General features: G+C 34.2%; 64 protein-coding genes and 1 riboswitch (2 of these 65 only partly in view). Of the genes, 36 read left to right on the top strand and 28 right to left on the bottom strand.

Going from position 1 to position 57,671, the window contains the following annotated elements; genetic code table 11:
• The 12 genes from EG348_RS01210 to namA all read right to left on the bottom strand — a co-directional run.
• On the bottom strand, positions 1-190 hold the 5' end (the start) of the coding sequence (locus EG348_RS01210) for an OmpA family protein (RefSeq protein WP_123979925.1). The gene continues 2,495 nt to the left of window position 1, outside the view; only the first 190 of its 2,685 coding nucleotides appear in the window; its start codon is at positions 188-190; its stop codon lies off the left edge, out of view.
• A gap of 11 nt (positions 191-201) precedes the next feature.
• Complete coding sequence (locus EG348_RS01215) at positions 202-693, bottom strand: DUF4280 domain-containing protein (protein WP_123979928.1); 492 nt, start codon at positions 691-693, stop codon at positions 202-204.
• Between the two features lie 33 nt (positions 694-726).
• Positions 727-1,770 carry a hypothetical protein gene (locus tag EG348_RS01220; protein WP_123979930.1) on the bottom strand — a complete coding sequence of 348 codons (1,044 nt, stop codon included), beginning with the start codon at positions 1,768-1,770 and terminating at the stop codon, positions 727-729.
• Positions 1,771-1,806: 36 nt separating this feature from the next.
• Positions 1,807-2,112, bottom strand: a complete 306-nt coding sequence (locus tag EG348_RS01225) for a hypothetical protein (RefSeq protein WP_123979932.1) — start codon at positions 2,110-2,112, stop codon at positions 1,807-1,809.
• Between the two features lie 11 nt (positions 2,113-2,123).
• Positions 2,124-3,536, bottom strand: a complete 1,413-nt coding sequence (locus EG348_RS01230; RefSeq protein WP_123979934.1) for a T6SS phospholipase effector Tle1-like catalytic domain-containing protein — start codon at positions 3,534-3,536, stop codon at positions 2,124-2,126.
• A gap of 34 nt (positions 3,537-3,570) precedes the next feature.
• Positions 3,571-4,545 carry a DUF2931 family protein gene (locus EG348_RS01235; protein WP_262696695.1) on the bottom strand — a complete coding sequence of 325 codons (975 nt, stop codon included), beginning with the start codon at positions 4,543-4,545 and terminating at the stop codon, positions 3,571-3,573.
• Between the two features lie 64 nt (positions 4,546-4,609).
• Complete coding sequence (locus EG348_RS21580) at positions 4,610-4,780, bottom strand: hypothetical protein (protein WP_164463236.1); 171 nt, start codon at positions 4,778-4,780, stop codon at positions 4,610-4,612.
• A 2-nt stretch (positions 4,781-4,782) separates the two neighbouring features.
• On the bottom strand, positions 4,783-6,714 hold the full coding sequence (locus EG348_RS01240) for a type VI secretion system Vgr family protein (RefSeq protein ID WP_123979938.1): 1,932 nt from the start codon (positions 6,712-6,714) through the stop codon (positions 4,783-4,785).
• Positions 6,715-6,877: 163 nt separating this feature from the next.
• Complete coding sequence (gene tssD / locus EG348_RS01245) at positions 6,878-7,282, bottom strand: type VI secretion system tube protein TssD (RefSeq protein ID WP_072408290.1); 405 nt, start codon at positions 7,280-7,282, stop codon at positions 6,878-6,880.
• Positions 7,283-7,531: 249 nt separating this feature from the next.
• Positions 7,532-7,864: a CCC motif membrane protein gene (locus EG348_RS01250; protein WP_123979940.1), complete on the bottom strand. Its 333-nt coding sequence runs from the start codon at positions 7,862-7,864 to the stop codon at positions 7,532-7,534.
• 18 nt (positions 7,865-7,882) lie between these two features.
• The gene (locus tag EG348_RS01255) at positions 7,883-8,176 is read right to left on the bottom strand and encodes a DUF2752 domain-containing protein (RefSeq protein WP_123979942.1); all 294 of its coding nucleotides are present in this window, start codon (positions 8,174-8,176) and stop codon (positions 7,883-7,885) included.
• A gap of 25 nt (positions 8,177-8,201) precedes the next feature.
• Positions 8,202-9,254, bottom strand: coding sequence for an NADPH dehydrogenase NamA (gene namA, locus EG348_RS01260; RefSeq protein ID WP_123979944.1), 1,053 nt, complete (start codon positions 9,252-9,254; stop codon positions 8,202-8,204).
• Between the two features lie 104 nt (positions 9,255-9,358).
• Between namA and EG348_RS01265 the strand changes: the two genes are divergently transcribed.
• The 3 genes from EG348_RS01265 (at position 9,359) to EG348_RS01275 (ending at position 13,343) form a co-directional block, all read left to right on the top strand.
• Complete coding sequence (locus EG348_RS01265) at positions 9,359-9,841, top strand: cytidine deaminase (protein ID WP_123979946.1); 483 nt, start codon at positions 9,359-9,361, stop codon at positions 9,839-9,841.
• 387 nt (positions 9,842-10,228) lie between these two features.
• A riboswitch (cobalamin riboswitch) is annotated at positions 10,229-10,405 on the top strand.
• 32 nt (positions 10,406-10,437) lie between these two features.
• On the top strand, positions 10,438-12,267 hold the full coding sequence (locus tag EG348_RS01270) for a TonB-dependent receptor plug domain-containing protein (RefSeq protein WP_123979948.1): 1,830 nt from the start codon (positions 10,438-10,440) through the stop codon (positions 12,265-12,267).
• 17 nt (positions 12,268-12,284) lie between these two features.
• The gene (locus EG348_RS01275) at positions 12,285-13,343 is read left to right on the top strand and encodes a hypothetical protein (protein ID WP_123979950.1); all 1,059 of its coding nucleotides are present in this window, start codon (positions 12,285-12,287) and stop codon (positions 13,341-13,343) included.
• 92 nt (positions 13,344-13,435) lie between these two features.
• Here EG348_RS01275 and EG348_RS01280 read toward each other — a convergent pair whose 3' ends face one another.
• The 10 genes from EG348_RS01280 to EG348_RS01325 form a co-directional block, all read right to left on the bottom strand.
• On the bottom strand, positions 13,436-13,735 hold the full coding sequence (locus EG348_RS01280) for a hypothetical protein (RefSeq protein ID WP_123979952.1): 300 nt from the start codon (positions 13,733-13,735) through the stop codon (positions 13,436-13,438).
• 4 nt (positions 13,736-13,739) lie between these two features.
• Positions 13,740-15,158: a CCA tRNA nucleotidyltransferase gene (locus tag EG348_RS01285; protein ID WP_123979954.1), complete on the bottom strand. Its 1,419-nt coding sequence runs from the start codon at positions 15,156-15,158 to the stop codon at positions 13,740-13,742.
• Positions 15,159-15,346: 188 nt separating this feature from the next.
• Positions 15,347-15,895 carry an L-threonylcarbamoyladenylate synthase gene (locus EG348_RS01290; protein WP_123979956.1) on the bottom strand — a complete coding sequence of 183 codons (549 nt, stop codon included), beginning with the start codon at positions 15,893-15,895 and terminating at the stop codon, positions 15,347-15,349.
• 222 nt (positions 15,896-16,117) lie between these two features.
• A complete protein-coding gene (tnpA, locus tag EG348_RS01295) occupies positions 16,118-16,549 on the bottom strand; it encodes an IS200/IS605 family transposase (RefSeq protein ID WP_317126991.1) in 432 nt (143 codons plus the stop codon).
• Positions 16,550-16,654: 105 nt separating this feature from the next.
• Entirely contained in the window at positions 16,655-17,158 is a 504-nt protein-coding gene (locus tag EG348_RS01300) for a DinB family protein (protein WP_123979958.1), read from the bottom strand.
• A 91-nt stretch (positions 17,159-17,249) separates the two neighbouring features.
• Entirely contained in the window at positions 17,250-17,699 is a 450-nt protein-coding gene (locus EG348_RS01305) for a GNAT family N-acetyltransferase (protein WP_123979960.1), read from the bottom strand.
• Positions 17,700-17,704: 5 nt separating this feature from the next.
• Complete coding sequence (locus EG348_RS01310) at positions 17,705-18,184, bottom strand: DUF4440 domain-containing protein (protein ID WP_123979962.1); 480 nt, start codon at positions 18,182-18,184, stop codon at positions 17,705-17,707.
• Between the two features lie 171 nt (positions 18,185-18,355).
• A complete protein-coding gene (locus tag EG348_RS01315) occupies positions 18,356-19,495 on the bottom strand; it encodes a cystathionine gamma-synthase (RefSeq protein WP_072408265.1) in 1,140 nt (379 codons plus the stop codon).
• Between the two features lie 129 nt (positions 19,496-19,624).
• A complete protein-coding gene (gene gldC / locus EG348_RS01320) occupies positions 19,625-19,951 on the bottom strand; it encodes a gliding motility protein GldC (protein ID WP_123979964.1) in 327 nt (108 codons plus the stop codon).
• A 112-nt stretch (positions 19,952-20,063) separates the two neighbouring features.
• Positions 20,064-21,047, bottom strand: a complete 984-nt coding sequence (locus EG348_RS01325; protein WP_123979966.1) for a gliding motility protein GldB — start codon at positions 21,045-21,047, stop codon at positions 20,064-20,066.
• A 52-nt stretch (positions 21,048-21,099) separates the two neighbouring features.
• Here EG348_RS01325 and EG348_RS01330 point away from each other — a divergent pair, with 52 nt between their 5' ends.
• The 6 genes from EG348_RS01330 (at position 21,100) to EG348_RS01355 (ending at position 24,589) form a co-directional block, all read left to right on the top strand.
• On the top strand, positions 21,100-21,747 hold the full coding sequence (locus tag EG348_RS01330; RefSeq protein WP_123979968.1) for a leucine-rich repeat domain-containing protein: 648 nt from the start codon (positions 21,100-21,102) through the stop codon (positions 21,745-21,747).
• Positions 21,748-21,771: 24 nt separating this feature from the next.
• Positions 21,772-22,305: a GNAT family N-acetyltransferase gene (locus tag EG348_RS01335; protein ID WP_123979970.1), complete on the top strand. Its 534-nt coding sequence runs from the start codon at positions 21,772-21,774 to the stop codon at positions 22,303-22,305.
• Between the two features lie 170 nt (positions 22,306-22,475).
• Positions 22,476-23,270, top strand: a complete 795-nt coding sequence (gene nadE, locus EG348_RS01340; RefSeq protein WP_123979972.1) for an NAD(+) synthase — start codon at positions 22,476-22,478, stop codon at positions 23,268-23,270.
• 82 nt (positions 23,271-23,352) lie between these two features.
• Positions 23,353-23,865 (top strand): ribonuclease domain-containing protein, encoded by a 513-nt coding sequence (locus tag EG348_RS01345; RefSeq protein ID WP_228414814.1) that lies wholly within the window; start codon positions 23,353-23,355, stop codon positions 23,863-23,865.
• Between the two features lie 46 nt (positions 23,866-23,911).
• Positions 23,912-24,220 carry a GIY-YIG nuclease family protein gene (locus tag EG348_RS01350; RefSeq protein WP_123979974.1) on the top strand — a complete coding sequence of 103 codons (309 nt, stop codon included), beginning with the start codon at positions 23,912-23,914 and terminating at the stop codon, positions 24,218-24,220.
• 60 nt (positions 24,221-24,280) lie between these two features.
• Positions 24,281-24,589 (top strand): barstar family protein, encoded by a 309-nt coding sequence (locus EG348_RS01355; protein WP_123979976.1) that lies wholly within the window; start codon positions 24,281-24,283, stop codon positions 24,587-24,589.
• 89 nt (positions 24,590-24,678) lie between these two features.
• Here EG348_RS01355 and EG348_RS01360 read toward each other — a convergent pair whose 3' ends face one another.
• Positions 24,679-25,995, bottom strand: coding sequence for a T9SS type A sorting domain-containing protein (locus EG348_RS01360; RefSeq protein ID WP_123979978.1), 1,317 nt, complete (start codon positions 25,993-25,995; stop codon positions 24,679-24,681).
• A 213-nt stretch (positions 25,996-26,208) separates the two neighbouring features.
• On the opposite strand from EG348_RS01360, the gene EG348_RS01365 reads away from it, so the two are divergent.
• The 4 genes from EG348_RS01365 (at position 26,209) to EG348_RS01380 (ending at position 32,511) form a co-directional block, all read left to right on the top strand.
• Positions 26,209-27,798 (top strand): response regulator transcription factor, encoded by a 1,590-nt coding sequence (locus tag EG348_RS01365; protein ID WP_228414815.1) that lies wholly within the window; start codon positions 26,209-26,211, stop codon positions 27,796-27,798.
• Positions 27,795-28,925 carry a tetratricopeptide repeat protein gene (locus EG348_RS01370; RefSeq protein ID WP_123979982.1) on the top strand — a complete coding sequence of 377 codons (1,131 nt, stop codon included), beginning with the start codon at positions 27,795-27,797 and terminating at the stop codon, positions 28,923-28,925. The genes EG348_RS01365 and EG348_RS01370 overlap by 4 nt, the downstream gene beginning before the upstream one ends.
• 372 nt (positions 28,926-29,297) lie before the next feature.
• Complete coding sequence (locus EG348_RS01375; protein WP_123979984.1) at positions 29,298-30,968, top strand: T9SS type A sorting domain-containing protein; 1,671 nt, start codon at positions 29,298-29,300, stop codon at positions 30,966-30,968.
• Positions 30,969-31,713: 745 nt separating this feature from the next.
• Positions 31,714-32,511 (top strand): hypothetical protein, encoded by a 798-nt coding sequence (locus EG348_RS01380; RefSeq protein ID WP_123979986.1) that lies wholly within the window; start codon positions 31,714-31,716, stop codon positions 32,509-32,511.
• A gap of 85 nt (positions 32,512-32,596) precedes the next feature.
• On the opposite strand, the gene pafA is transcribed toward EG348_RS01380, so the two are convergent.
• Positions 32,597-34,243 (bottom strand): alkaline phosphatase PafA, encoded by a 1,647-nt coding sequence (gene pafA, locus EG348_RS01385; RefSeq protein ID WP_123979988.1) that lies wholly within the window; start codon positions 34,241-34,243, stop codon positions 32,597-32,599.
• A 108-nt stretch (positions 34,244-34,351) separates the two neighbouring features.
• Here pafA and EG348_RS01390 point away from each other — a divergent pair, with 108 nt between their 5' ends.
• The 14 genes from EG348_RS01390 to EG348_RS21585 all read left to right on the top strand — a co-directional run bounded on the left by EG348_RS01390 (position 34,352) and on the right by EG348_RS21585 (position 45,012).
• The gene (locus EG348_RS01390; RefSeq protein WP_123979990.1) at positions 34,352-35,281 is read left to right on the top strand and encodes a hypothetical protein; all 930 of its coding nucleotides are present in this window, start codon (positions 34,352-34,354) and stop codon (positions 35,279-35,281) included.
• Positions 35,282-35,312: 31 nt separating this feature from the next.
• Positions 35,313-35,855, top strand: a complete 543-nt coding sequence (locus EG348_RS01395) for a GNAT family N-acetyltransferase (RefSeq protein WP_123979992.1) — start codon at positions 35,313-35,315, stop codon at positions 35,853-35,855.
• Positions 35,856-35,946: 91 nt separating this feature from the next.
• The gene (locus EG348_RS01400) at positions 35,947-36,531 is read left to right on the top strand and encodes a TetR/AcrR family transcriptional regulator (protein WP_123979994.1); all 585 of its coding nucleotides are present in this window, start codon (positions 35,947-35,949) and stop codon (positions 36,529-36,531) included.
• A gap of 75 nt (positions 36,532-36,606) precedes the next feature.
• Entirely contained in the window at positions 36,607-37,344 is a 738-nt protein-coding gene (locus tag EG348_RS01405) for an SDR family oxidoreductase (RefSeq protein WP_123979996.1), read from the top strand.
• A 375-nt stretch (positions 37,345-37,719) separates the two neighbouring features.
• Positions 37,720-38,697 (top strand): SDR family oxidoreductase, encoded by a 978-nt coding sequence (locus EG348_RS01410; protein ID WP_123979998.1) that lies wholly within the window; start codon positions 37,720-37,722, stop codon positions 38,695-38,697.
• A 266-nt stretch (positions 38,698-38,963) separates the two neighbouring features.
• A complete protein-coding gene (locus EG348_RS01415) occupies positions 38,964-39,773 on the top strand; it encodes a helix-turn-helix transcriptional regulator (RefSeq protein ID WP_123980000.1) in 810 nt (269 codons plus the stop codon).
• An 81-nt stretch (positions 39,774-39,854) separates the two neighbouring features.
• Complete coding sequence (locus EG348_RS01420; protein ID WP_123980002.1) at positions 39,855-40,094, top strand: hypothetical protein; 240 nt, start codon at positions 39,855-39,857, stop codon at positions 40,092-40,094.
• A 120-nt stretch (positions 40,095-40,214) separates the two neighbouring features.
• On the top strand, positions 40,215-41,261 hold the full coding sequence (locus EG348_RS01425; RefSeq protein ID WP_123980004.1) for a tetratricopeptide repeat protein: 1,047 nt from the start codon (positions 40,215-40,217) through the stop codon (positions 41,259-41,261).
• 409 nt (positions 41,262-41,670) lie between these two features.
• Positions 41,671-42,039 carry a hypothetical protein gene (locus EG348_RS01435; protein ID WP_123980006.1) on the top strand — a complete coding sequence of 123 codons (369 nt, stop codon included), beginning with the start codon at positions 41,671-41,673 and terminating at the stop codon, positions 42,037-42,039.
• 27 nt (positions 42,040-42,066) lie between these two features.
• The gene (locus EG348_RS01440; protein WP_123980008.1) at positions 42,067-42,603 is read left to right on the top strand and encodes a hypothetical protein; all 537 of its coding nucleotides are present in this window, start codon (positions 42,067-42,069) and stop codon (positions 42,601-42,603) included.
• 78 nt (positions 42,604-42,681) lie between these two features.
• Positions 42,682-43,050, top strand: a complete 369-nt coding sequence (locus tag EG348_RS01445) for a hypothetical protein (protein WP_123980011.1) — start codon at positions 42,682-42,684, stop codon at positions 43,048-43,050.
• Between the two features lie 23 nt (positions 43,051-43,073).
• Positions 43,074-43,580 carry a hypothetical protein gene (locus tag EG348_RS01450; protein WP_123980013.1) on the top strand — a complete coding sequence of 169 codons (507 nt, stop codon included), beginning with the start codon at positions 43,074-43,076 and terminating at the stop codon, positions 43,578-43,580.
• 226 nt (positions 43,581-43,806) lie between these two features.
• A complete protein-coding gene (locus EG348_RS01455) occupies positions 43,807-44,583 on the top strand; it encodes a DUF6348 family protein (protein WP_123980015.1) in 777 nt (258 codons plus the stop codon).
• A 279-nt stretch (positions 44,584-44,862) separates the two neighbouring features.
• On the top strand, positions 44,863-45,012 hold the full coding sequence (locus EG348_RS21585) for a hypothetical protein (RefSeq protein WP_164463237.1): 150 nt from the start codon (positions 44,863-44,865) through the stop codon (positions 45,010-45,012).
• Between the two features lie 61 nt (positions 45,013-45,073).
• Here the strand turns inward: EG348_RS21585 and EG348_RS01460 are convergent, their stop codons facing one another.
• From EG348_RS01460 to EG348_RS01470, 3 genes are all read right to left on the bottom strand, one after another.
• Complete coding sequence (locus EG348_RS01460) at positions 45,074-46,000, bottom strand: malate dehydrogenase (RefSeq protein WP_123980017.1); 927 nt, start codon at positions 45,998-46,000, stop codon at positions 45,074-45,076.
• A 138-nt stretch (positions 46,001-46,138) separates the two neighbouring features.
• Positions 46,139-46,690 carry a biliverdin-producing heme oxygenase gene (locus EG348_RS01465; protein WP_123980019.1) on the bottom strand — a complete coding sequence of 184 codons (552 nt, stop codon included), beginning with the start codon at positions 46,688-46,690 and terminating at the stop codon, positions 46,139-46,141.
• A 25-nt stretch (positions 46,691-46,715) separates the two neighbouring features.
• Positions 46,716-48,905: an ATP-binding protein gene (locus EG348_RS01470; protein ID WP_123980021.1), complete on the bottom strand. Its 2,190-nt coding sequence runs from the start codon at positions 48,903-48,905 to the stop codon at positions 46,716-46,718.
• Positions 48,906-49,452: 547 nt separating this feature from the next.
• Here EG348_RS01470 and EG348_RS01475 point away from each other — a divergent pair.
• The 5 genes from EG348_RS01475 (at position 49,453) to EG348_RS01495 (ending at position 55,617) form a co-directional block, all read left to right on the top strand.
• Entirely contained in the window at positions 49,453-50,565 is a 1,113-nt protein-coding gene (locus tag EG348_RS01475) for a porin (RefSeq protein ID WP_228414816.1), read from the top strand.
• Positions 50,566-50,582: 17 nt separating this feature from the next.
• Entirely contained in the window at positions 50,583-52,013 is a 1,431-nt protein-coding gene (locus EG348_RS01480; RefSeq protein WP_123980025.1) for an anion permease, read from the top strand.
• A 126-nt stretch (positions 52,014-52,139) separates the two neighbouring features.
• Complete coding sequence (locus EG348_RS01485; RefSeq protein WP_123980027.1) at positions 52,140-52,796, top strand: succinate dehydrogenase cytochrome b subunit; 657 nt, start codon at positions 52,140-52,142, stop codon at positions 52,794-52,796.
• An 11-nt stretch (positions 52,797-52,807) separates the two neighbouring features.
• Positions 52,808-54,724, top strand: coding sequence for a fumarate reductase/succinate dehydrogenase flavoprotein subunit (locus tag EG348_RS01490; protein WP_123980029.1), 1,917 nt, complete (start codon positions 52,808-52,810; stop codon positions 54,722-54,724).
• Positions 54,725-54,867: 143 nt separating this feature from the next.
• Positions 54,868-55,617, top strand: coding sequence for a succinate dehydrogenase/fumarate reductase iron-sulfur subunit (locus EG348_RS01495; protein ID WP_123980031.1), 750 nt, complete (start codon positions 54,868-54,870; stop codon positions 55,615-55,617).
• A gap of 67 nt (positions 55,618-55,684) precedes the next feature.
• On the opposite strand, the gene EG348_RS01500 is transcribed toward EG348_RS01495, so the two are convergent.
• Positions 55,685-56,698: a nucleoid-associated protein gene (locus EG348_RS01500; RefSeq protein WP_123980033.1), complete on the bottom strand. Its 1,014-nt coding sequence runs from the start codon at positions 56,696-56,698 to the stop codon at positions 55,685-55,687.
• A 204-nt stretch (positions 56,699-56,902) separates the two neighbouring features.
• Between EG348_RS01500 and EG348_RS01505 the strand changes: the two genes are divergently transcribed.
• The 4 genes in view from EG348_RS01505 to EG348_RS01515 are tightly spaced (at most 48 nt apart) and all read left to right on the top strand, a layout consistent with a single transcriptional unit that may run on beyond the window.
• Positions 56,903-57,064 (top strand): hypothetical protein, encoded by a 162-nt coding sequence (locus EG348_RS01505; protein WP_228414817.1) that lies wholly within the window; start codon positions 56,903-56,905, stop codon positions 57,062-57,064.
• Between the two features lie 4 nt (positions 57,065-57,068).
• Positions 57,069-57,425: a hypothetical protein gene (locus EG348_RS01510; RefSeq protein ID WP_123980037.1), complete on the top strand. Its 357-nt coding sequence runs from the start codon at positions 57,069-57,071 to the stop codon at positions 57,423-57,425.
• 47 nt (positions 57,426-57,472) lie between these two features.
• Positions 57,473-57,604, top strand: coding sequence for a hypothetical protein (locus EG348_RS21985; RefSeq protein WP_262696696.1), 132 nt, complete (start codon positions 57,473-57,475; stop codon positions 57,602-57,604).
• A 48-nt stretch (positions 57,605-57,652) separates the two neighbouring features.
• Positions 57,653-57,671: the 5' end (the start) of a hypothetical protein gene (locus tag EG348_RS01515; RefSeq protein WP_123980039.1), read on the top strand. The gene runs 377 nt beyond the window's last position; 19 of the gene's 396 nt are visible here — the first part of the coding sequence; its start codon is at positions 57,653-57,655; its stop codon lies beyond the right edge, outside the window.

Here is a 57,671-nt window from a genome sequence, read left to right on the forward strand (position 1 = left end):
TACGGTCGTTGGTCTGTCTTGTCCAGATTACAGGCTTCTTTTTGTCTTCGGCAGTGGTATCCGGCAACCATTCTGCAACCTGAAAAGTCACGTCCTGATTGGGCATAATAGTAAATCTCTGACCTGCAACAGACATTTTCGGATAATAATTACCCTTTATAATCTTGATTTTTTTTACTCCTTTAGCCATCAGTTTTTTCTTTATATTACACCATCTTTTCCACCTTTGAAAGTAGGCTGTTCTTTATACATACTTTCTGAATCTACCAACGGATTAATCTGCTGCTGCACATCCGGATCCGCGTTTTTAAAATTTTGCTCACTGGCTTCAGCTCTCTGCCCATGATCAATAATCTCAATGCATGGCGTTCCTGCAATGGCGCAAACGGCTTTACTGTCTTCTAAAATGATAAATCCGCCATTGCTGAGCTGTACTTTATCATAAAATTTTTGCCATTCGGTGACCATTATTTTGCACGGCGGCGGCGGAACTCCCATTTTGGGGCAGTTTCCGAATGTATTTTTCTCAAATGTAGCGGCTCCTATTTCTTTTGTGGTGACAATCAGTTTTTTGGAAGCGCTTTTGTCATTTGCATATTCTTTTTTGTGCGAAAGCACTTTTAACTTATCAGGCACTTGCCCAAATTGGCATTTGCACATAGCACCTTGTACTACAATATGTTTTTCTGCCATAATTTTTTAGTCTTTTTATCTGTGTGATATTTTTTAATTCTCATCGATACTTGCTACAACAACCGAAATCTTTTTTCTCTCTCTCAGCATGATATCGCATTCTAAATACAATGATTCCGGGAAAGAAGTTTTTCCGTTTAAATAATATTGAATCCTGAAAGATCCATCTTTATTCATCACGGGATTTTCTTCTACAATAAATGAAAAAGGCGCTCCGTTGATAAAATCGTAAGAACTTCTTTCTTCATTTAATGTTCCGTTTCCTTCAATATTTATTAAATCATATTCATCTTTCAATGGGTCGATCTCCAATTCAATCTGATATTTGGGTTCGACCGGATTATTCACGATCGGGAAACTTTCATTTCCATTGATAGTAAAATTCTGACCAAAACTTTGATACACTCCGAGAAATAATGTTCTCAGGAAATAATCATTTTTCAGAAGTAAACTTATGGAATCACCTTCACTTAAAGTTTTTTCTATTTTAAGACAATATTCGTCAACAGTTTCACCGTCAAATTCTTTGTATAATTCATTTTTAACATCATTCCATCTTTCATTGAATACTGAAAGGTTTTCTACAGCATTAAATTTCCCCTGCTGATCTACACTTACCTGTAAAGGATATAAAACTTTTGAGGTTTTATAGGCTAATAAATCTGCAATTTCATTTACTTCTTCTTCATTTAAATAAAGATTCGAAATTCTGTTTATTTCAAAAAAATGTAACTGTTTTTCAGATCTTAACCAACGTACGGTAGCTTCATATTTCAGTTCATTTTTATTGTTTCCGTTTTCAATATTGATGATAACACCATATTTGTAGAATGAATTTTCGGGTTGAAAGATCAATCTGTTTCCGTGATCGAACTTTACCAATCGATTTTTGTCGGTAACAGCAGTTCTTGGAAGAAAAAGTTCTTTTTGACCTGTAAATTCTATCAAAATCATCTCCTTAACACCACAATTGTTATTGTGAAATGACTTTAAAGCATCTTCGGATATGTTGTACAGAGAAGCAACACTTTTTAAAGTTTCGTTTTTCTGGACGATATGTTTGTTAAATTTCTGCATATAAATGATTTGCAAATAAATATTTTATTCTCAGATTTATTTAATACTGAAAATATATACAGCGAGTAAAATGATGCCCACCACGATCAATATTATATTTGTAACTCTATTTTCTTTATTTCTGGATGTAAAAAAGCTCACTATTAATTCTATAAAAAGCAAAAGACACCATATTGCCATCCAGCAAACATTTAAAACAAGATCCATTGGAATTGACATTCCGCTGTTTCCTCCTATATTAACCTGCTGAGGATTAAACCAAGAATCCCAATTATCGTAAATATATATCGACAAAAAGCCTATTAACAATAATGCGACTCTTACAATCAGGTGTTTTTTCATTTAATAAAAAATTAATGCAATACTCTTACTCTGTCTGATGTCGGATCCATTCCAATACCTTCCCTTCTTGCCGACCAGTGCAGATATTTATTTCTAAGAATCCTTAAATCATCCTGTTCCTTCATTTCTCTCTGATAATCTGCATATTTCTGTTCCGGAATTGATGCTCCTCCGTATGCATTTTCAACATCTTTATATCTTTTGAAGGTGTATTGTTTTCCGTTTTCCATTGCGTAAGATCTGAGACGGTCTTTTACTCTTACCAACAAAGCATCTTCTGAAATAGAATATTTTTCGTCAGTCAATTTTTTGATAGTTAGGGGAATCGTTTTCTGAACGCCATGTTCCGCCATAAAATGCAAAGGAACATAACTGTATCTTTTTACCAAATCTCGCGACCCAGATAATGTCAAATAAAAGCCGGGGTTAATTTTAAGCTGATCTTCTTTGTACCAGGCATCTGCTATGAGCTGATTTCTTAATGCTTTTAATTTTGCACTGGTTGTCCACGATGTTTCAATTTCTTCCCAGGTTTCCGTTCCGTCTTCATAAGCTCCGCCAACATCACAGTGTACGCCGGGAAATGTTCTTTCTGTACCTACATGCACATGGGTAAGATCAAAATTTTCTCTGTGCTCATTTTCTGCCACAAAATGAATAACGGTTTGTGCTCTTCCGATATCATTTAAGCTTAATTCTTCCACATCATTGTGAAAATTCGGTGTAGCAGAAAAGTTTTTTGAATAAGAAGAAACTGTATCATAAATACCTAAAAATCTGATTTTTAAAACATCAACAACAATTCCTGCTTCCTGAAGTTTCAGTCCTAAATGTCCCCATTTCGGAAGTTCCTGACCTTCTACTCCAGTGCCGTCGCTGTCGGAAAGAACTGTCACAGTCATTCCTTCGCTTGAATAGGTTCTTGAGGTTGCTTTATATTTTGATTTTCCTATTTCATGAACGAAATTTCGAGCCGCCGCCGCACCACGACTAAAACCGAAAACATCAAAAGTAAGTACCGCAATCTTATCTGCTTTTTTGGCGTTTTTAATATTTTTTACTTTTTTCACGATCTCTTCGCAGCCTTTTCTTACCTTTCCGCGAATTCCGGTAGAGCCAGTTCCGAAGGCATAGCCCAACATTGAGTCTTTTTCTTTATCTTCCGTACCAATCCCTTCTATGTAAATGCCAAAATTTTTATCGTAATTATCCCACAAACGTGCTACATTACTCCAATCGTTATTGTAACTATTGTTATCGGTAGGATTTCCTCCTTTTTTCTTGTATGCATCAGTTTTTTCCCTTCTTTCGATGGTATTGGTTTTGTTATTCAGGGTTCCGTCAAAAAACATCCCGAGGGTAATGTCTAAGACCTCCTCTTTGGTTTCTGTTGGTGTATAATCTCCAAATTTATTATTGTGCATCTTTCTTATTTTAAAATTGATGAATAAGGATAAATTATTCTATTTTTCGAGATAATCTGATCTTTGCTTTGGTAATGGGAAGCTCCTGTTTTTCTGTTTTTAATGACAGAGATGCTTTGGTATTATCAGGATTAACTTTAATCACCAAATCTATCTTTTCATCTTTTCCCAGTTTTTGGAAGAGATCAAAAATTTCTTTTTCGTCAAAAGAATCTATCCAGACTGCGTATCTGTTTTTGCCTTTATCTCTCCAGTAAAAACCACAGAATTTTGGAACCGCTCTTTTTTGATACGTATCATTATGCAAACTTTCTGCGAAAAGATTTTCCTGTTCTCCGTTATAATTATTAAACCCGAAATCGATCCATTCTCCGCCTTCAGGAACTATGACCGAAGGTTTCCAATTAAATTTCTCTCTGTAAACTTCATAAACATCAGGATTTGGATAGCCTTGTTCTTTTATTTTTGCTCTTATTTCAGGTTTAAATGTTTCATAAGACGGATCATCCAACATTCTGTCTGCAAAACCTTCTTTCAACATATATTTTGCATTTTCGTATGCTTTTTCCTTTGTAATAATCGTATCATGAGCCTGAAAAGAACCAACTTCAGTCTGGTTTCCCGGTCCGTTGATCCATAAGACAACTTTTCCTTTTGGTGCCAAACCCACTATAAAATTGGTGTAGGTCGTTTTTTTATTATTATCCTGATCTATAAAACCTTTTTTAAACAGATCATTTATTTTTTCCTTATCTAAATCCCATTTTCCGGTGTAAAATTTTCTTTCAACTAAAGAATACCATGTAAATTCTAATTTGTGAGGGATTTCCATTAATCTGGTTTCTACACTCATCGTTCCGCCTTCATTTCCCCAACCTGTATTTTGAGTTCCCCAAATGGCATCAAAACCGTAGCTGAAATCATCAGCGATAATAGCTCCTTTATACACTTCCATCGGGTATTCCTGCGGCGCTGAGACGGTTCCCAACCAATTATATTTTTCTTCCATTCTTTTATTTTGACAACTTATTAACGAGAAACAGCATACAACAAAAAGAATCAGGAACTTGAATTTATTTGTTCCCATGTGACATTATCTTTTTATTGCTTGCCAAAACAAGGTTTCCTTTTTTAGCTTCGGTATTGATCTTTTGGGCAATTTTTTCAACCTTTTTACCAACACTCAGATGGTAAGAATCATTTACCTTAATCAATATATTTTTTGCGGTTTTTCTTATTGCCATGATTAGAAAAGTTTTGATTTTTCGGCACTGTTGAATTCTACAATTTTTCCACTCTGCATGGTCATATTTTCTTTTTCGCTGAACATTGCAATCTCTCCTGCAATTTCATTGGAAGTTTCAGATTGTCTTCTGAATTCCTTTTCTACCATCTCCGTTCTTGTATCCGAAGATTCTTTGATGTCGCCTGTTGCCGTGATCATAATATCTGTTCCGGCAGTGGCAACAATATTTTCATTGGCTGAACTTGTAATGCTTTCTCCTGCATCAATTGAAATTTCTTTTCCTGCAGTGATGCTGATATTTTCCCCAGCTTTTAAGGTGAAATTTTTAGGTGCGTTAACAGAAATATTGCCTTTACCATCCATAAAGAAATAATTTCCGCTTGGATCGATGATATTTACACTTCCCTCTTCGTCATTCATTAAAATTCTGATTCCGCTTCTGGTTTGAATTGATTTTAAATGATTGTTAACTCCGCCACCTAATCCAACCGCTCCATGAAACATTCCGCCCATTACGAAAGGTCTGTCGGGATGATTGTGAACAAAATTCACCATCACCTGATCTCCAACTTCCGGAATAGCAACATATCCTCTGTTTTGAGTGATTTCGTCTGTTCCACCTGCGTCAGGGCTCATCATTCTGATAAAATGAGTGGTTTCGCTCGTCTGCCAGTCAAATCTCACCTGAATTCTACCCTGTCCTTCCGGATCAGCATTTGAAATTACGGTTGCAATTTGCGGTTCAGCTTTGGGAGCCGTAAATTCTGGCTTAGGTAAAAATCCTGTATCAGAAGAGATTCCTTTAAAACTTCCTTTATAATGTCCTAAAGTATCAATTTCATGTTCAGCTTCCGTGACCATAATTTTAGTGAAATAAGAGCTTTCATTAGTATCAACTTTTCTCATCTGAACATCAACCACACAACCCGGATGTAAAAACGGAACCGTGGTAGATCCTGATAAATTAAAAACATTCACCGCTTCACTTCCTGCCGTACTTTTCTGAGAATATTCCACATCAAGATGTGTCGTTGCTTTCACAGGCGCCACACGTAAAGAAGGTGTTTTAAAGATCTTATCGTTGTGTTCGTAAGCCGTTTTTGCCAAATCTCCTACATGCTGAATCGGTGTTGCTCCTGAAGTCAGTTTTTCATGCTTATTGCTGTTATAGCCGTAAAATTGAGGCTTGGTATGCACCGCTTTCAATTCAACTTTAATATCATTGGCGCTGCTTCCGTAGACAATTTTGATAGGTTTGTTCTGAGGAGGAAGTTTTCCAAAATGTAAAACCTCACCGTCATAATAAAATTGTTCGCCATATGCTTCCGCCATTCTCGCCAAATAATTGTAATGCGTTTCGTCGTATTGACTGCTGTAGATAATTTGAGAATAATCATTGGTATCAATTCTGATATCAAAACGACTTTTATCGATTCCCTGTTTGATTACTTCTTCAGCAATGATACCCATATTTACAGGTTTATCACCTCCAAAACTTTGAATATGAGGAGCTCCATCCAATAAAACTGTAGGGCTGTAACCTGATAAAACAATATTACCCAGACTCATCTTTTCCTGACTGAATCCTACTCCGGTAATTACTCCCACGAATGTTCTTTCTGGGCTTTTATCAATGTCTTTATAAGAAATAACGGCTGTTAAACGTTTTCCTAAAAATTTATTGGCTTCTTCTAAAGTATGTGTCTGGCGGTCTCCCAAAGTATCGTGAGCCAACGTAAGTGTAAACTCATGATGACGCTGAGCACTTTGCTTTAAATTAAAATGCTTGTAATACTTTATCACTTTACCCTCGATTACTAAAGATAATTTGACCAAACGGTTGATCCCCGTGTGATGATTTTCAGAGACTCCATCTGCATTTTGGGAAGGACGAAACGAATTGCCTCGCGCCTGTTCAGGTGTGGTAGACATATTTTGTGATTGTGATGTTTATAAATTTATAAAAATTATTCAAACAAAGAAAATTTATAAAGAACAAATTATGTTTTTACTTTATAAAATAAACTTCTACTACAGGTAAAAAAAGACCGTCTTGAGGGACAGTCTTCTATAAGTGTTGCTTACTCCTTGAGACCTAGCTAGATGGCCAAAGTCCTTCGTAAGCAGAATTTCCGTAATTGATTTTTTCTGCGCTTATCACGAAACTGATCAGCATACTGTTTTCGTCTACAGCATCAAAGTCTACTTCATGCTGGATAACGTAACCGTTTTCCCAGTTTAAAGTGATCAAAGTACCTTCTTCATGAGATTTGTTGAAAGTAACTTCTCCGCTTGTCGGCTTGTATTTACCGTTCAGTAAGCTTTCCAGAATGTCTGATTTTTCTGTAGCTTCGATCGTTAACTTGATAATTGCGTTAGATGGGTCTGATGCTACGCGTCCTGAAACGTCTGTAGATCTTGCGACACTATAATTAAGTCTTAATAGTTTTTGACCCTCGCTTCCGTTGAATTTTAAGATTCCTCTTGAATTTGCTGCCATATCTGTAAATTTTAATCAATAAAGATTTTATGATTTTTTATTTTTGGTATAACAAAGATATATTTCAGATTTTAATTCAGAAAGCTTTTACCGTGTAGATTCATATTTTGTAGTAATTCTACGATTATTTTTCGCTTTTATATGAATTAAGATTAAAAACTTACAAATCAATCAAGACAACGTTAACTTAAAAATTTTCCAAAAAAAAGACCGCAAATATGCAGTCTCTTTTTTATGTTTTAAATTTAATTATTGCCCCGTTAATTCTTTTATTCTCTCCTGCATCAGTTGAGGATCTTTCATAGCATCCCAACCTAGTGTAGAGATCACCACGATCAAATAAGCGATGTATAAAACACTTAATACAAGACCAATGATACATAATATTCTACCTGTATTCAAATTGCTGTAATCCGAATAAAGATCAGGATTTTGCTTGTACAATTCATTATCTTTTTTGTAAAGATACAATCCGATAATACCTGTGATAATACCTACTACTCCGTAGCAACAACATCCGATAATAGATACGATTCCTAATACGAGCACAGCCGTAGCGTTGGGTAATTTTTGTTGATTCATAGTTATAATTTTAATGTTTTAGTGCAAATTAAGATAAAAATGTTTGTAAAAGTAAGCAATTACCATTATAATTGAATTAATAATCGCCATTATAATTAAAACATTTCCGTAACTTCTTTTTTTATCAATAAAACTTATTCCTACAGTAAATAAAAATATCAAAAGCGTATAAACAGCCGGAAACATATGAAAAGCATCAGAGAATCTTCCTTCAAAAACCATAACAATAGCTCTTTGAGCACCGCAGCCAAAACATTCTATTCCTAAGAACTTTTTACTTGGGCACGGCAACATGAAATCCTCTATTTTCATCTTTTTAAAAATTAATTGTATAAAATTAAGAAGAAATTTTAGCTCTTAAATATTGATGAGGAAAGAAACATTCTTCATTCATTTCAAATGAACCCTGAACAGCAATGTATGGATTTCTTAAGATCTCTCTGGCAATAAAAATTAAATCTGCATCGCCTTTTTGAAGAATTTCTTCCGCATGTGATACTTTTTTAATTAAGCCAACGGCACCGGTTTTTACTTCCGCCTCGTTTTTGACCTGAGAAGAAAGAGGAACTTGGTATCCGTCAAAAAGAGGAATCTTTACTCCATGAATATTTCCGCCGCTTGAAACGTCTACCAAATCGACTGAATGATTTTTTAATACTTTCGCTAATTCTACACTGCTTTCAATATCCCAGCCATTTTCAGCGTATTCTGTACCTGAAATCCTTACAAACAGCGCTACATTTTCGTTTAATTCTTCATTTACGGCATCTACAATTTCCAATAAAAACCTAATTCTGTTCTCAAAGCTTCCGCCATATTCATCGGTTCTGATGTTGGAAAGCGGAGATAAAAACTGATGAACCAAATATCCATGTGCTCCGTGAATTTCAATCACATCAAAACCTGCTTTTACAGCTCTTCTTACAGCCTCTTTAAAGTTTTGAACCTGTTCTTTAATCTCTTCTACTGTTAAAACATGCGGAATTCTTTCTGTGGGATGATAAGGAATCGGGCTTGGCGCAACAGTTTCCCAACCTTCTTCAACAGGGATTTGCAGATTGTTCCAAGTTGAACCTTTTCTTCCTGCATGAGCAATTTGTATTCCTATTTTGCTGTCTGAATTTTTATGTACAAACTCAACAATTTTCTGTAGTTTCTCGGCCTGTTCGTCATTCCAGATACCCATGCAATGGTTGGTGATCCTTCCGCGGGGTTCAACTCCGGTTGCTTCTACCATAATTAATCCTGTTCCGCCCTGCGACCTGCTTCCGTAATGTACATAATGAAAATCATTAGCCATCCCGTTTTCACAAGAATACATACACATTGGAGACATTACCCAACGGTTCTTTAACTCAACATTTCTGAATTTTATAGGAGTGTATAACATGTTTGATGTTTTGAATTTTAATTAAAAATTTTGAAGGATAAAATAATATTGTCCACCTGATGAAAAAGAGCTAATTTTATCCCCCTTTTTTAGGTCCACAATATATGAAAAAAGACATACAGATAGGTTACGAATATTTTAAAAATAACAGTGAACTTAGCGATATAGAAAATACGTTGTTCGCAAGAGCAAAACAAGCCAGAGAAAATGCTTACGCCCCTTATTCCAACTTTTTGGTAGGCTGTTCGGTTTTATTGGAAAATGGAGAAATATTCTCCGGAAATAATCAGGAAAATGCAGCTTTTCCGTCCGGTCTTTGTGCCGAAAGAACGACTTTATTCTGGGTAGCAGCCAATTTTCCGAATGAAAAGATCAAAAAGATCTTTATTGTTGGCGGACCGAGAGAATTTCACGAGAAAAATCCGCCAATTCCGCCTTGTGGAGCTTGCAGACAAAGCTTAATTGAATATGAAACCAAGCAGAATGAAAATATTGATCTTTATTTTTCGAGCATGAATGATGTGGTCGTGAAAGTGAATTCTATTAAAGATTTGTTGCCGTTTTATTTTGATGCTACGTTTTTGTAGAACTATTTTTGTTTTAAACACAAAGATCACAAAGGTTTTCTTTAAAATTATTGAGAATATTTTCGTTGGCAAAGGCGTTTCATTCAGTAAAGTTTATTGTCATTGCGAGGAGCAAAGCGACGAAGCAATCTTTTTTATCACTAATTTTTTTATGAGATTGCTTCACATTCGGTTCGCAATGACGGGAACAATTGAAAAGGCGATAAATACCCTAGCCCCGATTGCAGTGAAAATCCTTTTTTGAAAAAAAAGATTGTAACGGAAAGCGGGAAATAGCTCCTGAAAAATAGGTAATGAGTAATTGGTAATAGGCAATTTTGAATAATAGCTATCGTGAGATTTTTTGATTTAAGGCTTTCTCGATTTTGCATTTCAATTTAATAAATTTACCTTTGCAAAAATTTTGGTTTCCAATGTATTGGAATGAAAAGGGAATTGGGTGAGAACCCCAAACTGTCCCCGCAACTGTAAATCGCAACCAAAATTTCTACGAAAAACCACTGTGCAAACGGGAAGGTGTAGAAAGCGAAAGTCAGGAGACCTGCCAAAATTATAATAAAAAAATAGATTGCTTTCGGAGGAAAAGTAAAATAGTAATGGATATAAAAAGATCTTTAGTACTGCTTTTTTCGTCTTATGGTTGTTTTCTTTTCGCACAGGAGAAAACCATAGATACCGTTTATGTTTTTGATAACCAAATGAGTAAGGTTAAACTTTTTCATAACGTTACCACCATTACTCCTCAGGATGCTGAGAAAAACTCAACCAATCTTTCTGAACTTTTACGTTTTCAATCTGCCGTTTATATTAAAGAAAATGGTCGTGGAGCAGTTTCTTCGCCATCTTTCAGAGGGACAACAGCATCGCAAACCGCTTTTGTATGGAACGGAATTAATATTAACTCTAACTTTTTGGGTCAGGGTGACGTTAATAATATTCCTTTTGGGGGATTTGATCAGCTTATTGTAAAATCTGGCGGAGGAAGTGTAAGTTATGGCAGCGGCGCGATCGGTGGAAGCATTCATTTAAATAATAATCTGGATTTTAACAGAGGCGCTCATGCTTCGTTATTTTCTGAAGCGGCATCTTTCGGCACCTACAATAATTTGCTTAAGGCTTCTTACAGCAACGAGAAATTCAGTTTCAAGGCCTCCGGTCATTATTCGATAAGTGAAAATGATTACGAAGTTGAAGAGTCACGTGATTATATCAACAGAAACGGAAAATACAACAATACCAATTTAAATTTTTCGGCAGCTTATAAAATAGCACCTCATCATCAGATCTCATGGATCTCTGAATTTTTTAATGGAAATCAGCATTATCCTGTTTTCTTTGAAAGTCAGACTCCTACAAAATATGGAACTCAAAATGTAAGAAGTTTAATCTCGTGGGATTGGAATAAAACTAAGTTCAGCAATTCATTTAAAGCAGCTTATACGGAAGAAAATTTCCAATATTTTGGGAATATCGACGGACCAAAAACAAGTGGTGGAACAGGAAAAAATTATATTTTGAAAAATGATTTTAATTATTTTATTGTTCCAAAATTAAATTTCAACTTAATTACAGAATTTCAGGTTAATAAAGGAGAAGGTTATGCATCCGGAATCGATCATATAAGCAGAAATGTAGGTTCTGTAGCAGGATTATTGCGTTATTTCACGACGAAAGATCTTCGTTTTGAAGCCGGAGTTAAAAAAGATTTTGTTGAAGATATCAGTTCGCCACTCCAATTTTCGTTTTCAGGGAAGTGGAATGCTGTCGATTGGTATAATGTGGGAATCAGTGCTTCAAGGAATTTCAGATTTCCAACATTTAATGATCTGTACTGGAGCCCGGGCGGAAATAAAGATTTGAAACCAGAGACATCTTATCAGATTGAATTGAGAAATCAGTTCAAAATTGCTGATGTACAGCTTTCGGTCACTCCATATTACATGAAGATTAAGGATATGATCCAATGGTTGCCTAGTCCGCTAGGATATTACTCCGCTTTCAACACCAACAGAGTTGAATCTTATGGAATTGAATCCAGAATCGATTATGAAAAAAAATTCGGGAAGCATAATCTGAGAACGAATTTAGGCTATTCATACACCAAATCTACCAATCTTGACACGGATAAACAGCTGATGTACGTTCCTTTCCACAAGTTATTTGGAAACATTGATTATCAATATGATTTTATGAGATTGTATGTTCAGGGAATGTTCAACGGGCTAACCTATGCAGATACCGACGAAAAAAGAGAAGATGCTTTGGAACCTTATTTTGTAATGAATGCAGGTATTTCTGCAACGATTCTTAAAAATTACACAGTAGGTTTTAAAGTGAATAATATTTTTAACCAAGTATATGCGACAACAGCATTTTATCCGATGCCTTTGAGAAATTATAGTGTGAATTTGAATATCAATTTTTAAATAAATAATTAAATATAATGAATATCAGAAAAATTTTATCCCTTGCATTTGCTGCAACATTACTTTTCAATGTTTCTTGTAGCAGTGACAGCGACGATGTTGTTTTAGAAACTACCTTTGAAAACGGAATTCTTATCACCAACGAAGGCGGATTTACAACTCCGACAGCAGAGGTTTCTTTTGTTACCAATGACCTTTCTGCATTAGCTAACAAAATTTATTCAGGAAAAAATAATGAGGTTTTAGGGAATGTTTTACAGACAATAGGTTTTGACGGAAACAATGCTTATCTGGTTTCAAATGTACCTAATAAAATTGATATCGTTAACAGATATACCTTTAAAAAACAGGCTACTGTAACGACTAATCTTCAAAATCCGAGATATATTGCGTTTTCCGGAAATCAGTATTACGTAACCAACAATAACTTTTTTGACGTAATGAAACTGAATGTTTACAACAAAGACAATTCTTTTGTAAAAAGTATCAGTTTCGCAAGATCTGCAGAAAAAGTAGTTGAAGCCAACGGAAATATTGTAGTGCAAACCGACGGTGTTACTTACGAATCTACTCCTCCTTACAGCGAATTGCCAACGGGATATACAATTACGATTGTAAAAGCTTCAACAAACGTTGTTGACAAAACCGTAACACTTCCAAGCAACGGAATAATCAGAGATCTTATCTCTTACAACGGAGATGCTTATGTGTTGGCTTCTGACAATACGAATTCTTACATTTATAAGATTAATTCAACTACAGGAGCATATACAACGACAACGTTGACGGCAATTCCTCAAGCTCAGAAATTAAGAATTGATGCGAATAAGTTTTACTTTTTCAATTCCAGCAACAAAATATATTCTATGACTGTAGGTTCTACAACTGTTCCTACTACTCCTATTGTGACTACAACAGGAAATTTATACGGATTTAATGTAATTGACGGTAAAATCTTCGCTTCTGATGCAAGTTTCACTGCAGACAGTAAAGTGAATGTTTATAATGCAACTAATGGTTCTTTATTAAAAACTTTCACTACAGGAATCGGAACGAACGGTTTCTATAAAAACTAAAATTTGCGCTTCGGCGTTTATTATAAATTTTTATTTTTTTTCATCATTTGTGTTTTATATCCGGGCATCTCTTCGAAAAGGTGCCCGGATTTTTATTTTGTCTTATTTAGAATAAACTTCAAACAAGCTATTTCTAAAGTCCCAATAAACCACCATGTTGGAAACCTAAAATAAGTATAAAGAAGTGTAAAATTATCTACAATTTCAAGATCTTTAGTAGCATTTTCAATTTCAAAATTCATAGATAAAATGGGAAGTAAAAAACCGAATAATAAAAATGCAACCAGATAAATGATCCAGTTGCATTTTTTTATTATTCTATATTTCCAGACTCCGAAATTAAATATTAGCATTAAAGCTAAAACATAAAAATCAAACGTTCCTAAAAGCATATCATTACATTTTCAAACCTAATTTCTCAGCTTCTACGATCACAAATTTTGTGGCTTCTTCTTTATCATTAAGAATTTCGCCTTCCAAAATGGCTTCTTTTACTTTTTCCTTTAAAATTCCAATCTCACGTCCGGGTTTAAGATTAAACATTTCCATAATCTCCTCTCCTGAAATGGGTGGCTGGAAATTTCTAACGTGATCTTTTTCTTCAACCTCTTTTATTTTAACAGCAACGTATTCAAAATTCTTTTTAAATCGCTCTTGCTTTTTAGAGTTTTTCGTGGTTATATCAGCCTTACAAAGCGTAAAAAGATCTTCCATATTTTCGCCGGCATCGAAAAGTAATCTTCTCAACGCCGAATCTGATGCATCGTCCGTGATCAAAGCGATTGGACGAGATGAAAGTTTTACCATTTTCTGAACATACTTCATGTCCGGACCCAACGGTAATTTCAACTTTTGAAACATCGCTTTTACCATTTTTGATCCTAAAAACTCATGTCCATGGAAAGTCCAGCCCGTTCCTTCAACGAATTTTTTTGTCGGAGCTTTTCCTATATCGTGGAGCAATGCAGACCAACGCAGCCAAAGATTATTAGTGTTCAAAGAAATGTTATCTACCACTTCTAATGTGTGGTAAAAATTATCCTTGTGAGTTTGACCTTCTACCTCTTCTATTCCTTTTAGTTCAATTAATTCAGGGATAATTAATTTCATCAATCCTGTTTCTTCCATCAATCTCAATCCGATCGATGGTTTTTCAGAAAGCATGATTTTATTAAATTCAACCATAATTCTTTCCATGGAAACAATTTTAATTCGCTCCGCTTCCTGTTTTATGGCTTCTAAAGAGTTTTCTTCAATTTTGAAATTCAATGTTGATGCAAAACGTATCGCTCTCATCATCCTTAACGGATCGTCAGAATAGGTTTGAGCAGGCTCTAGTGGCGTTCTTAAAATTTCTTTCCCCAAATCATCGACACCATTGAAAGGATCGATCAATTCACCAAAATTATCTTTATTCAAAGAGATCGCCATTGCATTAATGGTAAAATCTCTTCTTTTCTGATCGTCTTCTAATGTACCACCTTCTACTTCCGGTTTACGGCTGTTTTCGGTGTAGCTTTCTTTTCTGGCGCCTACAAATTCAAGTTCTAGGTCTTTGTATCTGACCATCGCTGTTCCGTAAGTTTTGAAAACAGAAACCTTCATTTTAGGATCTATTTCTTTGCCTACACTTTCAGCAAGTTCAATACCGCTCTGTTCGGTAACAAAATCAATATCCGTTGAAGCTTTTCTCTTCATCAAAAGGTCCCGAACATATCCGCCGACAATATATACCGACTGATTATTTTTGTCCGCGACTTCAGAGATTATTTTGAAAAGCTTTAAGTTTTTATTTTGATTAAGATTAATGAACATTTTTTTAGATGCTTAAATATTTAAAGTTTAGATATTAGATGTACAGTCAGAATTCAAATTATAGCTGAATTACCGACCATTATCTAATGTAAAACCACTAAGAAATTAAGTTTATCAAGCCGCTGACTTCATATTCTTAATGCCTTAATGGTTGAATGATCTTGCAAAGATAATTAAAATCTTTTCTTTTACTCGCGAAGAACTTTTATTCTGTTATCGCTCCAGATTTTTATTACAGATGAACCTGAATATTTTGACACTTTTTCTCTGTCTTCTTCAACTGCATAATCTACCAGATCAATAATTTCTTTCGAAATATCCGAGAATTTCAACGGACTTTTATCTCCACTGAAATTCGCTGACGTTGACACTAAAGGTCTGTTTAATTTTGTAATTAATTTTTTACAGAAATCATTTTTCACCAAACGGATTCCGATGCTTCCGTCTTCTGCCAATAATTCTTTAGGTAAACCTTTTGGATTCTCGTAAACCAGGGTTACAGGTTTTTCACTTAAATCCATGATTTCCCAAGCCATCTCCGGAACGTCAACCAAATCCTGTAATCTCTTTTCAGTTTCCACCAAAATGATCATCGATTTGTTTTTTTCACGTTTCTTGATGTCAAAAATTTTGTTGATTGCCTCTATGTTTGTCGCGTCACAGCCAATTCCCCAGATTGTGTCTGTTGGGTAAAGGATGGTTCCGCCGGATTTTAATATGTTGATGATGTTTTCCATTGTTTAATCTAAAATTTTTAAGTTTTGGCTAAAGCCATACTGAAAATTTAATATTGATAAACGGGTTAAAACCCGTTCCTATTGATTTTATTCGACCGCAAATTTACAAATCTTTAGACATAAAATTATAAATTAAAATGCTCTATTCAATAGGAATGGGCTTTAGCCCATTCAACTAAAAGATAAAATCATTCGGCTTTAGCCAAAACTTAAATTACAAATTTATATTTCCATAAATTCTTGATATTCTTCTGCAAATGTTTTCTTACTGTGATGCCTCTCCTGATTTTTAATATAATTCCTCACTGAATCAATCATCGATTCTGAAACTGATACCGCAAAATATTCATCCTGCCAAGAAAACTTTTCTTTTGTCAATTGATTTTTATTAATCCAATTTGAAGATTCTCCTTTTATGAGTTGCACAACTTTTTCTATATTTTGGTTCGAACCCAAAGAGATTAAACAATGACAATGATCAAAATACCCATTAATCATATCTAAATAAATACCTTTTTCTGAAGCATTTTCTTTAATATGTTTCCATACTTTTACTCTTAACTCTGATTTATCTAAATAAGGAATTCTATTCCTTGTTGAAAAGACAAGGTGTACATACATTTTAATAAAAGGGATTTGTGTTGTTTTGTCCAAAAATAAGAATTCATTTTAAATTTTGGCTAAAGCCAATTGATTTTCTGTCATAAAAAAACGGGCTAAAGCCCGTTCCTATTAATATGTTTAAAATATTTTGCAAAATTATAATCTCGGCAAATACCTTTCCTCAATAATATTCAAATGGTGAATATTATGGCCGACAATTAATTTCCCGATAGTTTCTACAGAAATTTCATTTCCGTTGGCTGTTCCGATATTATGTAAAACTGATGAATTTAATGTTTCCAATAAAATCTGAGAAGATTTTCTGATCAGTTTATATTCTTCCAACAAAGATTCTAAAGTTCTTTCGTTAGCAAAAGAATTAGCAGCATATAATTCTTCATCAAAGCCGGGTAATTCATTTTTATCACCTCTTGCAAACGCTAAAATTCGATATTGAAAAATTCTTTCGGTGTCCGATAAATGTAACAGCAATTCCTTCAAAGTCCATTTTCCTTCATCGTAAGCAAAATGAGATTGTTCTTCTGAAAGTTTTGAATAAATAGCTATTGTTTTTTCTCCAGAAATTTTCAATTCTCCCAACCAATCTGCGGAAGGAATGTTATCTAAATATCTCTGAACGTATTTTTGAAAATCAGTCATGTTAATATGGGTAATAAAATATAGTTGATAAATGATAAGCGATAATTGATGACAATCGCGCTTTAATCATTTATAATTTATCAATGATCGTTTATAAATTGTTTGTCCATTCGTAGAAGTTAACAGAATCATACAATTCGAAACCGCAAGCCGGATATAATTGATTTCCGACATCGTTGGATTTTCCTGTTTCCAGCAAAACTCCGCACGCATCGGTGGATTTCGCCAATTGTTTAGCTTCTTCAATTAATTCTTTTGAAAAGCCTTTTCCGCGGTGATTTTCGTTGACATATAAATCATTCAACAGCCAATAAGGCTTCATTCTTGTGGAAGAAAATATTGGATATAATTGAACAAAACCAACTAAATTTCCATTTTCCTCGGCAACAAAAATTTCGGAATCTTTATTTTCGATTCTTTCTTTCAGGAAATTTTCAGCGGCAGGAATATCAGACTCTTTATGGTAAAAAACTCTGTATTGATCAAACAATTCAGCCAATTGAGTCAAATCCTGAATGGTAGATTTTCTTGTATTTTTCATCTTAACTATAAATGATGGTCGAAACTTAAAACTCTTTTCATTTTCCAGTCTTTACCTTCCAAAATCCATAAAATGGTGAATTTTGCACGGCTTCCTTTATTCCATTTTCCTTGATAGAGTTCGGCAAAATCATGTTCGCCTTCTTCAATAAAGGCATACAAAACATTATCCTTATACAAAGGGTAAACCTTCATGCTATTGGGAACCAATTCACGTCTTACTTTATTTGGTCCACCACAAATGTTATTTTTTATTGAGGCAGTGAAGGCTTTTTCGCCAGAAGTAATTCCGCCTTTATCGTGGTAAAATTCTAAATCATCACTCACGATAGAAGGATAATGAGAAAGATCACATTTGTTAAATCCGATATCGAATATCAAACTGTCTAATTTCTTCGCCGTTTTGTATAATTCATCGGTATTTTTCACCTGAGAATATGCAACTTGACTTAAAATGAACAGCACTAAAATCTGAATCTTTCTCATTATTTTTTATTTTTAATTAATTTTATTTTTCACACTTTGTGATTATCTTCCAAATGTTTAAATAATCGACTGCAACCCTAGCCCCGATTGAAACGACATCCTTTTGTGTAGCGCAGCGTAACAAAAGATATAGTGGAAAGCGGGAAACAGCTTCTTAAGAAAAAAATTAAATTAAGAAAAGGCTTTTTCTAAATCTGCAATAAGATCTTCTGCATCTTCAATTCCAACGCTTAAACGAACTAGATCATCGGTAATCCCAAGTTCAGCGCGTTTTTCAGCAGGAATAGAAGCGTGAGTCATCAACGCAGGGTGATTCGCCAAAGATTCTACTCCACCAAGAGATTCCGCCAACGTGAAAACTCTTACTTTCTCTAAAAACTTAACAGCATCTTCTTTTTTACCTGACTTGAAAGTGAAAGAAACCATTCCTCCGAAATCTTTCATTTGAGCTTTTGCCAATTCATATTGTGGATGAGATTCTAATCCCGGATAAATTACTTTATCTACTGCAGGGTGAGATTCAAGATATTTCGCCACTGCCATTCCGTTTTCTGAATGTCTTTGAACTCTTAATGCCAATGTTTTAATTCCTCTCAACACCAAATAAGAATCGTGTGGTCCTAAAATTCCACCGCTTGCAAATTGGATGAAGTGAAGTTGATCTCCTAACTCAGCATCTTTTGCAACCAACGCTCCGGCAATAACGTCAGAGTGACCTCCTAAATATTTTGTAGCAGAATGCATTACGATATCAGCTCCCAAATCAATTGGTCTCTGTAAATAAGGTGTCGCGAAAGTATTATCAACAGCAACCAGAATGTTTTTTCCTTTTGCAATTTCTACAACAGCTTTGATATCAACCAATTTCATCAATGGATTGGTTGGTGTTTCAATCCAAATCAGTTTTGTTTTATCTGTAATAACATCGGCGATTTTTGAAGCATCATCAAAATTAACGAAGGTAAATTTCAACTGATATTTTTCAAAAAGTCTCGTGAACATTCTGTAGGTTCCACCATACAAATCATCTACTGCAACAACCTCATCACCCGGGTTTAATAATTTTAAAACACAGTCGATTGCCGCTAAACCAGAACCAAAAGCAAGACCTCTTGCTCCGTTCTCGATGCTTGCCAAAGAGTCTTCCAACGCCTGTCTTGTAGGGTTTGCCGCTCTTGAATATTCATAACCTGAATGTACTCCAGGGCTTTTTTGTGCGAATGTAGATGTTAAAAATACAGGAACATTCACAGAACCTGTTGCAGATTCGTGATGTTGTCCTCCGTGAATAACTTTTGTATTAAAATTCATAATATTTTGCTTTTAGCTTATTGCTTTTGGCCTTTAGCTTTACAACTAACCTGCCAAAACTTTATTATTATCTGCTTTGTACTTTTAGCAAAAAAGCCAATTGCCAGTTGCTAAAAGCCAGAAGCATTCTTACATTTTTATAGCAGATTTTACCGCAAATTGTTCTGCAATCTGCTCGATCCATTGTGCTACATCTTCCTCTCCTGTTGCTCTTTGGTAAGTACTTCCAAGAGAAAGTAAAATTTGGTGCATAAACATTTTCATTTGATCAACAGGCATTTCTTTTGTCCAAAGATCAATTCTTAACGCTTCCATCTTTTTATCATCCCAAACGGAAATCATCGTTGCTTTAGTTTCTTCTTTTTCAATTCCTCCATCCTGCGCATTCCAAGTAATAAGTTCAGGAATGTGGTTTTCATCTAATTCAACGTCTATCGTAATTTGAGTCTTTCTCATAACTTTCTATATATTTCTAATAATTTTATTTTTTTGCTGGTAAATAACTTTCCCGCCAACTTCTAACTTCTAACTTCTAACTTCTAACTTCTAACTTCTAACTCCCCGCCTCTTACTTCAATTTCGGTTTATATCCTGATTGATTAAAAATCGTTGTAGCATCCATTTTCAGGAAATCTACCAACTTGGTATCAGGTTTTTCTTTAAAATAGGTTCTGCAAACCTGCCATCCTGCGAAAATTCCGACTTGTGGTGAAGATTCATTGTCTATTTCTGTGTAAAATTTAGAGAATGGTCCGGGAGCAATAAAACGCTCTACCAACCTATGATCATCTCCAAAAATCAGATTATTTTCAACAAAATAGTTCCAGATGTTGGCTTCATTTGCAACCGTCCAGTCATATTGTTTTTGCGTGTAGTTCATTTTCAGATAATCCGGGAAATTCGGTAAAAATGCATCCTGAACAATCATTATTTTTCCGTTAAGAATAATCTGATCAATAAATTTTTGGTGATCAGGCGATTCTTTAACCACATTTTCAGCAAATATCTGTGAAACTTTCGGTACAATATTCTGAGGGTTCATTGATTTCTGGAAATACAGTTCTAACCCTTTGTAGTTTGGATTTCCATCTCCCATAAAACCTGTAACATCTATGAACAGAAGATTCCCTTTCTCATCATAAAATATCGGATCCTGAATCATCTGTAAAGCCGATGAAAACAAAAATACTTTTGGGCTCTTGAATTGAGGAAAGTAATATTTAATATGAGAAAACAGATCCTGAAGTTCTTTTTGAAGCTTATTCTGGTCTATTTTACCGATCGCTTCTTTATACAATTTTACTTCTCCGGCATCGGTTCTTCTTTTTCCGAAGTCGGCATCAGAAACCGTCCCCTGAAACCAAGGAAATTGAGTTTTAAACTGATCTAAACTTACATTCGGATCATAAAATTGTTTCGAAATATCCGTAATTTCAACTTTTTCGGCAGGGTTTTTGACTTCCACATTCCATTGGTTCTGAGTATCTTTCTTACAAGAATTCAGACTCAAAACTAAGAGTGAAGAAAGCGCAATAGTTCTAAAAATCTTCATTATTTTTACATGGAATTTAAGTTTACAAAAATACGGATTTAAACACAACCAAATGATGAAAAATAAAATATTTATAACAGCAGTTTTAAGCTTAACATCAACCGTTTTATTTAGTCAAAACCTCACTTTTAAGGATAAAAACCTTGAAAAAGCAGTCGTAGAAAATTTTGACATTAATAAAGACAAGGGTATCAGTAAATTTGAAGCTGAAGCAATCACCAACTTATTTTTAGTGAATAAAGGCATCACTTCAACCGATGATCTTGTCTATTTCAAAAATGCAACGATGGTTGTTTTGGATGACAATTCGATTGCAAATGGGGCAATAAAGAACCTCAGCAAATTAGAATTATTTTCTTGCACAGGCTGTAAAATCTCTAAATTTGAGGCTGATAATGTGCAAAACTTAACTTCATTATATCTTGACAATAATTCTATTGAAAATATTATGTTCAGAGTAGCACCAAGAATTAATCAGCTAACATTATCTTTAAATAAATTAAAAACGATAGACTTAAGTTCATTGAAAAATTTAAGAAAATTAAACCTTGAACATAATCAGCTTCAAAAATTGGATATTTCTTTAAATAAAGACATGCAAACCGTAAATTTAGGAGGAAATAAAATGAAAGAAACAGATGTAAAAAAAGGTTTGAAAACCGATGTTACTATTTTCTTGGATGAACAAAAAGAACAATAAACCAAATTTTAATTCAAAAAAACCATGCAACTCGAAACCGACAGATTGATATTAAGAAAACTCGAAGAAAACGATTATGAACGTTTATTTCTTTTGGATTCTGATCCTGAAGTTATGAAATATATTGGTGTTCCGGTTTTGAAAGATGTAAATCAATCGAAAGATGTTATCAGAACTATTCAAAAACAATACGAAGACAATGGTATTGGTAGATTCGCTGTGATTGAAAAAGAAAGTAATTTACTAATTGGCTGGAGCGGATTAAAATTTTTAACCCAAGAAATCAACGGTTACAACAATGTTTATGAGCTAGGTTATCGTTTCATGCCGGAATATTGGGGGAAAGGTTATGCTCTAGAATCAGCAAAGGCTTCTTTGGATTATGGTTTTAATGATTTAAATATTGATATAATCTACGCAATGGCTCACTCTGAAAATGATGCTTCTAATCATATTTTACAAAAACTAGGTTTCGAAAGAATGAACGAATTTATGGAACCTGACGGAGTTTGTTTCTGGTATGAATTACAATGTGAAAAATACAGTTCAAAATCATGATTTTAAGACAAAAATCCTAAGTTTAGATGCAAAAAAACCACTAATTTTGGAATTTCATTTTCACTCGAAGTTTCGGAAGGAAATGACATTCATAAAATCGGTTTGAAAAACATAAGTAACAAAGTAAAATATTCTAAGAAATTCAGAATAGACTAAAAAAAATATAAACAATGCAGACACAAAAAGTAACAGATCATATTGTAAACTGGTTAAAAGATTATGCTACAAAAGCAAAGGTAAACGGATATGTTTTAGGAGTTTCAGGAGGAGTAGATTCAGGAGTAGTATCTACTTTGGCAGCGATGACGGGGCTAAAAACTTTGTTAATTGAAATGCCGATCCGCCAAAAAGAAGATCAGGTAAACCGCGCTTGGGAACATATGAATGATTTGAAATCAAGATTCCCAAACGTAGAAACAATGTCTGTTAATTTAACTCCTGCTTTTGAAGAATTATATAAAAGTTTTGATGTTCATGATGATCTTTACCCCAACGAAAAATTGGCTTTCGCCAACACTCGATCTCGTTTGAGAATGCTTACTTTGTATTATTATGGTCAATTGAATGGACTTTTAGTGTGTGGAACAGGAAATAAAGTAGAGGATTTCGGAATTGGGTTTTATACAAAATATGGTGATGGCGGTGTTGATGTCTCTCCGATTGCCGATCTTTATAAAACTGAAGTTTATAAATTAGCAAAATCTTTAAATTTAGTTAAAAATATTCAGGAAGCAATTCCTACGGATGGACTTTGGGATGTTGACAGAACCGATGAACAGCAAATTGGAGCAACTTACCCTGAATTAGAAAAAATTCAAAAAGAATACGGAACAAAAACAGCCGATGATTATGAAGGCCGTGACAAAGAAGTATTTTTAATTTTCGACAGAATGCATAAAGCTGCAAAACATAAAATGGATCCTATCCCGGTTTGCGATATTCCTGAGGAATGGAGAGAAGGATAAAAAGTGAATAGTGAATGGTCAATTGTGAATTTTAAAATTGGCTATTCACTTACAAAGTAAAATTGACAATTGACATTAAAACATGAATAGTAAAACAAGGTCATTATTTTTCATCTGTCTCGGACTTCTTTTTGGAATGTCTGCGATGTATATTTACAATAATTTTATTGCTGATAAAAAAGGCAGTTCAAATGTTATAAAAACAGAAACCGTTAATTATGGTAGTGCTGAAAATCAAAATTCAGCGGGTAATTCTTCGAGTCAACAATCTATTGATCAATTAACCAAAGATAAAACGGTTATTGATTATGTAAAACAAAACCACAAACTTCCTGATTATTACATTACAAAAAACGAAGCCAGAAAACAGGGCTGGGATCCGTCAAGAGGAAACCTTTGCGATGTTTTGCCCGGAAAAGCAATTGGCGGAGATAAATTCAATAACAGAGAAGGAAGTCTTCCAAAAGATGAAAAATATTTTGAAGCTGATGTAAATTACAACTGCGGAAATCGAAATGCAGACCGAATTATTTTCACCAAAAACGGTGATGTTTATCTTACCAAAAACCATTATAAGAGTTTTGAAAAGCAGTAACCCGTCATTGCGAGGAGCGAAAGCGACGAAGCAATCTCAATAATAAATGAAAGCAGGTTTTATTTACATAATGACTAATCAAAAGAATACTACTCTTTATACAGGAGTAACATCAAATTTACCTAGTCGGATCCAAGAACATAAAGAAAAATTCCATGAACTAAGTTTTACCGCAAAGTACAATTTGCAAAAATTAGTTTATTGGGAGTCTTTTCAAGAAATCGGAGATGCAATTTTTAGAGAAAAACAAATTAAGGCAGGTTCAAGACAAAAGAAACTAGATTTAATAAATTCTATAAATCCTGAATGGAGAGATTTAACAGATGATATCAAAGAGATCATGAATCGTTTTTGAGATTGCTTCGTCGCTTCGCTTCTCGCAATGACAAATAAATTAAAGAAATAATAAAAAGATATGAAGACAATATATATAGACTTCACCGACATTGGTGATTATGAAGATTTTTATACACAATTAAAAGAAAAAATTACTCTTCCAGAGCATTTTGGGGATAACTTGGATGCCCTTTCTGATGTTATTACGGGTGAGTTGGAAATGCCTCTTCACATCGAATTTGTAAACCTTACGGTAGATCAGCTTGAAATTTTTGAAGATCTACTTACAACTCTTGAGGATGCTGAAGATGAAGTGGAAGATTTCAGTTTTTCATATTATCTTGAGCAGTATGAGGATGAGGAAGGCGAAATTGAAGATGAAGAGTAATTAAGATTGAATGTCTTTAAATAAAACAAAACTCGCAGGGATGAGCTGCGAGTTTTTTGGTCAAGTCTTTTTAAGTGTCTAATTTTACTTTACTGCTTGATGAATTTATAACTCTGCGAAACTTCCCCTTTCACATGAATTTGTAATATATAATTCCCTTTGGATAAGGATGCTACGTCAACCTTATCTTGTACGGAATTAAATGATATTACTTTTTGACCGACCATATTGTATACTTCTGCTTTTTCAATTTTATCAACTCCTTTTATGTAAAGAATGTCTTTTACCGGATTAGGATAAATTGATGCATTTGTTTTATTTTTTACTGTTTCATCCGTTGCAAGAATCTCGTTCGGAAGCTGAAGATAGAAAGCAACCGTCTGATTGGAAGCATTCATTCCGATACCTGCAATCTTTTTTCCGTCCTGAGATATCGCCAGCGGAAGAGACATGGTTACCCCTATTGTATTGACCCCAACTGCCGTTGCATAATCATTTAAATTAACACGTCCTCCTGCCTGGGTCCATATAAAGCCTTCTCCAGTCATGGGCGGCCCGGGGAAAGGCCTGAAAAAGCCAATCACTGTTTGTCCGTTAGCTGATATACCGGTCGCACCACCTCTGAAGAAGACCGAGGAATTAGGATGTGTTATGTATGTAAGTCCGGAAACACTGTTCCAAACATAAGGTTCAGGATAACCTGTTCCAATAATCGTATTTCCATCTGCTGAAACATCGCCAGCTTCGCCTACATTATCACCATTATTATCTTTAATAAAACTTTCTACGCCATTTACCCATTTTGCACCGCTTCTTGTTCCGTCAACTTCATCTTGCCAGCCAACAATCACAGTTCCATCAGTATTTACGGCATTTGCTCTTGAGCTACTTCCGGGGATCATGCTTCCGAGATCTACTACCCCATTCTGAGCATTCCATTTTACAGCATGTGCGCTTGCTGCGGAAATCCAGCCCAAACCGACAATCGTATTACCGTTTGGTGTCATTCCCCAAGTTGAGCTTACGCTTCCGTCCCATCCGGTAGGAACAAGTCCGCCCAGATTCGTCCAGGTAGAAGTTGTTACATTATAGGTTGAGATCTCATTAAAACCTGTAACAGTATTTGTAGCTGAAGAACCAATCTTTGTTCCGTCATTAGAAATAAGCGTTCTTCCTGCGGCGGGATAGCCATTGCTTAATGTTCCGATCTGAACCATTCCATTCACAGCATCCCATTTATAAATACCACCACCACTCGTGTGCATGCTTACGATTCCGTTATCAGAAATACCGCCAACAGTAAAATTACCTGTTGCCATCACTGTAAGCTGTGCATTGGTAACTGAAAAGCCAAATAAACAACAAGCATACAATGCTTTGATTGAAATTTTGTAAATATTTTTCATATTTCTTTGGTTTTAATATTTTGAATTGGTGGAAACAATATTAATATTATATTTACCCATTGAAAAGAAAATGACTTACATAATTCGTGAAATTTAAAAGAACTAAATATTTAAATCCCTAAAAAACAAACCTATATAAAAAAAATTATTTTGAGGACAGATTGTAAGAAGATTGAAAAAAAAACTATAAAAAACAAATCATTGATCAAAAAAATGCTGAAAAGTAATATCAAAATACTCATCATACTACTCTATTCAGTCTTTATCAACGGACAATCTGGTCCCGATTTCAATATTTTAGTAGATAAAGCTTTTCAAAAATTATATCAAAACCCTGACGACTGTATCAACTATTCGCAAAGTCTTCTCATCAGCGATCAGAACATTGAACATAAAATTGTTTTGCAAAACATTATATCCCAAGCTTTTGCAATGAAAGGAGATTACGTTCAGTCTGTGAACATCTCAAATCAAAAGGAAAACAGAGAAAAAGAAAGTCTTTCCTATTTTATGCAGATGTTTGCGGATTACAATCTTGCTGACCAATATCAGAATTTAGATCTCTATAATCAGTCTCAAAGAATCATCTCTAATCTATTGTCTGACAGTAAATTATTTAATAAAAGTGAAAATCCTAAAGTAAGAATTACGATTGCTAAATTGTATCAGCTTCAGGCTATTAATTTTGGGATCAACAGAAATTATGTTTCAGCATTAGAAAAACTCGATAAAAGTGACGAATTTATCAATGATAAAAACGAAGAAAACAAAATCATAGGTCTTGAAAACAAGATCTTCAGATCTTCTTATTTAATGAGGCAAAACAAGCTTGAGGATTCTAAAAAACTGCTTGAAAACACCATATACATCATTGAAAAACAAAATAATAACACTTTTCTCTATGCGTTAGCCTGTGAAAATATGTCACGTTATTTCTTCCTAAAAGAAGACTATATTTCGTCTATAAAAAACTTAGAAAAAGGGCTTTCAAAGATTGAAAATATACCTTATAACGGTTTAAAAATAAAAATCTACGAATCTTTAGCCAAAAACTATCTCGCTCTTAATAATGACGAAAAATATCATTATTACAACAAACTTTATACGGATCTTAGAACAAAATTAGATTCCAATACAAAAGAAGGAATACGATATATTGTAAAACTGGTTGAAAATAATCAAAATCAAAACCTTGAATTTCAGGAACAAAATGAATCTAAAAAGTTTTGGATCATAGCAACAGTTCTTTTATTATTAGTTATTGGGTTAATCATTTATTTTTTAATTGAAATAAGAAGAAATAAAGACTTAAAAAAACAACTCGATTTCTTTGAAAAACAAAAAAAATGGGAACAGATACCTCATTTAACCGTTCCGAAAACAGAAGAAATGATAATTATTGCTGATAAAAGCATTGAAAAAGATTCTAATAAAATTTCGAAGGAAAAAGAGGAAGAAATTCTACAAAAACTTGAAGAATGGGAACATACCGACCGATATTTAAACAAAAACATGTCGCTTTCCATGCTTTCTGCACAAATGGGAGTCAACACAAAATATCTTTCTGAGGTTATCAATAACACTAAAGGAAAAAACTTTAACGGATACATTAATGAACTAAGAATCAACCACATTGCTCATTTATTAAAAACAGATTCTACGTATCTTAATTATAAAGTAAGTTATCTCGCAGAATTCTCGGGATTTTCTTCTCACAGCGCGTTTACTACCGTTTTTAAATCTGTAACGGGGATGTCTCCCAATGTTTATATTCAGGAAATCAGTAAAAACAGAGTATCATGAAATTAGTTTTAAAAATAATTACATTCATATTTTTAGTCTGTCAGATCTCAATGTATGGACAAAAGATTTCCGATGATTCTCTGATGAAAAAAGCACGTCTGGAAATTTATGACAACCCTGAAAAAACGATAAATATTACAAAAGCTCTCCTGAAAAAGGAAAAAGACATTAATAAATCCATAACTCTTTATCTACTTCTGTCGACAGCAAATATTGCAAAAAGAAACTTTGACGCATCACTTCAATATATCTTAAAAGCGAAAGAACTCGCTCAAAAAACCAATGATCTGAAAACCCAAGCCAGCGTTTTGGTTTCTGTGGGAATACAATATCAGCAAATGGAACTCTTCAGCAAAAGTCTTGAGACGTTAAACGAAGCAGATAATCTTCTCCAAAAATTACCTGATGATGTTCCCGAAAAGCTTGTTGAAACAGCTAGAAGCTACGCTATTCGCGGGATGATTTATAAAAGCCAGTCGAATTCTGAAATTGCACTCGAAAAGTTCCTGATCTCTATTAAAAATTTTGAAAAAGTAAAAGTTAAAACAAGCACTTTTGCCAACATGAGTGTCGTGTATTACAACATTGGGTATTGCTATATCAACCTCAACCAGATAGAAAATGCTAAGTCTGCGTTTATGGAATCAATTAATTATGCGCAAAAAGGAAAAGCTAAAAGCTTAGAAGCATTTGCATTGAAAGGTCTGGCAGAAATCTATAAACAAAAACGCAAAAACGCAACCGCATTAAACCTTTTAATAAAAGCTGAAAATCTCTGCAAAAATACAGGCGACCTCATTCTTAATGAAGGAATTTACAAGGAAATGTCTGAAAATTATCTCGCCATGGGAAAGCCAGAACTCTACCAAAATTATAATAAAAAGTATTTTGAAATGCGCTTTAAAAGGGAGCAAAATGAGCTTACTTCCATCAACCATTCCATCAACAATCACAATAAAGAAACTCAGATAAAAAGTGAAGAACTTAAGAGCAATTACAGATATTTAACGGTTTTTATACTATGTTTCGGGACATTATTTATTGGTTTCTTGTTATTTTTTATTTTAAAATTCAGGAAGCAAAACAAAAAAATCCAGTCGGAAATTCAAAAACTGATCAGATCATGAATTGTTCATTTTAAAAAGATAAAACTCACACGTAAAAATGTCATTAAATATTTTTTTGATTTTTAAATTATATGTAAAATAAAATATTTACTTTTATACAATAATCAACATATAACACAAAACAACCAAATGATGACAACAATAACATTTTACTATTAAATAAATCCATTTAATTTTAGTGATTAAATCTGATCACTTTTCGACATTAACTTAAAGATGACTGAAAAAGATTCTCTGTGAGGTTTGCTGTAAAATAATCTCATCAATTATCTCTTTTCATCCCTGAAAGTAAGAAAGATACAGAACAGTTCCTGATTCTGACAACTTTGTTGACCTTAATTTCCAGAAACAAAAACACTTAAACCCCTAAAAATGATGAAAAATCTAAACACAGTTTTATCAGGCAAATTGATTTTTATATTTATTTGTCTGTGTTCGATGAGTAATGCATTACATTCTCAGTATACAAATACCTATAACGGAGTCAATTACAACTCCACAAGACCTTATAATCTTAATGTCGTTTATTTTGTTCCAAACGATATCGCTTTGGATACGAGTTATAAAGCTAGATTGAGCGCAATCATGCTTTGGGGGCAAAATTTTGTAAAGCAAAATATGATCAGCAATGGATATGGAGCTAAAACGTTCGGACTTTTTACCGAAAATAGTAATCCTAACAGTATTAAAATAATACTTATTCACGGGTCACAGCCAAGTTCGGCCTATCCATATAACAATTACGGACAACTGAATACTGAAGTCAACAACTATTTCGCGAACAATCCGTCGCAAAAAACCAGTGAACATATACTCATTATTACAGCTACCGCCAGTTTAGCAACTGCAAATGTTCCGTTTTACGGGATAGGCAGAACATGTTTTGCACTTGATTATCCGGACTTTAATATTCAAAATTTAGGCACTAATCCTTTTACAACATGGTTTGGAGGTCTTGTACATGAATTGGGACATGGTCTTAATCTCCCACACAGCCATGAAACCAATACAGAAAATGGCGATCCAAACAAAGGCATGAATCTAATGTTTGCGGGTAACAGCACACTCGGCGCATCACCTACTTTTATAAACAGAGCTGGGGCTGCAATACTTAATAATTCCCAGACATTCGCAGATACATCAGGTGTTCGTTACGATGGTCATTCTGCAAGTTTCAGCAGTATTCATACGGCATATAACAACGGAATTCTTACTGTTTCAGGGACTTTTCAATCTAACAAAACAGTAAAAGACATCAATATTTATCAGGATCCATACGAAACACCCAGCGCAGGCTATTACAGAACTGCCTGGTCTGCAGCACCTGTTGGAAATACCTATTCTATAAGTATGCCTGTAAGCGAACTTTCCACGACCACTAACGAAGCCTATAATTTGCAAATAGAACTGGTACTTGAAAACGGAGAAATCGAATTTGTTTATTTTCCTTTCTCTTATACAAATGGAGTTCCTGATATCAATGTTAATTTTGACGGTGTTTCCGCATGTGTAGGAAATTCGTTACAGTTTACGACTAATCTTTCCGGAACAGCGTACAGATGGCAATATCTATCAGGCGGAGGATGGTATAATTATCCGGAAGGTGCTACAGCTGCCGCTACATATACAAACACGCAAACATCAACAATGGTAATATCCAATATTTCTTCTGCCTATATACCAACTCCAAACACAGTTCGAGTTGCCGTTACACAAGCAGACGGATCTATGAAATATGGCGGCGTACAAACCTGGAAAGCAATAGACTGCAGTACTTTAGCAACTTCGGAAACAAAAGAAAATAAAGATCAGAATGTTTATCCAAATCCTGTAAAGGATGAACTGAATGTTAATTTAGGATCTTCGGGGAAACAGTTCCAGATTGAAATCTATAGTACTGATGGAAAAATAATCTATCAAACCATCAGCAAGGAAAAAACATTAAAAATTCCATTCTCTGATAAACCGACTGCAAATTATGTAGTTGTTATTAAAAATACAGCAAATAATAGCACAAAGTCATTTAAAATAGTCAAGAAATAACTAGATTAATTAAAATTTTACCTCAACCCTACATTCTGAATGTGGGGTTTTTATATTTTCAACAATAATGCAGGCAAAATCGGATTTCTCTAGGCATCTATGTGTTATTAATAATTTTTCGAACAAGAAGTTAATTTATTAATTTTATCATCTGTGAAAACATATTGTTTTCCTATGAAGCAGAACTGCAATCCTATCTTTGAAAAAGAAACAACCCAAAATACTATTTACAAATAAAATCCGGCACCGTAAAACTAACCAGCTTTCTAGAAAACGGCAAAGAATTTATTCCTAAAAATTCCTTTTGAAGTCCATTGTATTGCAGAAATATACGTATTTCATATTAAAAACTATTTTGGATCTACTGATTCTTTCGTCTTTCCTTACACAAAACAGCAGTTGGCTTCCTTAAACCGTCTGCGAATAGAAACTGCCATCCGAACCATCAAAAAAATGGAAAGGAATATGATGGTAAAAATTGACAACGCAAAAATCTATTATTAAATCTTTTTACATTTTATCTGCATATTTTTATGTCTGCATCCGGAAATTAAAGTATGAAATACTAAATGCTATTTTTATAAAAATATAAACCTGCAAAAAAGTAATAAATCCATCATAGCAGTAGTATAAGAAGGATTTTTAACACTTATTTTAACAAACTGGTATATAAATAGGATACAATTTTTTTCGAAGAAACTACTTTTTTGCCATACCTTTGTACCTTAATACAAAAAGAAAAAAAATGAAAAAAAAATCTTTATTACTAAGTATGCTTTTTGGAGCATTTATTTTATCGCATGCACAGGTAGGAATCAACACGACTACTCCTAACCTGAATTCTGTATTAGATGTAAACAGTAGTACAAAAGGGCTTCTACTTCCAAGAGTTGCACTAACAGCAACCAACAATCCCTCTCCCCTTACGGCACATGTTGCAGGGATGGAAGTATACAATACAACAGCCAATACATCCTCTGCAGGAAACGAGGTCTATCCCGGAGAATACTATAATGATGGCACAAGATGGTATCGGAAAATATCTCCGAGCGAAACAAAGTTTATTACTGGCGGAAGTATATCCGATGCGGTTCCTACTACAGTTGTAGATGTACCGGCTTCTAATGGTTCGCCTTCTATTAATACTACATTATCAACTGTTTCTTTTACTCTTGATAAGCCTTCTATTGTTGATTTTAGTGCGAGTGTGAGTACTGTTTACACTGCTTCAGGCAGCAACACTACAACACTTTCAGATGGAAGTGTGAAACTGTGTAATATATTTTTTATATTCACTAGTGCACCTGGCGGAGTAAGCACTAGCAGATTTGGTACAGACAGTCTTTCATATACTAATAGTACATCAACCACATTAGTATCGGCTGGAGCTATAAATGCCGCTCCAAATGCTTCACTGAAATTACCCGCAGGAAACTACGTTGTAGAATTACGTGGCATTGCATTTTCCGGAGCTGCATTTAGAATAACTTATGGTATAAACAGTACCGATTTATTTACCATAAAAGCAACCCCAATCCAATAAGTGTTATAAATATCATAATTTCAGAGAAATTTTCACAAAAAAACTCGCAATAATTGCGAGTTTTTTGTTTTTATATTGATCAAAATTACTTTCCAATAGCTTCCGTAATCGGATTTCCGACATTTCCGCTTGGGAACTGAATCTTTAATAATGAAGAAACTGTAGGCGCAATATCCGTCATAAAATATGGCTTGTTACTTTCTCCATGCTGAATTCCCCAGCCCATAAAAATTAATGGAATGTGCGCATCATAAGAGTTCCAAACACTGTGCGTAGTCCCTGTTTTTGAATATGGAGGAAGCATAGAATCATGAGAAATCAATTGAATATCACCGCTTCGCTGTCTGTTGATCCCGTTGATGATCCTTTGTTTAATGGGCTCAGGAATAGATGACTGTGCCACTTTTGTAACAGAAACTGCATATAAAACCGTTGGATCTTTTTCTAATTCTTTAACGGTAAAATCAACCACATCATCCAGCTCGATCTTGTTATCTTTCAGTAACTTTCTGTCAAAGTAAACCTGATAATTATCAACAGCATTGATTAATTTATCAACACCGAATTTTGCTTTCAGTTTATCATTAATATCTTTTTCCATTCCTTCACCAAAGAAACCTGTTGTGATCTTATGTTCTTTCAAAAACCCTACAGAATGCGCTCCACCATGATCAGCAGAAAGGAAAACGGTGTACTCACCTTTTCCAACTTTAGAATCCAAATAGCTGAAAAACTGAGCCAGATCCTGATCTAATCTTAAATAAACATCTTCAACCTCAATAGAATTGGGTCCGAATTTATGACCTGCATAATCTGTTGAAGCCAAATTGATCGCTAAAAAGTCCGTGACCGCATCACTTCCTAATTTTTCACCTTCAACAGAAGCTTCAGCCAATTTCAATGTCAATGTATTTCCAAAAGGCGTGTATCGTATGTTATCTTTCCTTTCCTGATAGTCTTTTGCTAAGTTACTGTAAGGGAAAGTTGGTGTTTTTGCACTTCCCAAAAGTCCTTCCCAAGAAGAATTATCGGGTGAACTTTCTGTGTATTGATTGATCGGAAGTAAAGTATTCCAGCCATTTGCAACTAATTTTCCCGGTAAATCCTGAGCATTGAAATCTTTCATCCATTTCGGCAGATCATTCATATACCAAGTGCTGGTAATGAAATCTCCCGTAGAATCATCAAACCAAAAAGCACCGTTCGGAGTGTGTCCGGCAGGAAGAATTGAGGCACGGTCTTTTAAAGAAACCCCGATCACTTTTCCCTGGAAATTGGTTGCTAATCTTAATTCGTCCGTCACTGTTGTAGACCAAAGATTTTTCGGAGAATGACTTCCTACTTTAACATTGGTTGTTCCGACAGGCTGAACGTTTTCATCCGTTGTACAATATACATTTTTACCTGTTTCTTTATCATTCCAGTCATTTCCTGCAATCCCATGAATCGCCGGAACAGAGCCTGTATAAATAGAAGTATGTCCCAAAGCCGTAACCGTAGGAACATAAGGAATATGAACATTATTTAAAGAATATCCTGTCCCTAATAATCTTTTGAAACCATCGTTTCCATATTTATTGTAAAAACGATACAAATAATCCCAACGCATTTGATCTACCACCAGACCAACAACTAATTTCGGTCTTTCTAATTGAGAATTTTTATTCTTCTGAGCATTGATTGTAACCACGGACAGAAAAGTAGCTGCCGCAATTGAAATTTTCCTAAGCATCTAGTAAATTTTTATTGAGAGCAAATTTACGCGTTTTGAAAGTTTTGGAATGTGAAATTTTATTTAAATTTCATCGTTATACATTTAATTTAAAACCATTATAATCAAATGAAACTCAAAAGAACTCTTATATTTATTTTAATTACAATCAGTTACTCTCTATTTGCATTCCCTATTTCTCCGATGCCATTAAGAAAATTGATCATCGAAGCTGAAAATATTGTTTATGCTGAAGTAGTAGATATAAAGAAAAATAAAGCTGCTATATCTAATGATAATTGGTTTAAAGACCATGTCGCAGTTCTTAAAGCAAATGAAGTTTTAAAAGGGAAGATTACAAACACTCAAATTATTGAAGTCTATTTCAGTCCGGATATGTCTTGTCCTGCTCCCGCATATTATGAAAAAGGAACATTTACATTAGCATTTTTAGATAAAAAAGATACAGACAATACATATTCTACCTACGCTCTTTCCTATGGTTCTAAAACTTTAGATAAAAAAGATTATTCTATTTATAGAAGTAGAATTCTTGAAATGAAGAATATTTTAACCATTAATAGCGAAGAAGAAAAACAATCTAAAACTGTTGATTGGCTGGTAGAATGTGCATTAGAAAAAGTGACAAAATGGGAAGGAACTTATGAACTTTCTCCTGAAAGTGACTTTATGTCTTTTTACGATCAAAATCAAGATACTTTTGTGAAAAAATTTCAACTGAATGATATTCAAAAAGAAAAATTAAGAGCAAATTTTTTCACAGAAAAAACCTTAGAGTATGATGACTTGGGGTTGATAGATCTAATTGTCAAGCCGAATGATAAAGAATTACTTGATCTTTTAATTATTCGTTTTAAAGAAAATTATAAACAAATGTATTTTGGAAATTCTTTTTTCATGTCCAAAATTGTAGAATTATCAAAGAGAGAAGATCTCAAACAAATTTTAAAAAGGAATGAAGATCTTGATATGTTTGCTAAAGACTATGATAAAAAATCAACAAAAATCACACACGAATTTATCGAAAAACTTGAATAGATTATTCTTATTTTTGATGATTATATACTAGATGTTCGAAATCAAAAAAATAGAAAAACTCACCTCCAACCCAACACTCAATTGGGGATTTAACGGATATGAAACCGACAAAATCTTCTCCGTTTCAAGCATTGAAATCGGGAATACTTTTGAATTTAATTTAAGAGAAAAAAATCAACATTACAGGAAAATATGGGAAACCAATTCCGATGATATTGATGAGCTTAATACAATTATTAAGCAAGGCCATTCTTTCGGAGCATTTGAAAATGAGGAACTGATTGGTTGGGCTATCTGCGATTTCAGAGAATGGAACAACAGTCTTTCTATCGAAAATATGTTGATCAGTGAGAAATTTCGAGGACAAAATATCGGAAGATTATTGATTAAAAGTGTCAACCGAAAAGCAAGAGAGCTACAATGCCGAATCGTAGAACTGGAAACTCAGAATACCAATTATCCCGCCATCAAATTTTATCAGAAAGCAGGTTTTCAATTTACAGGAATTAATACAAAACTCTATAATGACTCCTCAGAAACGGCTTTGTTTATGAGTTACGAAGTTCTTATGTAAACTTTATCGACAAAAACTATAAAAGATATTTTAAATTTAATTTTGTACTAATTGGTACAATCATATACCTTTGTCTCATCAAAATAAGGAAATGGCAGGCAGACCAAAAATATTCGACGAAAATCAGGCAATTGAAAAAGCGACTGAGGTTTTCAAAAACAAGGGCTATGACACAGCCTCTGCAGACGAATTATTGAATGCCATGGGAATCGGAAAAGGCAGTTTTTATCTGGCTTTTAAAGGTGGAAAACAGGAATTATATCTTCGCTCCATCAAACAGTTTTCAGATCTTTTTCATCAAAAATTATCTGAGGGAATTGCAAATTCTGACAACGAAATAGAATTTATCAAACAGTTATTTTTAGGATTAGCCAACGGTTCCGGCTGCGATAAAGAACGAGGATGCTATTTAGGAAATGCATTGGTTCAGCTTTCTGAAAAAGACGATGAAATAAAAAAAATTTCAGCAGAAATTTTAAAAAATCTACAACACCTTTTTGCTGAAGTCATCAATAAGGCACAGAAAAACGGACAATTAAAAAGTACTGAAGATCCTGAAATTCTAGCTTGGCATCTTACCAATCTCTGGAACGGAATTCATGTTACAAAACGTATGGAAAATTCAGCCAAAACTCTTACATCAATGATTGAACTTAACTTAAAATTACTCGATTAAAAATTTTTTATCAAATTTTGTACTAAACAGTACAGTATTAAAATTTAATATATAATTAAACAAAAACAAATTATTATGAACATTACAGACAACACAATTTTGATCACTGGCGGAGGTTCAGGAATCGGTTTAGAAATTGCTAAAGCATTAAGTCCGGCAAATAAAATTATCATCGTTGGAAGAAACAAAGAAAAGTTAGACACTGCAGCGAAAGATTTAGAAAATATATTCACTATTCAGGCTGATATTACGAATGAAAGTGATGTCAACAGATTATTCGAAGAAGTAAAAACAACTTTCGGTGGGTTGAGTATTTTAATCAATAATGCAGGAAATGCTTACGTTTACAATATTGCAAATGACGGAAATGCACATGATAAAGCTGTGGCAGAATTTACGACCAATTATTTTGCGCCAATCAGACTTTCCGAGAAATTTCTTCCTCTGTTAAAAGAGCAAAACGAAGCGGCAATCGTTAATGTTTCTTCAATCGTAGGCTTTGTTCCGGGATCTCATCTTCCGACGTATTCAGATTCGAAAGCAGCACTTCACTCTCACACCAGATTGTTGAGATACGAATTAGCGAAAGATACCAACGTAAAAGTTTTTGAATTGATGCCACCCTTGGTTGCCACAGATTTCTCCGCAGAAATTGGAGGTAAAGAAAACGGGATTCCGGCTTCCGATGTTGCCAACGATCTTGTAAAAGCACTTCAGGAAAATATTTACGAAGTTCGTATTGGGGACACAGATTTATTATACACCAATTTTTTTGCAGCTACAGAAGGAGCATTTGCTACTTTTAATAATTAATAAAATACTACAGAAAACTCCTGTCGATTAGTTCGGCAAGTTTCAATATATAAATTTCATAGACGAGCTGGCGTAATTTTTTTGCGCTGGCTTTTCTATTTCTTTTTTTCGATACTTAAAAGCAGTTGAATATATATTCTTCTCGTTAATTAAGCTGATTTAACAGATGATTAAATTAAAAAAACTGCGCTATCTGTGAGATCTGCGGAAAATTATTATATAAAAACTATATTTAAATTCTGTTGATTTATAAAGTTAATTCATTCAACGATACTAAATCATTTTTCTGATCCCCACAACAAACAAAAATTGAACTCCACAACAAAACCTTAACCTAAAATAAACCCCAACTTTGTACTGTAAAATTTAAACAAAATGGAAAACTTACAGACAAAGAAAATAGTTTTGGTAACAGGAGGTACAGGATTTTTAGGTGTTCATACTATTCTTCAATTATTGCAACAAGGGTATGATGTGAAAACGACTCTTCGTTCACTAGCAAAAAAAGACACCATTCTAAAAGCATTGCAAGAAGGCGGAATTACAGATTTTTCACATCTTTCATTTATTGAAGCCGATCTTACGAGCGACAACAATTGGGATGAAGCTGTAAAAGGTTGTGATTATGTCCTTCATGTGGCATCGCCCTTCCCTGGTCAGGATCCGAAAGACGAAAACGAACTCATCATTCCTGCAAGAGACGGTGCTTTGCGCGTTTTGAAGGCATCGCGTGATGCGGGAGTGAAAAGAGTGGTTTTGACCTCATCTTTTGCGGCGGTCGGTTACAGTAAGAATATTGCAGACCATATTTTCACGGAGGAAGACTGGACGGATGCCAATACAGAACTTCCGGCTTACATCAAATCAAAAACCGTTGCAGAAAAATCTGCCTGGGAATTTATCGAAAAAGAAGGCAACGGCTTGGAGCTGACGGTCATTAATCCTGTAGGGATTTTCGGTCCTGTCATCGGCGGAATCACTTCTGCTTCGTTAGATATTGCTGTTTCAGGGATTCTAAACGGCACGATGAACCAAACTCCGCCTTTCACGATGGGCGTAGTAGATGTGAGAGATGTTGCAGATATTCATATCAAAGCAATGCTTCATCCGAATGCAGCAGGAGAACGTTTTATTGCAACTTCAGACGATGTGATGAGCTTTTACGACGTTGCCGAACTGTTCAAAAAAGAAAGACCGCAATACGCTTCCAACATTCAGAATTTAGAACCTATCGGCAAAGAATTTTACAAAGAAATGTCAAATAAAAAAGCAAAAACCATCTTGAACTGGACTCCAAGAAGCCGTGAAGAAGCTTTATTGGCAAGTGCAGACAGTTTGATGGTAAATCTGTAAATTTGTACGACAAGTCATTGTAAAACCAACAGTTAAACTTTGTCAAACTTAAATCGACATAGGAAAATGGAGCGTTAAGAAGTGAATTCTGTGAACGTTAAAAAAATTCTACTGTTTGAAGCGCGGGACAAATATTGAAATGAAAAAGAGATATTGAATCCGCGTAAGTTTTAGAATTTTTAGAGAACAGAATTCATTTTTAGCGAAAGTTTCCAGGTCTTGACTTTTTGTTTCTTTTGTGTCAAGACAAAAAAAAAATAATTAAAATGAAATTCAACAATATACAATCCTGTCATTTAGGTCCCGAAATTTCACCGGAACAGTTTATTCCTGAGCATTTCTTTTTGTTTTTGCTTAAAGGTTCGATGGTTTCGTACGATGGTTACAGACATTACACAATGAAGCCCGGCGATTATTGTATTACGAGGAAAAATCATTTGGTTCGTTATACAAAATACAAGGAAGACGGAAATTTTGAAAAAGTAATCATTGCTTTTGATGAAGGATTTTTAAAGAAATTTCTGGAACGCCATCCTTATCATGCCGAACCAACGGACAATAACGATTCTTTTCTGTTCATTAATGAAGATAAACTGATCAGGAATTTCATCCAATCCCTGGAACCTTATTATAACGGAACCGAGCAGTTGTTGGATGATACTTTTGTTGATATAAAACGTGAAGAATTATTGATGATTTTACTAAAAAACAATCCTGATCTGAAAGATATTTTCTTCAATTTTAATGTTCCGCATAAAATTGATCTGGAACTGTTTATGAATCATAATTATAAATTCAACATCAGCTTGGAACGTTTTGCTTTTATGACGGGACGAAGTTTATCGACTTTTAAAAGAGAATTTAAAGCAATTTTCAATACCACTCCCGGAAAATGGCTGATGAATAAACGTCTTCAGGAAGCTTATTTTCTTTTGGATAAAGAAAACAAAAAACCGACAGATATTTATGTTGATCTTGGTTTTGAAGACCTCTCGCATTTTTCTTTTGTTTTTAAAAAAGAATACGGAATTGCGCCTTCGGAGCTCAATAAAAAACAGTTCTATAATAATCTTTAATATTTTAATTATTAAATCACTTTAAAGTGTATTAAATAATTTACTATCTTAGTAATCAACAAACTAAAAATAGTAATCAATATGAAAAATTTAAAGAAATTAACGAGAAAAGATTTAGTATTAATTGGTGGTGGTGATACAGCATATGGATTTTGTGATGAAAGCGGCTATTGCCCACCGACATTTCCAAGTAGCGCATCAACATATTGCATCAACGGTATTTGCTACAGAACGACTTCCGGAGGAGGCCCAGGTACAGGATGTCATGAGCCACAAAGATTCTGTCAGGAATGGGAAACCGGATGTGGGTGTGTTTATTAGATAAAAATTTTGTCAGATATCTTGAGAGTGGTTTTTACCGCTCTTTTTTAATATATTAAAATTAAACGATCGTAAGTTTTATAAAAATTATGCATCTTTGAAAAAATTTCAAAACCAACCATGAAAATTTCAACTTATACTTTAATTACTCTACTTTCTCTTCAATTCGTAAATGCTCAAAAACAAACTTATAAATGTGAAAAAATTTATGATGCAATAAAATTGGTAGACGAAAAAAAGTATAATGAAGGAATTGCAATGCTTAAGGAATGTGAAAAAATTGATCCAAAAGCCTACACCTATCCTTATGAAATCGCCCTTGCTTATACCTACCAAGAAGATTATAAAAGTGCAATTTCTCAACTGGAAAAAATAAAAAACTACGATAACATAGAGTCCAATTATTTTGCATTGCTGGGAAATAATTATGACTATTTAAACAAACCAGAAGAGGCAATCAAAATCTATGACGAAGGTCTTAAAAGATTTCCAAATTCCGGAGAACTTTATTTAGAAAAAGGAGTTGTACTTGAGTTTGAAAAAAAATATTCTGAAGCCGTAAAGAGCTATGAAAAAGGAATTCAGGTGGCCCCTAACTATCCTTCAAATTATTACAGAGCTGCAAATCTTTATCTGAATTCTGATAATAAATTAGCTGGATTAATTTATGGTGAGGTATTTCTTAATATAGAAAGAACAACTGATCGTACAAAAGAAATGAGCAAAAAGCTTTATGATTCTTATAAAAATGCTATTATATTTAAAAGTAAAAATGAAAAAGAAATTTCAATTTGTAAGTCTGTAAATATTGATATTAATACATTAGAAAAAGACAAAAAACTCCCCTTTTGTATGATATTTGAAAAAAACTTTATTTTGTCATTATTAGATGAAAACGAATTTAGCCTTGATAATTTATCTTCTATCCGAAGAAAATTTTTAAAGGAATATTTCGCCAAAGACTATAAAGACTATCCGAATATTTTATTAGATTATCAAAAAAAGATGGAAGAAAATAATGTTTTTGAAGCTTACAACCATTATATCTTTCAGATGGGCGATCCTAATGCTTTTAGTACATGGCAAAAAACAAATCAGTCTGCTTACGATAAATTTGTTGATTGGTATACAGATGATAAAAATGTTTTAATATTAAAAAATAACTAGGTTAAATAAATTAATAAGCTCTATCCAACGGTAGAGTTTTTTTTGGCTACATAAAAAGTAGATTCGGCTACACACGATTTTTCAACAATCCTGAACTTTGTTTCAATAAAAATCAAACAAAATGAAAATTATCGTAACGGGTTCGTTAGGAAATATCAGCAAGCCACTGACAAAAGAATTACTAAGTAAAGGACATGACGTTACCGTTATTGATGGTTAAGGAATATTATTAATTGTTTTTTATCTATACTTTATAATAAAAATAAGTCATTTTTAATTTTTCATTAATAATATAACATCAATTTGGTTTTAATAGTAATAAATCAGATAATAACATTCTTTATCACTAATAGTTGATATAATTAATATTTTAGTTACTTTTATAGCGAACTAAATACTAATAATCATTATGAAAAAAACATTTTTGTTTGCTGCTGCATGTTTTCTGTTTCTTACATCATGCAATAATGAAAGCATTCCAACTATGGCTCAGGAAAACCAAACGGCAGAAGCTGTTCAGAATTTTAAACGAGCTGTCATCACTTTCAACAACAACAAAGATCTTCCAATGTTTGAAGAAAGACGCAACAAGAAAGCTCCATTTCCCGAAATGAGCGAACAAAGAAAGGATATTCTGGTTCCTGCCGCAAAACATCTCATCAAATCAACAGGAATAAAAGATGAACAAATTGAAAAAGTGACCAACGGTGACAAAGCAAAGATCATTGCATGGGCGATGGAAGTTTTCCAGAACAACTATTCAAATTCTTCTTTATAATCTTTAAAGCTTTAACAACAAATCAATATGAAAAATATCTCATTATTCCTTTTATTATTAATTGGAACTTTCGCATACGCTCAGATAGGAACCATGACAATCTACAATTTTTCTTCACAACCTGTTAAGTACAGACTTGTAGGTACAAACGATAACAGTTATCCTATCGACTGCCAGCCAATTGTTGAAGGATCTTCTGCATCATTTTTAGCCCCAGCAAGTACAGTTATCTATTCACAATATAATTCAAGTCACCTGCCGGTACCTTCTACAGCCCCAGCTATCAACCAGTGGGCAGTAATTTCTGATGCCATAGGAATTCCCGGTCAGACTTATAACGTATCAGGAGGAACTACTATTCCTCCAGTAATTACATCTATTACATCTTGGCAGTCTATTGACCTGCAGTTCGCCAATGGAGAACATATACATCTTGGAAGAGATTGTGGTTTTGTTAGTAGTAATAACGGGGCTTTCAGCGGCAGTACTCCAAGCAACATCCATGCAACATGGAACTATGTAGGTGCTTCTACCAGTGGGAATGTTGTAGTCTTCATTAATTAAATACCAATCCATATTTCAAGATAATATAAAATCAGATTCTAAATTTTATCTCATCACAAACCTAAAATTACTAATACTATGAAAAAAACATTTTTGCTGGCTGTTGCATGCTTTATTGTCATGACATCATGCAGTAACGAAAACATGCAGACCGTTGCTCAGGAGAACCAGACTGAAGAAGCGGTTAATAATTTCAAACGTGCGATTACTACTGTAAACAATTCTAAAGACCTTCCGGTAACTGATGAAAAATTCAACGCTGAATATCAATCTTTTCAGATGAGTGAGCAGAGAAAAGACCTTCTAATGCCTGCTGCAAAGCATCTCATTAAATCGACAGGAATAAAGGATGAACAAATTGAAAGAACAACTAATGGAGATAAAACAAAGATCATTTTATGGGCGATGGAAATTTTCCAGGATAACTACAAAAAATCTTCTTTATAACCTTTATGTTTAAACAAATCAATATGAAAAAAATCTCATTATTCCTTTTATTATTAATCGGAACTCTAGCATATTCTCAGGCAGGTACAATGACCATTTATAATTTCTCCTCTTCCACTGTTAGTTACAGGCTCGTAGGTTCACAGCTCAATGCTTTGCAAATTGACTGTCAACCGGTCGTTACAGGTTATTCTGCAACGTCATTGGCTCCTTCAAGCACCGTGACTTATCCATCGTATAATACAAGTCATCTGCAAAGTCCTGCTATTAATGAATGGAATGTAATTTCGGAAGAAATAGGTATCCCAAGCCAAACGTACAATGTGGCCGGAGGAGCAACCATCAACCCACCCATAACTACTCTAACAGCCTGGCACACTATTGACCTGAATTTTCCCAACGGCGGATATATCAATCTCGGCATACATTGTGGAGGTGCCGGCACCGGAATATTCAGTGGATCAACCACAGGCAATATCACAGCAACATGGAACATGTTAGGAAACAACGTTATCGTATTTATTAACTAAGATAGATTTCTTACATATATACTATTAGGCAGATTCATTTTTTGAGTCTGTCTTTTTTTATGGAAATTTAAAAACATCAGATCTCAATAGAAATAATTGGATATAATAAACTCTTTTGAATAATAAATCATTCCCCATTCTTAATGATTAATAATTTTCGATTATAAAAAATCTTAGGTAATTATTTCCTTTTCAATTTGTATTTTTAAAACCTAAAAAAATAAGCATGGGATTCTTCGATCTATTCAAGAAAAAAAAGACTACAGAAAATACATCAGTTCAGGAAACAAACCCAACTAATGAAAATATTTCAACACCTCAACAACAAGTACCTAACAATAATGTTTTCCTCCTTGAAATTTTAAAAGATGCCTTGGAAACAAATGGCTATAAAGTTGAGAAACACACACAATATCAAGCTATAATCATAAATTCTGAAATCGAGATTGCAACAGCAATTATCGAAAATCCTAATTATCATCCATCATTAATACATTTGATGATTCTTACCATTCACCCGAAGTATTTTCCTGAAGGAATCGAAGAAAATATTGTAGGAATGGGAAATACTATAGAAGAAAAAGTACAATCTGTCCTGCATAATTATCTTACAACCACTTTTGAACCTATCATAGATAGTCTTACAGATTCTCATAATCCCGAACTTGATTTTGAGGTCAATAATATAACTTGGCACCCAAAATTAGGAAATATGGCATTGCAAGGAGATTGGAGTGATATTACTATTCCCGAAAACGAAGTTTTCTTTCATCTTTTAGAGGATAAAATCATCCAAAAATTGACTAATAATAAACTAAATTGGTTAAAAATTTACATTTCAAAATCTAATGACAAAATTGAAGGAGAATGTTTGTTAAATAATGAATGTTGGAAAGAAGGATTGCAAATTTTAACTAATTATATTCAAAACGTTGAAACGCTAAGTGATTTTATTGGAATAAAACAGTTCATAATGTTTAGAAAATGTGATGCAAGTGAGTAAAACTTTAAACCTTATCATTATTTTACTATTTCTTAGTTTGTTTTCCTGTAAAAAGCAGATTAATCATACTTCTAATTTTGAAAAGGAAATTATTTCAAACGTTTTGAAAAAATTTACTATGATTAATAAAATTTAGAAAAAGTAAGAAAAGTAGACCTTAATGAAGCCCAGAAACAGTTATTTCCAAAAACAAATTCAACATTTAATAAGGAGATTCATAACCTTATAAAACAGTTAGACCTTACCCCCAATGAATTTGGATTATTATATGAAGAACTCATGAAAAAGATGAGATATAATCAATATTATCTAGACAGTCATAATGGAAAAATCTATGAAATCATTAATAATTCTAAGAATTACAGAGAACTTAATTTCACTATAAAAACTTATACAATTGATTATTTTTCTTATAATTTATCATTGTAAATAATCTGAAAATAAAAAACCGCATCTCATGATGCGGTTTCAATATATAAAGTCTAATAAATTAAAACTTCAAATCACCATTCACTTCTCTTACTGCATTAGCAGCTTCAGCGAATTTCAATTGCTCGTCAGCAGTCAATGTGATGTTTACGATTTTTTCTACTCCATTTTTTCCGATGATAGCAGGAACACCAAGACAGATATCATTTTGACCGTATTCACCTTCAAGCATTAATGAACAAGGGATCATTTTCTTTTGATCACAAGCAATTGCCTGAACCATTACAGAAACAGCTGCACCTGGCGCATACCAAGCAGAAGTTCCTAATAATTTAGTAAGAGTTGCACCTCCTACTTTAGTTTCTTCGATTACATATTTTTGTTGCTCGTCGCTAAGGAATTCAGTTACAGGAACACCGTTTCTTGTAGCCTTGCTCAATAGAGGAAGCATACCGGTATCACTGTGAGCAGCGATTACCATTCCATTTACGTCAGAAATTGGAGCTTCTAAAGCTTCAGCCAATCTGTACTGGAATCTTGCAGAATCCAAAGCACCACCCATTCCGATGATCTTGTGCTTAGGAAGACCTGAAGTTTTGTGTACCAAATATGCCATAGTATCCATTGGGTTAGAAACCACAATGATGATAACTTCCGGAGAATGTTTTACCAAGTTTGCAGTAACGTCTTTTACGATTCCTGCATTGATACCGATTAATTCTTCTCTAGTCATTCCAGGTTTTCTAGGAATCCCTGAAGTGATAACCGCTACATGAGAACCTGCAGTTTTGCTGTAATCTCCTGTTGTTCCGGTAATTTTGGTATCGAATCCGTTAAGAGATGCTGTCTGCATCAAATCCATTGCCTTACCTTCCGCAAATCCTTCTTTAATGTCTACTAAAACTACTTCTGAACAGAAGTCTTTCATTGCGATGTATTCTGCACAACTCGCTCCTACAGCGCCTGCACCTACTACAGTTACTTTCATAATGTATACTTATTTAAATTTATTTGTTGTTTAGTTTCAATTTTTTGACTCCCAAATTTAACAATTCCTGAAAAATTGAGCAATCTTTCAGGAATTTATATTATCTACAATGTAAATATTTATATTTTTTGGAAGATCTTAGTTTACGTTCAGTAAAAACGTGTATAACTTTTTAGCCCCTGATAATACTTCGTTATAGTTTTCCTCAGTAACTTCCGTATCTAAAACCTCTTTGAAATTTTTCCACATTGGCCCTGTATTTTCCTGATAGCATCCAAAGAAATTGAACGTTACATTATCGAAACCTTCCGTTTTAGAAAGCTGTTTTGCGATCACATTTCCCCCCAAAGTAGAACCTTCGATTACGTACATTGCTCCTAAAGCCTCATAATCGTTACTGAATTCAAGATCATGAGAAGCATTTTGATTTTCCAATGATAAGCTTTGAAGATCTTTCTCGATAAGAGGAAGTTTTTTTCTTTGATTCAATTGAAGTTTCTCAGAAAATTTATCAGAAAGATTGCTGAATATTTTGTTTTCGGAATGAAGCAACATCAAGTAATTGGTATTGATGATCTTTTTATAATCTTCTAAAGTGAAAGTCTTATTAAAAATTTTTTCAGAATTAAAAAGTTTTTCAGCTGCATCGTGATATTCTGCAGTGTTTTGTTTAAGATATTCAGATACCATAATAAGGTTTTAAAGTTTCTCAAATTTAAGGTTTTTTGAACGTTAAATTGAAAGAAGTTCCATCTTTATTGCTTTCATAATCAACATTTCCTCCAATTCTGTTCATAATCCTGTGAACAATGGAAAGTCCTACTCCATTTCCTTTAAATTTCTTGGCATTATCCATCCTGTTGAAAATTTTAAACATCTTGTGCTTATCCTCTTCAGGAATCCCGATCCCGTTATCTGAAATTTTATAAATAACACTTTCTCCCTCTTCAAATCCTTCAATTTCAACTCTTGGCTGATCCTGTTGTGATGAATATTTTACCGCGTTATTAATGATATTTAAAAATGCCTGATGCATCATTGTTTTATCTGCCAAAACTTCAGGACAGTCTTTAATAATGATCTCAGTTCCCAGACTCTCAAAAGTTATTCTAGCATTGTCTGAGATTTTTCTGATGGTATGAGCCGGATGTAATATTTCAAGCTCAATTTCGCTGTGTTTTGCACGGCTCAGTTGCAGAACATCGTGCATCATTTCAGCCATTCCATCGATTTCTTCGATGATGGAAGTCAGTTTATTTTTATTCTTATCCGTTTTTTCAAAATTGGAAAGCAGCATTTGAGCATTAAGCTTCATCACAGTCAAAGGTGTTCCTAGGTCATGAGAGATGGTGTACGAAAAACTGTCAAGCTCTTCATTTACTTTTCTCAACTGATTATTTAGCTCTTTGATCGCATTGTATTGTTTATGGGAAGTTTCAAGAATCACATCACGAACGGCCTGTACCGCGCTGATGTTCCTTGAACTCCACCTTCTTGAATTTCCTTTAATATTTTCCGTGAAAGTCTGAAAAGAAGTTCTTGGAGAAATAATATGTTTTTCTTCACCGTTTTGCGAGAAAACACCTATTTTCTTTTCGGGATTTCCTGCCCAATTGATATGTTCATCAAACTCTTTTCGGAACCAGATGAGCATTTCGTTTTTACTTCTTTCGATAAAATAAATGATGATTCCTGCTGCATTTTCATTTAAGCCTAATTCATCGCCATATTCCTTAAGGAAGCTACGGTTTACATACATACTTTCCTCGGTATTCTGATGTGCCCAGTTAATAATTTTATTAATTACAGAACGTTCGGCTGTTATACCGTCCTTCACGATATCATCATCTGAAACAATGACCAAACCATCTGCTTCAGGCAATTCTCTGATCTCTTTTTTATTTTCAACCAAAGAATCAAATAAAGTATTATGTTTTAAAAAATCAGATTTCAGATACGCTGATTTTCCATTCAGACCAATACGGTATTCAAGTTCTTTTTTAGATTTAAATGAAGAATAAGCGTTTGAAGCCAAAGCTGTAAAAATCCCTGCCTGTACCCTGTCTTCAAGGTCAATATGTCTCGCCTCAGAATTCTGACAAGTCACCAATCCCCAAAGCTGATCATCAATAATAATAGACACACTGAAACTGGAAGATGCTCCCGAATTTTTGATATACTGCCCATGAATAGGTGACATACCGCGTGACCCCGTAAAAGTAAGGTCTATAATTTCATGAGTTTTACTCAGAATAGGAACCGTTTCGGAATACACATCACTGAAAATTCTTTTCCTTTTCTTCATGTATAATTCCCTTGCCTGTCTCGGAATATCAGATTCTGGATAATGAAGCCCCAAATAACTTTCTAAGTTTTTATTTCTTCTTTCTGCAATTACTTTTCCTGAACCGTCTAACATGAATTTATAAACCATCATTCGGTCATAATTCACAATTTTTGAAAGTGTACTTAATAATTGCTCCCAAATTTCCTGCGCATTATCAATGATGTAAAAATTATCATATTTATTCGAAATACGTTTGTTCGGGTTTTCTAAAACTTCTTCAAACTCAAGAAAAATATCGTTTTTACTTCTGAAAACAGAAAAATGATATTCCTTTTCATCAACGAAAATTTTATCAAAATAGGTTTCGTTTTCTCTTCTTGTAAATTTATTTAATGAATGATAGATGTCAGAATCAATGATACTTTTAAAGCTTTCAGGAAAGTCTGTGATCTTCTTGCCAAAAAGAAATTCAACATTCTCAATATTGAAAATGTTGGAAATATTCTGGCTAAAAAAAGTAATGGAATGAGATTCTACATCGATGCCAATCAGATACCCAAAACTTTGTATATACCCAGGAATATGTATGGGCTCTTCATGACAATCTACAAAATTCATATAATTCTTTAAACTATCAAATATAACGAAATTTTTAAAGCGATATTATTTTGTGGTATCAAATCTTTAAAACGTTAAAGCATCGTTAAATTCGACATTCCTGTATGTAAAGACATCATCAAATTAGCTCAAAAAGCTTTCCATATTTCGCTTTTATATCCCCATTTTATTAATAATATACTAAAAATCTAAAGAATAATGGTTCTAAATTTATCATAACTGATTATTCACATGAATCCCACATTAACAATTGAAAAATTTGTGTTAATTAAACAAAAATTAGTAAATTTATATCACCAAATAAAGAAAACACTTAAATATTAATCGAATATCTCACAACTTCAATTAATTTTTAAGTCAATCAAAAATTACATGATATGAAAAAATTCCCACTTATTTTCTTTCAGGATAAAAGCAAATCTGATTATTAAGATCAAAACACTTCAAATCCCCAGGACTTAATTGTCTTAATAAACAATATTATTTATTAAACACAAACAATATGACCTTTTTTCAATCAAAAAAGAGAAATCTGCTATTTTGTTTTATGCTATTCTGTTTCTCAGCAAATGCACAGATACCGGATTCTACAAAAACCAAACAGGAGGAAGACAATGTAAAATATCCTCAACTTCAGATCAAAGGTCTTTTTCAGGCGCGTTATCTGGTCGGCATGAACAAAGATGTTGATGTAAACGGACTACATCATGCTGATGGTTTGAGAACCAACAATAATTTCATGGTCAAATATATGAGAGTTCAGGTTCGGGCGCAGATCAGCAAACGTACTGAAGTTGTCGCACTGGCCAATTTAGCCGATTTCAAAAATGATCCTAAAAGCAGGGTGTTGGAAAATGCTTATTTAAAATACACTTTCAATCCTAAATTAGCCTTTACTGTTGGACAGTTCAGACCTTGGTTTGGGATTGAGGAAACCTACCCTATCGACATTATCAAATCGTTGGACTGGTCAAACCAATACACAGAATTTGGAAAACTGGGCTGGACAAGCTTCCAAATCGGACTTTCTGCCACAGGACAACTTGAACTAGGTAAAATACCTTTCCAATATGCCGTTTCGGTCGTTAATGGAAACGGTAAAAATCAGGTCAACGACAATGATGACGGAAAACAATATTCTACAAGACTGGTTTTTGGTTTAGCTAAAAAATACAACCTTAATTTAGGTTTAAATGGAGGTATTGGCGAGGTTTTCGGCAAAAAAATATATGCTGTAGGAGTTGATTTCAACTCATTGATGAATTTCGGTTCAAAATGGAGCCTTGACATGCAATTGGAAGGAAAACAGGCGACCAATCATCCTTTATATTTTGCTGTTGCTCCCGAATTAAGACCTGACAATCCTGATGAATATTTGATTCGTGGTGTTTATTTCCTTCCGAATTTAAGATACGAGGTCAATCACAAAAATTTAAGTGCCTTCGAATTGTCATGCCGATATGAATATTTGGACACCAATTTTAGAGTTAATTCAAATCCGAGACAGACGATAACGCCAATGTTCGGTTTGGAATTTTTGAAAAACTATGGCGCCAGAATTCAGCTTGGAGTGCAGTTCGACCGTTACAAACACAGCATTGCAAACACCACACAATACAATAATAATCTATTCATTGTTCAGGTACAGAGCAGATTCTAATTAAAACATTTACGATTATGAAAGAAATTAATATCAAAAATATAGCGATAACCTTTGCCGTTGCGCTCATCATTTGGTTTATTCCTGCTCCGGAAGGTGTTACGGAAAATGCCTGGCATTTATTCGCTATTTTCGCAGCGACAATTTTAGGAATTATTCTGAAAGCTGCTCCGATGGGAACCATGTGTATGATGGCGATTGGATTTACAGCTCTTACTCAGGTTGTAGCTCCCGGAGACGCAGGAAAATCAATTACAAAAGCACTTTCAGGATTTGGAGATAAAGTAATATGGCTGATCGGGATTTCGTTCTTTATTGCAAGAGGATTTATTAAAACAGGTTTAGGAAATAGAATTGCTTTTCTATTCATCAGAATTTTCGGTAAAAGTTCTTTAGGACTCGCTTACGGATTAGGATTGGCAGACGTTTGTCTTGCTCCTGCAATTCCGAGTAACACGGCAAGAGGTGGCGGAATTATTTATCCCATCATGAAATCCATGGCCATCAGTTTTGATTCCGTACCTGAAAAACCTGAAACGCATAGAAAACTCGGTTCATTTTTAACATTAAACAGTTATTACATGAATCTGATTTCTTCTTCCATGTTTTTGACCGGAACAGCAAGTAACCCGATGTGTCAGAAATTCGCAGCCAACTTAGGAATTAATATTACCTGGATGTCTTGGGCTGCTGCCGGTTTTGTACCAGGATTAGTTGCATTTTTTGTCGTTCCTTTGGTTTTATATAAATTGTATCCACCTGAATTGAAAAAAACAGGTGATGCCCCAAAAATGGCTGCCCAAAAGTTAAAAGAAATGGGACCAATTTCTAAAAATGAATGGTTGATGCTGTTGGCTTTCTTCATTTTATTAGCCCTTTGGATCTTTGGAGGAGCCTTATCAATTGATGCTACAACGACTGCTTTTATTGGCTTAACTCTACTTTTATTAACCTCAGTATTGACTTGGGAAGACGTAAAAGCAGAAAAAGGAGCCTGGGACACGATCGTTTGGTTTGCGGTTCTGGTGATGATGGCCAGTTCACTCAACGAACTCGGGTTTATCGGATGGTTCAGTGATCTAATTAAAGCTAAAATAGGTGGATTAAGTTGGTACGTTGCCTTTCCGATGATTATTATTGTTTACTTCTTCAGTCATTATATTTTCGCGAGTGCGACCGCTCACGTTGCAGCAATGTATGCCGCTTTATTAGGAGTTGGAGTTGCCGTAGGAATTCCTCCGATGTTATTGGCGATGATGCTTGGTTTCTTAGGTTCAATTTATGGAGTATTGACGCATTATGGTCATGGTCCGGCTCCGGTTTTCTTCGGAAGTGGATATGTTGATTTAAAAGCCTGGTGGCTCCGCGGTTTGGAAATAGGAATTGTCTTACTCATCATTTATATGGGAGTGGGCGGTCTTTGGATGAAAGTGCTAGGATATTATTAAAACGCGAAAAGATAGAAGTAGGAAGCTAGAGGTTTTGTTAACGCATAGTAGTTTCACTTTTTATAAACTCCCAGCCTCCTACTTCCCACATCCAACCATTAATTAAGATTAAAAATCAAAAAAAATATGCTGTCTACCTTATCAAGAAAAATGCTGATGTGTCTTACAGGTTTATTCCTGGCCTTCTTTCTGTTGATTCATTTCTTGGGAAATCTTCAGCTGTTTTTACCGCAGGAGCAGGCACATTTACAATTTAATGCCTACTCACATTTTTTATCGGGAAATATTGTCATTAAAATCGTTTCCTATATCTTATACACAAGTATCATCCTTCACGCTGTTGACGGATTAATCATTACGTTAAAAAACAAAAAATCTGGCGGACGTTACCAATCCGACAAAAGAGGAAGAGCCAGCAAATGGGAATCTAGAAATATGGGAATTCTAGGAACATTGATCCTAATCTTTCTTGTAATCCATTTTCAGAATTTTTGGTACATCTACAAATTCGGAAATCTACCTTTGGATGAGAACGGAAATAAAGATCTTTACATTCTTGTGGTGACTGTTTTTAAAGAATGGTGGTATGTTATCATCTATGTTCTATCGATGGTTGCTTTATGCTATCATCTTATCCACGGCATACATAGCGCGGTCAGAACGCTAGGATTATTTCATCCAAAGTTTGTTAAATGGTTTAAAACTGTTGGAATAGCGTATTCAATCATCATCAGTATTGGATTTGCCTTAATGCCGATTTATGTATTCTTCACCGCCAATTAAATTGAAAAACTATGATTTTAGATTCAAAAATACCGGAAGGACCATTAGAACAAAAATGGGATAATTATAAAAAGAAAGCGAAACTCGTAAACCCCGCGAACCGAAAAAAACTTGACGTTATTGTCGTAGGAACAGGATTGGCCGGAAGTTCCATCGCTGCATCGTTGGGAGAAATGGGCTATAATGTAAAATCATTTTGCTTTCAGGATAGTCCGAGAAGAGCGCATTCTGTTGCGGCACAAGGTGGTGTCAATGCCGCCAAAAACTATAAAAATGATGGCGATAGCGTTTACAGAATGTTCGTTGATACGTTAAAAGGTGGCGACTTCAGAGCACGCGAAGCCAACGTTTACAGAATGGCCGAATGCTCGTTGAATCTCATTGATCAGGCCGTTGCACAAGGCGTTCCGTTTGGAAGAGAATATGGAGGATATCTGAATAACCGTTCTTTCGGAGGCGTTCAGGTGAGCCGGACTTTTTACGCACGAGGACAAACCGGACAACAATTGCTGTTGGGATCTTACCAGGCTTTGATGCGACAGGTCGGAAAAGGCAGTGTACAATTATTTTCAAGACATGAAATGCTTGATTTAGTCATTATAGAAGGAAAAGCAAGAGGAATTATCGTTAGGAATTTAGACACAGGAGAGATTGAAAGTCATGCCGCCCACGCCGTAGTGTTGGCAACGGGCGGTTATGGCAAAATTTACTATTTATCGACATTGGCGATGGGTTGTAACGGTTCTGCGATTTGGAGAGCTCATAAAAAAGGAGCTTTGATGGCTTCTCCAAGCTGGATTCAGGTGCACCCTACTTCTCTTCCGCAATCCGGAGATTATCAGTCAAAATTAACCTTGATGTCTGAATCTTTACGAAATGACGGAAGAATCTGGGTTCCTTTAAAAGAAAATGAAACCAGAAAAGCTAATGATATCCCGGAAAATGAAAGAGATTATTATTTGGAACGAAGATATCCGGCTTTCGGAAATTTAGCGCCGAGAGATATTTCATCAAGAGCTGCCAAAGAAAGAATTGATGCAGGTTTTGGAATCGGTCCTTTAAAAAATGCGGTGTATCTTGATTTTTCCAAAGCGATTAACGAACAAGGGAAAGAAAAAATTCAGGAGAAATATGGAAATTTATTTGATATGTATCTTAAAATTACAGGATATGATGCCTATCAGGAGCCCATGATGATCTCTCCTTCTGCGCACTTTTCGATGGGTGGACTTTGGGTTGATTATGAATTAATGACAACAATTCCCGGATTATTTGCTTTAGGTGAAGCTAATTTTGCCGATCACGGAGCCAATCGATTGGGTGCGAATTCTTTACTTCAAGCCTCTGTTGATGGCTATTTTATTGCCCCTTACACGATTGCTAATTATTTATCCAATGAAATTCACACCGGTAAAATTTCAACGGGAGATCCAGCATTTAAAAAAGCAGAAAATGAAGTTAAAAATCAGATTAATGGCTTTATTAAGATTAATGGAACAAAAACTGTTGATCATTTCCATAAAACATTAGGAAAATTGCTTTATGATTATTGTGGTTTAGCCCGAAATAAAGAAGGTTTAGAATTTGCTATCGAAGAAATACGAAAACTGAAACAAGAATTTTATAATGACGTGAAAGTTTCCGGACAAGGTGACACGATGAATACCGAGCTGGAAAAAGCAGGTCGTGTCGCTGATTATTTTGAAATTGGTGAACTTATGTGCTACGACGCTTTAACGAGAAATGAATCTTGTGGCGCGCATTTCCGTGAAGAATACCAAACTGCGGATGGAGAAGCATTAAGAAATGACTCAGAATTTCAATTCATTTCAACCTGGGCTTGGAAAGGTGAAAATAATGAGCCTGAATTGATTAAAGAACCTTTGATTTTCGAAGAAATACAGCCAACCGTAAGAAGTTATAAATAAAATTTTGATAAAAAGTATCTTTTTTAACCACGAAAGATTTTAACACATTAGATATTTTAAGTTTAATATAAAACTTTTTAAATTTTATGTGACTTATGTGTTAAAATTCACAATAGTTTAATTACTACCCAAATACAGAAATTATGGATTTACACCTTAAAATATGGAGACAGAAAGACCATCAGAGCGAAGGAAAATTGGTGAATTATGATTTAACAGCATTAAATCCTCACATGTCTTTTCTGGAAATGCTGGACACCTTAAATGAGAAATTAATCGTTAAAGGCGATGAACCTGTGGAATTCGATCACGATTGCCGAGAAGGAATCTGCGGACAATGCGGAATGATGATTAACGGATTAGCGCACGGTCCTCTAAAAAACACAACAACATGCCAGCTTCATTTACGTTCTTTCAAAGATGGCGAAACTGTTTTGATTGAACCTTTTCGTGCTGAAGCGTTTCCAGTAAAAAAAGATTTAAAAGTGGATCGTTCTGCGTTTGACAGAATTATTTCTTCAGGTGGTTTTGTATCGATTAATACCGGTCAGGCTCCCGATGCAACGGCAATTCCGATCACTCATCAAATTGCAGAAGAAGCTTTTGATTCCGCGGCGTGTATTGGTTGTGGAGCGTGTGTTGCAACCTGTAAAAATGCCAGTGCAGCGTTATTTACCTCTGCAAAGATCACGCACATGGTTTTGCTTCCACAAGGAAAAGAAGAAAGGAGTAACCGTGTTTTAAATATGGTCAAACAGATGGATGCTGAACATTTCGGTCACTGCTCCAACACCGAAGCCTGTGAAGTAGAATGCCCGCAAGGAATTTCTGTGTTGAATATCGCTAGAATGAATTATGAATACAACAGAGCTCTATTTTTAAGGAAGAAATAGCTTAATAAATTTTAAATTAAATAGAAAAAGGGCAAAATAAATTTACCCTTTTAATATATGCTTCGTTTTAAACTTCTTTATCGAAATATAACATGTAGTACTTCCCTTTTTCATCTTCTCCGGTAGCCAATTTCTGGCGGTCTCCGTGGATATAGATGTGGAAGTTTTTATCTAATTTAATGATACTCTTGAAATGTCTCTGCGTCTTTTTAACAGCCGCTTCACTGATCGGAAATTCTTCCGCAATATTGATCTGCATATCTTGTTCGTAATCTGTTTTAAAATTATTAAAACTTTCGATCACATGTTCATCTCCTAAAACTTCAGCTGCAAACTCATCTAATTTAAATTCTTCTTTTTCTTTAAAGAAATTAATTGATTTATTTAAGAAATCTGCCTGATCTGCTTTAGAAACTTCAAATTCCTGCGGAAGTTGTTTGGTGATATAATCTTTGTACACCATCAACGCTTCCTGCGTGTGGAAATATTCGTCATCACGTTGTTTTACCTTTAAAAAATCCTCAAACCAGTAATACATATCTCCATTTTTGTTGTTATCAACTACAGAAAGTACATATCCGGTTTCTTTGTGATTATTGTAGATCAAAGCAGCTTTATCAATTTTTGACAAACCAATTCCCAAGTCTTTTTCAATTTCAAAACTGTCGCCTTGAGGAGCTATTTTTAAGAATGGTTCTCTTTTTTCAGTTTTAAAAATCCCGATCTTATCTACTTTTTCATCACCTTCTCTATCGTCTTCAAAATAAACGATAAATAATTCACCGCCCATAACTCTTGGGTTTTCAGCTGCTTCAAAAAGGTGTTTGGCGATATTTTCAGCTTCCCAAAGGAACTTGGCTTTATCATCAAAAATTTCAGATACAGAACTGAAAACAGGATTATTCACCAAATAAGTATCACTGTAAAAATTGAACGTTTCCTCAGATTTGAAAGAACCTAAAAAATAATCTTCAAGCGATTCTGCCATTCCTTCTTCCAACTGCAATTCTTCCTGAGAAAGTATTAAAGACTCTCCGTTGATTTTATTTCCTACTCTGTGTACTACTATTTTTGAAAACATCTCTTGATTTTTATGGATTGCAAAGATATTAATAAAATCAAACAATGCCCATCATTTCATTCTGATAAAAACCATATCATTTTGACAGGTTTTTTTGCTTTAAAATTTTAATTAAAAACCAACAATACATTGATTTTAAACATATTAAATAAAATAAACATTCAAAGGAACACAATTGGCATCTACATCATCAAAACATACAAAATGGACTTAAAGACATTAAACAGATTGGATACACTAAGAAGATTGAAAAGTAAAGGACCAAAAACACCAAAATGGTTAAAGCCTTATCACGTTGTATTGATCGCTTTTTTGGTCGTCTTTATTTTTGGTGTTTTCATTAAATTTTTAGATCAAAATCAATAGTAATATGAATTATTTAGAAGCTGCTCAGGAAATTACAGATGTGGTTCCCGACATTCAAAACGAATTGGAAAAGAATACAACTCAAAATTCTTACAGTGTCATCCAGACTTTTACGGATTGTATCAAAAATATGATTCGACAAAACGACAGAAATCTTTTATTTAAAAGCTTACAAAAGATGGATGAGATCTACAAAAACGGCGACATCAAGCTAAGAAATGCAGTAGAAAGCACTTTCATTTATTCTCTGGACAATTTTACCACATTTTGTAATGAGGAATACAGGAAAGCAATTTTTACCCATATTTCTCAGGACTTGCAGAAAATTTATTCAAAACAAATTTATAAACATGGAATGTAAAATTTTCATTACATATTTCAACCATTTTATTACAAAAAGATAAAGTTATGAAAACTAAAATCAGAAAAGAATTCGACTGGAAACAATGGAAAAAGACCAATTCTAGGCACAATATGGAAATATTGGCAACACATATCGCCATCATAATCGGTGTATTTGTTTTTGCGGCCTGCTTATAAGTTTGGTACGGTTTTCGCGGCAATAGAAGTATTCGAAAAATATTAATTATGATGAATGTGCAAATGC

It is taken from the genome of Chryseobacterium sp. G0201 (assembly GCF_003815655.1).
Classification (GTDB): Bacteria; Bacteroidota; Bacteroidia; order Flavobacteriales; family Weeksellaceae; genus Chryseobacterium.

Excerpts from the sequence above, each read along its gene's own strand:
- EG348_RS01215 (WP_123979928.1), bottom strand. The coding sequence starts at position 693 with ATGGCAGAAAAACATATTGTAGTACAAGGTGCTATGTGCAAATGCCAA.
- EG348_RS01220 (WP_123979930.1), bottom strand. The coding sequence starts at position 1,770 with ATGCAGAAATTTAACAAACATATCGTCCAGAAAAACGAAACTTTAAAA.
- EG348_RS01225 (WP_123979932.1), bottom strand. The coding sequence starts at position 2,112 with ATGAAAAAACACCTGATTGTAAGAGTCGCATTATTGTTAATAGGCTTT.
- EG348_RS01230 (WP_123979934.1), bottom strand. The coding sequence starts at position 3,536 with ATGCACAATAATAAATTTGGAGATTATACACCAACAGAAACCAAAGAG.
- EG348_RS01235 (WP_262696695.1), bottom strand. The coding sequence starts at position 4,545 with ATGGAAGAAAAATATAATTGGTTGGGAACCGTCTCAGCGCCGCAGGAA.
- EG348_RS21580 (WP_164463236.1), bottom strand. The coding sequence starts at position 4,780 with ATGGCAATAAGAAAAACCGCAAAAAATATATTGATTAAGGTAAATGAT.
- EG348_RS01240 (WP_123979938.1), bottom strand. The coding sequence starts at position 6,714 with ATGTCTACCACACCTGAACAGGCGCGAGGCAATTCGTTTCGTCCTTCC.
- tssD (WP_072408290.1), bottom strand. The coding sequence starts at position 7,282 with ATGGCAGCAAATTCAAGAGGAATCTTAAAATTCAACGGAAGCGAGGGT.
- EG348_RS01250 (WP_123979940.1), bottom strand. The coding sequence starts at position 7,864 with ATGAATCAACAAAAATTACCCAACGCTACGGCTGTGCTCGTATTAGGA.
- EG348_RS01255 (WP_123979942.1), bottom strand. The coding sequence starts at position 8,176 with ATGAAAATAGAGGATTTCATGTTGCCGTGCCCAAGTAAAAAGTTCTTA.
- namA (WP_123979944.1), bottom strand. The coding sequence starts at position 9,254 with ATGTTATACACTCCTATAAAATTCAGAAATGTTGAGTTAAAGAACCGT.
- EG348_RS01265 (WP_123979946.1), top strand. The coding sequence starts at position 9,359 with ATGAAAAAAGACATACAGATAGGTTACGAATATTTTAAAAATAACAGT.
- EG348_RS01270 (WP_123979948.1), top strand. The coding sequence starts at position 10,438 with ATGGATATAAAAAGATCTTTAGTACTGCTTTTTTCGTCTTATGGTTGT.
- EG348_RS01275 (WP_123979950.1), top strand. The coding sequence starts at position 12,285 with ATGAATATCAGAAAAATTTTATCCCTTGCATTTGCTGCAACATTACTT.
- EG348_RS01280 (WP_123979952.1), bottom strand. The coding sequence starts at position 13,735 with ATGCTTTTAGGAACGTTTGATTTTTATGTTTTAGCTTTAATGCTAATA.
- EG348_RS01285 (WP_123979954.1), bottom strand. The coding sequence starts at position 15,158 with ATGTTCATTAATCTTAATCAAAATAAAAACTTAAAGCTTTTCAAAATA.
- EG348_RS01290 (WP_123979956.1), bottom strand. The coding sequence starts at position 15,895 with ATGGAAAACATCATCAACATATTAAAATCCGGCGGAACCATCCTTTAC.
- EG348_RS01300 (WP_123979958.1), bottom strand. The coding sequence starts at position 17,158 with ATGACTGATTTTCAAAAATACGTTCAGAGATATTTAGATAACATTCCT.
- EG348_RS01305 (WP_123979960.1), bottom strand. The coding sequence starts at position 17,699 with ATGAAAAATACAAGAAAATCTACCATTCAGGATTTGACTCAATTGGCT.
- EG348_RS01310 (WP_123979962.1), bottom strand. The coding sequence starts at position 18,184 with ATGAGAAAGATTCAGATTTTAGTGCTGTTCATTTTAAGTCAAGTTGCA.
- EG348_RS01315 (WP_072408265.1), bottom strand. The coding sequence starts at position 19,495 with ATGAATTTTAATACAAAAGTTATTCACGGAGGACAACATCACGAATCT.
- gldC (WP_123979964.1), bottom strand. The coding sequence starts at position 19,951 with ATGAGAAAGACTCAAATTACGATAGACGTTGAATTAGATGAAAACCAC.
- EG348_RS01325 (WP_123979966.1), bottom strand. The coding sequence starts at position 21,047 with ATGAAGATTTTTAGAACTATTGCGCTTTCTTCACTCTTAGTTTTGAGT.
- EG348_RS01330 (WP_123979968.1), top strand. The coding sequence starts at position 21,100 with ATGATGAAAAATAAAATATTTATAACAGCAGTTTTAAGCTTAACATCA.
- EG348_RS01335 (WP_123979970.1), top strand. The coding sequence starts at position 21,772 with ATGCAACTCGAAACCGACAGATTGATATTAAGAAAACTCGAAGAAAAC.
- nadE (WP_123979972.1), top strand. The coding sequence starts at position 22,476 with ATGCAGACACAAAAAGTAACAGATCATATTGTAAACTGGTTAAAAGAT.
- EG348_RS01345 (WP_228414814.1), top strand. The coding sequence starts at position 23,353 with ATGAATAGTAAAACAAGGTCATTATTTTTCATCTGTCTCGGACTTCTT.
- EG348_RS01350 (WP_123979974.1), top strand. The coding sequence starts at position 23,912 with ATGAAAGCAGGTTTTATTTACATAATGACTAATCAAAAGAATACTACT.
- EG348_RS01355 (WP_123979976.1), top strand. The coding sequence starts at position 24,281 with ATGAAGACAATATATATAGACTTCACCGACATTGGTGATTATGAAGAT.
- EG348_RS01360 (WP_123979978.1), bottom strand. The coding sequence starts at position 25,995 with ATGAAAAATATTTACAAAATTTCAATCAAAGCATTGTATGCTTGTTGT.
- EG348_RS01365 (WP_228414815.1), top strand. The coding sequence starts at position 26,209 with ATGCTGAAAAGTAATATCAAAATACTCATCATACTACTCTATTCAGTC.
- EG348_RS01370 (WP_123979982.1), top strand. The coding sequence starts at position 27,795 with ATGAAATTAGTTTTAAAAATAATTACATTCATATTTTTAGTCTGTCAG.
- EG348_RS01375 (WP_123979984.1), top strand. The coding sequence starts at position 29,298 with ATGATGAAAAATCTAAACACAGTTTTATCAGGCAAATTGATTTTTATA.
- EG348_RS01380 (WP_123979986.1), top strand. The coding sequence starts at position 31,714 with ATGAAAAAAAAATCTTTATTACTAAGTATGCTTTTTGGAGCATTTATT.
- pafA (WP_123979988.1), bottom strand. The coding sequence starts at position 34,243 with ATGCTTAGGAAAATTTCAATTGCGGCAGCTACTTTTCTGTCCGTGGTT.
- EG348_RS01390 (WP_123979990.1), top strand. The coding sequence starts at position 34,352 with ATGAAACTCAAAAGAACTCTTATATTTATTTTAATTACAATCAGTTAC.
- EG348_RS01395 (WP_123979992.1), top strand. The coding sequence starts at position 35,313 with ATGTTCGAAATCAAAAAAATAGAAAAACTCACCTCCAACCCAACACTC.
- EG348_RS01400 (WP_123979994.1), top strand. The coding sequence starts at position 35,947 with ATGGCAGGCAGACCAAAAATATTCGACGAAAATCAGGCAATTGAAAAA.
- EG348_RS01405 (WP_123979996.1), top strand. The coding sequence starts at position 36,607 with ATGAACATTACAGACAACACAATTTTGATCACTGGCGGAGGTTCAGGA.
- EG348_RS01410 (WP_123979998.1), top strand. The coding sequence starts at position 37,720 with ATGGAAAACTTACAGACAAAGAAAATAGTTTTGGTAACAGGAGGTACA.
- EG348_RS01415 (WP_123980000.1), top strand. The coding sequence starts at position 38,964 with ATGAAATTCAACAATATACAATCCTGTCATTTAGGTCCCGAAATTTCA.
- EG348_RS01420 (WP_123980002.1), top strand. The coding sequence starts at position 39,855 with ATGAAAAATTTAAAGAAATTAACGAGAAAAGATTTAGTATTAATTGGT.
- EG348_RS01425 (WP_123980004.1), top strand. The coding sequence starts at position 40,215 with ATGAAAATTTCAACTTATACTTTAATTACTCTACTTTCTCTTCAATTC.
- EG348_RS01435 (WP_123980006.1), top strand. The coding sequence starts at position 41,671 with ATGAAAAAAACATTTTTGTTTGCTGCTGCATGTTTTCTGTTTCTTACA.
- EG348_RS01440 (WP_123980008.1), top strand. The coding sequence starts at position 42,067 with ATGAAAAATATCTCATTATTCCTTTTATTATTAATTGGAACTTTCGCA.
- EG348_RS01445 (WP_123980011.1), top strand. The coding sequence starts at position 42,682 with ATGAAAAAAACATTTTTGCTGGCTGTTGCATGCTTTATTGTCATGACA.
- EG348_RS01450 (WP_123980013.1), top strand. The coding sequence starts at position 43,074 with ATGAAAAAAATCTCATTATTCCTTTTATTATTAATCGGAACTCTAGCA.
- EG348_RS01455 (WP_123980015.1), top strand. The coding sequence starts at position 43,807 with ATGGGATTCTTCGATCTATTCAAGAAAAAAAAGACTACAGAAAATACA.
- EG348_RS21585 (WP_164463237.1), top strand. The coding sequence starts at position 44,863 with ATGAAAAAGATGAGATATAATCAATATTATCTAGACAGTCATAATGGA.
- EG348_RS01460 (WP_123980017.1), bottom strand. The coding sequence starts at position 46,000 with ATGAAAGTAACTGTAGTAGGTGCAGGCGCTGTAGGAGCGAGTTGTGCA.
- EG348_RS01465 (WP_123980019.1), bottom strand. The coding sequence starts at position 46,690 with ATGGTATCTGAATATCTTAAACAAAACACTGCAGAATATCACGATGCA.
- EG348_RS01470 (WP_123980021.1), bottom strand. The coding sequence starts at position 48,905 with ATGAATTTTGTAGATTGTCATGAAGAGCCCATACATATTCCTGGGTAT.
- EG348_RS01475 (WP_228414816.1), top strand. The coding sequence starts at position 49,453 with ATGCTATTCTGTTTCTCAGCAAATGCACAGATACCGGATTCTACAAAA.
- EG348_RS01480 (WP_123980025.1), top strand. The coding sequence starts at position 50,583 with ATGAAAGAAATTAATATCAAAAATATAGCGATAACCTTTGCCGTTGCG.
- EG348_RS01485 (WP_123980027.1), top strand. The coding sequence starts at position 52,140 with ATGCTGTCTACCTTATCAAGAAAAATGCTGATGTGTCTTACAGGTTTA.
- EG348_RS01490 (WP_123980029.1), top strand. The coding sequence starts at position 52,808 with ATGATTTTAGATTCAAAAATACCGGAAGGACCATTAGAACAAAAATGG.
- EG348_RS01495 (WP_123980031.1), top strand. The coding sequence starts at position 54,868 with ATGGATTTACACCTTAAAATATGGAGACAGAAAGACCATCAGAGCGAA.
- EG348_RS01500 (WP_123980033.1), bottom strand. The coding sequence starts at position 56,698 with ATGTTTTCAAAAATAGTAGTACACAGAGTAGGAAATAAAATCAACGGA.
- EG348_RS01505 (WP_228414817.1), top strand. The coding sequence starts at position 56,903 with ATGGACTTAAAGACATTAAACAGATTGGATACACTAAGAAGATTGAAA.
- EG348_RS01510 (WP_123980037.1), top strand. The coding sequence starts at position 57,069 with ATGAATTATTTAGAAGCTGCTCAGGAAATTACAGATGTGGTTCCCGAC.
- EG348_RS21985 (WP_262696696.1), top strand. The coding sequence starts at position 57,473 with ATGAAAACTAAAATCAGAAAAGAATTCGACTGGAAACAATGGAAAAAG.